55 protein-coding genes and 2 riboswitches (2 of these 57 running past the window's edge) are annotated in these 55,607 nt (G+C 65.7%); of the genes, 38 read left to right on the forward strand and 17 right to left on the reverse strand.

Annotated features, from left to right (window positions below):
• The 9 genes from ACQR13_RS17260 to ACQR13_RS17300 all read left to right on the forward strand — a co-directional run.
• Window positions 1–969: the 3' portion of an ABC transporter substrate-binding protein gene (locus ACQR13_RS17260; RefSeq protein ID WP_434847326.1), read on the forward strand. It extends 654 nt beyond the left edge of the window; the window shows 969 of its 1,623 coding nt (coding positions 655–1,623); its start codon lies off the left edge, out of view; the stop codon is at window positions 967–969.
• Between the two features lie 195 nt (window positions 970–1,164).
• Window positions 1,165–2,178: an ABC transporter permease gene (locus tag ACQR13_RS17265; protein ID WP_315773716.1), complete on the forward strand. Its 1,014-nt coding sequence runs from the start codon at window positions 1,165–1,167 to the stop codon at window positions 2,176–2,178.
• A complete protein-coding gene (locus ACQR13_RS17270) occupies window positions 2,175–3,077 on the forward strand; it encodes an ABC transporter permease (protein ID WP_434863018.1) in 903 nt (300 codons plus the stop codon). The genes ACQR13_RS17265 and ACQR13_RS17270 overlap by 4 nt, the downstream gene beginning before the upstream one ends.
• Window positions 3,078–3,081: 4 nt before the next feature.
• Entirely contained in the window at window positions 3,082–3,258 is a 177-nt protein-coding gene (locus tag ACQR13_RS17275) for a hypothetical protein (RefSeq protein ID WP_315751188.1), read from the forward strand.
• The gene (locus ACQR13_RS17280) at window positions 3,255–5,069 is read left to right on the forward strand and encodes a dipeptide ABC transporter ATP-binding protein (protein ID WP_434863019.1); all 1,815 of its coding nucleotides are present in this window, start codon (window positions 3,255–3,257) and stop codon (window positions 5,067–5,069) included. The genes ACQR13_RS17275 and ACQR13_RS17280 overlap by 4 nt, the downstream gene beginning before the upstream one ends.
• 26 nt (window positions 5,070–5,095) lie before the next feature.
• Window positions 5,096–5,275 carry a DUF4089 domain-containing protein gene (locus tag ACQR13_RS17285; RefSeq protein WP_315717108.1) on the forward strand — a complete coding sequence of 60 codons (180 nt, stop codon included), beginning with the start codon at window positions 5,096–5,098 and terminating at the stop codon, window positions 5,273–5,275.
• Window positions 5,276–5,285: 10 nt separating this feature from the next.
• Window positions 5,286–6,686, forward strand: a complete 1,401-nt coding sequence (locus ACQR13_RS17290; protein WP_434863020.1) for an AtzE family amidohydrolase — start codon at window positions 5,286–5,288, stop codon at window positions 6,684–6,686.
• On the forward strand, window positions 6,667–7,059 hold the full coding sequence (gene hpxZ / locus ACQR13_RS17295) for an oxalurate catabolism protein HpxZ (protein WP_434863021.1): 393 nt from the start codon (window positions 6,667–6,669) through the stop codon (window positions 7,057–7,059). The genes ACQR13_RS17290 and hpxZ overlap by 20 nt, the downstream gene beginning before the upstream one ends.
• Window positions 7,060–7,061: 2 nt before the next feature.
• Window positions 7,062–7,793 carry a GntR family transcriptional regulator gene (locus tag ACQR13_RS17300; protein ID WP_315751192.1) on the forward strand — a complete coding sequence of 244 codons (732 nt, stop codon included), beginning with the start codon at window positions 7,062–7,064 and terminating at the stop codon, window positions 7,791–7,793.
• Between the two features lie 111 nt (window positions 7,794–7,904).
• Here ACQR13_RS17300 and atzF read toward each other — a convergent pair whose 3' ends face one another.
• From atzF to ACQR13_RS17315, 3 genes are all read right to left on the reverse strand, one after another.
• Window positions 7,905–9,692: an allophanate hydrolase gene (gene atzF / locus ACQR13_RS17305; RefSeq protein ID WP_434863022.1), complete on the reverse strand. Its 1,788-nt coding sequence runs from the start codon at window positions 9,690–9,692 to the stop codon at window positions 7,905–7,907.
• Window positions 9,693–9,939: 247 nt separating this feature from the next.
• Entirely contained in the window at window positions 9,940–10,479 is a 540-nt protein-coding gene (locus ACQR13_RS17310; RefSeq protein ID WP_410052678.1) for a DUF805 domain-containing protein, read from the reverse strand.
• A gap of 349 nt (window positions 10,480–10,828) precedes the next feature.
• The gene (locus ACQR13_RS17315; protein ID WP_434863023.1) at window positions 10,829–11,335 is read right to left on the reverse strand and encodes a MarR family winged helix-turn-helix transcriptional regulator; all 507 of its coding nucleotides are present in this window, start codon (window positions 11,333–11,335) and stop codon (window positions 10,829–10,831) included.
• 77 nt (window positions 11,336–11,412) lie between these two features.
• On the opposite strand from ACQR13_RS17315, the gene ACQR13_RS17320 reads away from it, so the two are divergent.
• The 8 genes from ACQR13_RS17320 (at window position 11,413) to ACQR13_RS17355 (ending at window position 19,338) form a co-directional block, all read left to right on the forward strand.
• Window positions 11,413–12,648, forward strand: coding sequence for a cytochrome P450 (locus ACQR13_RS17320; protein ID WP_434863024.1), 1,236 nt, complete (start codon window positions 11,413–11,415; stop codon window positions 12,646–12,648).
• Window positions 12,645–12,968, forward strand: a complete 324-nt coding sequence (locus ACQR13_RS17325) for a 2Fe-2S iron-sulfur cluster-binding protein (protein ID WP_434863025.1) — start codon at window positions 12,645–12,647, stop codon at window positions 12,966–12,968. The genes ACQR13_RS17320 and ACQR13_RS17325 overlap by 4 nt, the downstream gene beginning before the upstream one ends.
• 70 nt (window positions 12,969–13,038) lie before the next feature.
• Window positions 13,039–14,259, forward strand: coding sequence for an ABC transporter substrate-binding protein (locus ACQR13_RS17330; RefSeq protein ID WP_315717119.1), 1,221 nt, complete (start codon window positions 13,039–13,041; stop codon window positions 14,257–14,259).
• Window positions 14,260–14,677: 418 nt separating this feature from the next.
• Complete coding sequence (locus ACQR13_RS17335) at window positions 14,678–15,847, forward strand: ABC transporter substrate-binding protein (RefSeq protein ID WP_315751197.1); 1,170 nt, start codon at window positions 14,678–14,680, stop codon at window positions 15,845–15,847.
• 145 nt (window positions 15,848–15,992) lie between these two features.
• Complete coding sequence (locus tag ACQR13_RS17340) at window positions 15,993–16,910, forward strand: branched-chain amino acid ABC transporter permease (RefSeq protein WP_315751198.1); 918 nt, start codon at window positions 15,993–15,995, stop codon at window positions 16,908–16,910.
• Window positions 16,907–17,854 (forward strand): branched-chain amino acid ABC transporter permease, encoded by a 948-nt coding sequence (locus ACQR13_RS17345; RefSeq protein WP_315751199.1) that lies wholly within the window; start codon window positions 16,907–16,909, stop codon window positions 17,852–17,854. Before ACQR13_RS17340 ends, ACQR13_RS17345 begins: the two co-directional genes overlap by 4 nt.
• Window positions 17,847–18,617: an ABC transporter ATP-binding protein gene (locus ACQR13_RS17350; protein WP_315751200.1), complete on the forward strand. Its 771-nt coding sequence runs from the start codon at window positions 17,847–17,849 to the stop codon at window positions 18,615–18,617. The genes ACQR13_RS17345 and ACQR13_RS17350 overlap by 8 nt, the downstream gene beginning before the upstream one ends.
• Before the next feature lie 16 nt (window positions 18,618–18,633).
• Window positions 18,634–19,338 carry an ABC transporter ATP-binding protein gene (locus tag ACQR13_RS17355; protein ID WP_315751202.1) on the forward strand — a complete coding sequence of 235 codons (705 nt, stop codon included), beginning with the start codon at window positions 18,634–18,636 and terminating at the stop codon, window positions 19,336–19,338.
• A 343-nt stretch (window positions 19,339–19,681) separates the two neighbouring features.
• Here ACQR13_RS17355 and ACQR13_RS17360 read toward each other — a convergent pair whose 3' ends face one another.
• A complete protein-coding gene (locus ACQR13_RS17360) occupies window positions 19,682–20,017 on the reverse strand; it encodes a hypothetical protein (RefSeq protein ID WP_315751204.1) in 336 nt (111 codons plus the stop codon).
• Window positions 20,018–20,238: 221 nt separating this feature from the next.
• Window positions 20,239–20,340, forward strand: a riboswitch (guanidine-I (ykkC/yxkD leader).
• Between the two features lie 74 nt (window positions 20,341–20,414).
• On the opposite strand from ACQR13_RS17360, the gene ACQR13_RS17365 reads away from it, so the two are divergent.
• The 5 genes from ACQR13_RS17365 (at window position 20,415) to ACQR13_RS17385 (ending at window position 24,979) form a co-directional block, all read left to right on the forward strand.
• On the forward strand, window positions 20,415–21,485 hold the full coding sequence (locus ACQR13_RS17365; protein WP_315717125.1) for a putative urea ABC transporter substrate-binding protein: 1,071 nt from the start codon (window positions 20,415–20,417) through the stop codon (window positions 21,483–21,485).
• A 150-nt stretch (window positions 21,486–21,635) separates the two neighbouring features.
• Entirely contained in the window at window positions 21,636–22,460 is an 825-nt protein-coding gene (locus ACQR13_RS17370; protein WP_316193461.1) for an ABC transporter permease, read from the forward strand.
• Window positions 22,457–23,230 carry an ABC transporter ATP-binding protein gene (locus ACQR13_RS17375; protein ID WP_316193460.1) on the forward strand — a complete coding sequence of 258 codons (774 nt, stop codon included), beginning with the start codon at window positions 22,457–22,459 and terminating at the stop codon, window positions 23,228–23,230. Before ACQR13_RS17370 ends, ACQR13_RS17375 begins: the two co-directional genes overlap by 4 nt.
• Before the next feature lie 40 nt (window positions 23,231–23,270).
• Window positions 23,271–24,476, forward strand: a complete 1,206-nt coding sequence (locus ACQR13_RS17380) for an agmatinase family protein (protein WP_316193459.1) — start codon at window positions 23,271–23,273, stop codon at window positions 24,474–24,476.
• Window positions 24,477–24,610: 134 nt separating this feature from the next.
• On the forward strand, window positions 24,611–24,979 hold the full coding sequence (locus ACQR13_RS17385; protein ID WP_315717174.1) for a hypothetical protein: 369 nt from the start codon (window positions 24,611–24,613) through the stop codon (window positions 24,977–24,979).
• Window positions 24,980–24,991: 12 nt separating this feature from the next.
• Here ACQR13_RS17385 and ACQR13_RS17390 read toward each other — a convergent pair whose 3' ends face one another.
• From ACQR13_RS17390 to ACQR13_RS17400, 3 genes are all read right to left on the reverse strand, one after another.
• Entirely contained in the window at window positions 24,992–25,246 is a 255-nt protein-coding gene (locus tag ACQR13_RS17390; RefSeq protein WP_316173223.1) for a hypothetical protein, read from the reverse strand.
• Between the two features lie 3 nt (window positions 25,247–25,249).
• Window positions 25,250–25,603: a PilZ domain-containing protein gene (locus tag ACQR13_RS17395; RefSeq protein ID WP_315717130.1), complete on the reverse strand. Its 354-nt coding sequence runs from the start codon at window positions 25,601–25,603 to the stop codon at window positions 25,250–25,252.
• 132 nt (window positions 25,604–25,735) lie between these two features.
• Window positions 25,736–26,656 (reverse strand): helix-turn-helix transcriptional regulator, encoded by a 921-nt coding sequence (locus ACQR13_RS17400; protein ID WP_316193458.1) that lies wholly within the window; start codon window positions 26,654–26,656, stop codon window positions 25,736–25,738.
• Window positions 26,657–26,765: 109 nt separating this feature from the next.
• Between ACQR13_RS17400 and ACQR13_RS17405 the strand changes: the two genes are divergently transcribed.
• The 4 genes from ACQR13_RS17405 to boxB all read left to right on the forward strand — a co-directional run bounded on the left by ACQR13_RS17405 (window position 26,766) and on the right by boxB (window position 32,598).
• A complete protein-coding gene (locus ACQR13_RS17405; protein ID WP_316193457.1) occupies window positions 26,766–28,304 on the forward strand; it encodes a benzoate-CoA ligase family protein in 1,539 nt (512 codons plus the stop codon).
• A gap of 136 nt (window positions 28,305–28,440) precedes the next feature.
• On the forward strand, window positions 28,441–29,244 hold the full coding sequence (locus ACQR13_RS17410; RefSeq protein ID WP_316193456.1) for an alpha/beta fold hydrolase: 804 nt from the start codon (window positions 28,441–28,443) through the stop codon (window positions 29,242–29,244).
• A 95-nt stretch (window positions 29,245–29,339) separates the two neighbouring features.
• Entirely contained in the window at window positions 29,340–31,028 is a 1,689-nt protein-coding gene (gene boxC / locus ACQR13_RS17415; RefSeq protein ID WP_316193455.1) for a 2,3-epoxybenzoyl-CoA dihydrolase, read from the forward strand.
• A 118-nt stretch (window positions 31,029–31,146) separates the two neighbouring features.
• Window positions 31,147–32,598 (forward strand): benzoyl-CoA 2,3-epoxidase subunit BoxB, encoded by a 1,452-nt coding sequence (gene boxB, locus ACQR13_RS17420; protein WP_316193454.1) that lies wholly within the window; start codon window positions 31,147–31,149, stop codon window positions 32,596–32,598.
• 86 nt (window positions 32,599–32,684) lie between these two features.
• Here boxB and ACQR13_RS17425 read toward each other — a convergent pair whose 3' ends face one another.
• Together ACQR13_RS17425 and ACQR13_RS17430 are read right to left on the reverse strand one after the other, a co-directional pair.
• Window positions 32,685–33,494: an SDR family oxidoreductase gene (locus tag ACQR13_RS17425; protein ID WP_316173221.1), complete on the reverse strand. Its 810-nt coding sequence runs from the start codon at window positions 33,492–33,494 to the stop codon at window positions 32,685–32,687.
• Between the two features lie 117 nt (window positions 33,495–33,611).
• Entirely contained in the window at window positions 33,612–34,670 is a 1,059-nt protein-coding gene (locus tag ACQR13_RS17430) for a polysaccharide deacetylase family protein (protein ID WP_316193453.1), read from the reverse strand.
• Between the two features lie 164 nt (window positions 34,671–34,834).
• Between ACQR13_RS17430 and ACQR13_RS17435 the strand changes: the two genes are divergently transcribed.
• From ACQR13_RS17435 to ACQR13_RS17450, 4 genes are all read left to right on the forward strand, one after another.
• A complete protein-coding gene (locus ACQR13_RS17435; RefSeq protein WP_316187461.1) occupies window positions 34,835–36,229 on the forward strand; it encodes an OmpA family protein in 1,395 nt (464 codons plus the stop codon).
• A gap of 4 nt (window positions 36,230–36,233) precedes the next feature.
• The gene (locus tag ACQR13_RS17440) at window positions 36,234–36,539 is read left to right on the forward strand and encodes a hypothetical protein (RefSeq protein ID WP_315717139.1); all 306 of its coding nucleotides are present in this window, start codon (window positions 36,234–36,236) and stop codon (window positions 36,537–36,539) included.
• A gap of 501 nt (window positions 36,540–37,040) precedes the next feature.
• Window positions 37,041–38,096, forward strand: a complete 1,056-nt coding sequence (locus ACQR13_RS17445; RefSeq protein ID WP_315751236.1) for a lysylphosphatidylglycerol synthase domain-containing protein — start codon at window positions 37,041–37,043, stop codon at window positions 38,094–38,096.
• A gap of 28 nt (window positions 38,097–38,124) precedes the next feature.
• Complete coding sequence (locus ACQR13_RS17450) at window positions 38,125–39,432, forward strand: ATP-binding protein (RefSeq protein ID WP_315717141.1); 1,308 nt, start codon at window positions 38,125–38,127, stop codon at window positions 39,430–39,432.
• Between the two features lie 122 nt (window positions 39,433–39,554).
• On the opposite strand, the gene ACQR13_RS17455 is transcribed toward ACQR13_RS17450, so the two are convergent.
• Complete coding sequence (locus ACQR13_RS17455; protein ID WP_315717142.1) at window positions 39,555–40,070, reverse strand: GcrA family cell cycle regulator; 516 nt, start codon at window positions 40,068–40,070, stop codon at window positions 39,555–39,557.
• Window positions 40,071–40,547: 477 nt separating this feature from the next.
• Here ACQR13_RS17455 and ACQR13_RS17460 point away from each other — a divergent pair, with 477 nt between their 5' ends.
• The 3 genes from ACQR13_RS17460 (at window position 40,548) to ACQR13_RS17470 (ending at window position 43,942) form a co-directional block, all read left to right on the forward strand.
• Entirely contained in the window at window positions 40,548–41,759 is a 1,212-nt protein-coding gene (locus tag ACQR13_RS17460; RefSeq protein WP_315717143.1) for an aspartate aminotransferase family protein, read from the forward strand.
• A gap of 8 nt (window positions 41,760–41,767) precedes the next feature.
• A complete protein-coding gene (argF, locus tag ACQR13_RS17465; protein WP_315717175.1) occupies window positions 41,768–42,694 on the forward strand; it encodes an ornithine carbamoyltransferase in 927 nt (308 codons plus the stop codon).
• A gap of 252 nt (window positions 42,695–42,946) precedes the next feature.
• Entirely contained in the window at window positions 42,947–43,942 is a 996-nt protein-coding gene (locus ACQR13_RS17470) for an Hsp33 family molecular chaperone (protein WP_315717144.1), read from the forward strand.
• Window positions 43,943–44,781: 839 nt separating this feature from the next.
• Here ACQR13_RS17470 and apaG read toward each other — a convergent pair.
• A complete protein-coding gene (gene apaG, locus ACQR13_RS17475) occupies window positions 44,782–45,174 on the reverse strand; it encodes a Co2+/Mg2+ efflux protein ApaG (RefSeq protein ID WP_315717145.1) in 393 nt (130 codons plus the stop codon).
• Between the two features lie 324 nt (window positions 45,175–45,498).
• On the opposite strand from apaG, the gene ACQR13_RS17480 reads away from it, so the two are divergent.
• The 3 genes from ACQR13_RS17480 to ACQR13_RS17490 are packed head-to-tail and all read left to right on the forward strand — an operon-like array spanning window position 45,499 to window position 48,765.
• Window positions 45,499–46,833, forward strand: coding sequence for an OpgC domain-containing protein (locus ACQR13_RS17480; RefSeq protein ID WP_316201981.1), 1,335 nt, complete (start codon window positions 45,499–45,501; stop codon window positions 46,831–46,833).
• Window positions 46,833–47,591 carry an SGNH/GDSL hydrolase family protein gene (locus ACQR13_RS17485; RefSeq protein WP_316195067.1) on the forward strand — a complete coding sequence of 253 codons (759 nt, stop codon included), beginning with the start codon at window positions 46,833–46,835 and terminating at the stop codon, window positions 47,589–47,591. Before ACQR13_RS17480 ends, ACQR13_RS17485 begins: the two co-directional genes overlap by 1 nt.
• A 13-nt stretch (window positions 47,592–47,604) precedes the next feature.
• Window positions 47,605–48,765, forward strand: a complete 1,161-nt coding sequence (locus ACQR13_RS17490; RefSeq protein WP_434863026.1) for a GDSL-type esterase/lipase family protein — start codon at window positions 47,605–47,607, stop codon at window positions 48,763–48,765.
• Window positions 48,766–48,842: 77 nt separating this feature from the next.
• On the opposite strand, the gene ACQR13_RS17495 is transcribed toward ACQR13_RS17490, so the two are convergent.
• Window positions 48,843–50,051, reverse strand: coding sequence for an O-succinylhomoserine sulfhydrylase (locus ACQR13_RS17495; protein WP_434863027.1), 1,209 nt, complete (start codon window positions 50,049–50,051; stop codon window positions 48,843–48,845).
• A gap of 76 nt (window positions 50,052–50,127) precedes the next feature.
• A riboswitch (SAM riboswitch) is annotated at window positions 50,128–50,207 on the reverse strand.
• Between the two features lie 112 nt (window positions 50,208–50,319).
• Between ACQR13_RS17495 and ACQR13_RS17500 the strand changes: the two genes are divergently transcribed.
• Both ACQR13_RS17500 and ACQR13_RS17505 read left to right on the forward strand, forming a co-directional pair.
• Window positions 50,320–51,426: a 2'-deoxycytidine 5'-triphosphate deaminase gene (locus tag ACQR13_RS17500; RefSeq protein WP_316165598.1), complete on the forward strand. Its 1,107-nt coding sequence runs from the start codon at window positions 50,320–50,322 to the stop codon at window positions 51,424–51,426.
• A gap of 130 nt (window positions 51,427–51,556) precedes the next feature.
• Complete coding sequence (locus ACQR13_RS17505; protein ID WP_434863028.1) at window positions 51,557–53,035, forward strand: MATE family efflux transporter; 1,479 nt, start codon at window positions 51,557–51,559, stop codon at window positions 53,033–53,035.
• A 4-nt stretch (window positions 53,036–53,039) separates the two neighbouring features.
• On the opposite strand, the gene ACQR13_RS17510 is transcribed toward ACQR13_RS17505, so the two are convergent.
• The 5 genes from ACQR13_RS17510 to ACQR13_RS17530 all read right to left on the reverse strand — a co-directional run.
• Window positions 53,040–53,441 (reverse strand): SRPBCC family protein, encoded by a 402-nt coding sequence (locus ACQR13_RS17510; RefSeq protein WP_315717152.1) that lies wholly within the window; start codon window positions 53,439–53,441, stop codon window positions 53,040–53,042.
• Between the two features lie 10 nt (window positions 53,442–53,451).
• Window positions 53,452–53,811 (reverse strand): VOC family protein, encoded by a 360-nt coding sequence (locus tag ACQR13_RS17515; RefSeq protein WP_315751247.1) that lies wholly within the window; start codon window positions 53,809–53,811, stop codon window positions 53,452–53,454.
• Window positions 53,812–53,863: 52 nt separating this feature from the next.
• Entirely contained in the window at window positions 53,864–54,703 is an 840-nt protein-coding gene (locus ACQR13_RS17520) for an AraC family transcriptional regulator (RefSeq protein WP_315827964.1), read from the reverse strand.
• A 77-nt stretch (window positions 54,704–54,780) separates the two neighbouring features.
• Window positions 54,781–55,353 carry a methylated-DNA--[protein]-cysteine S-methyltransferase gene (locus ACQR13_RS17525; RefSeq protein ID WP_315827965.1) on the reverse strand — a complete coding sequence of 191 codons (573 nt, stop codon included), beginning with the start codon at window positions 55,351–55,353 and terminating at the stop codon, window positions 54,781–54,783.
• Between the two features lie 223 nt (window positions 55,354–55,576).
• Window positions 55,577–55,607, reverse strand: partial view of an SPW repeat protein gene (locus ACQR13_RS17530; RefSeq protein WP_316165596.1) — the end only. 389 nt of this gene lie beyond the right edge of the window; 31 of the gene's 420 nt are visible here — the last part of the coding sequence; its start codon lies beyond the right edge, outside the window; it ends in the stop codon at window positions 55,577–55,579.

Below are 55,607 nucleotides of genomic sequence, written 5' to 3' on the forward strand. Positions count from 1 at the left end.
GTGACGAAGTGGACCGCCGGTACCGAAGTGATCATGGAGCGCAACGACGACTGGGTGTGCGGTCCGCTGCCGAAGATCAAGCGTGTGATCTGGCGCATGGTGCCGCAGGCCGGCAACCGGCGCGCGCTGCTCGAGCGCGGGGATGCCGACATCTCCTATGAGCTGCCGAACAAGGACTTCCAGGAGATGAAGTCGAACGGCAAGCATACCGTGATCTCGCTGCCGATCTCGAACGGCATCCAGTATATCGGCATGAACGTGACCAAGCCGCCGTTCGACAATCCCAAGGTCCGGCAGGCGCTCGCCTATGCAATGCCCTATCAGAAGATCATCGATGCCGTGATGTTCGGCCTTGCCAATCCGATGTTCGGCGCGCCGGCGGATAAGGCGACCGAGGTGGCGTGGCCGCAGCCGACCAAGTACTTCACCGACATGGAGAAGGCAAAAGCGCTGCTGGCGGAAGCCGGCTACCCCAACGGCTTCGAAACCACGATCTCCTTCGACCTCAATTTCGCACAGGTCAACGAGCCCTTGTGCGTGTTGGTGCAGGAGAGCCTCGCCCAGCTCGGCATCAAGACCACCATCAACAAGGTGCCCGGCGCCAATTGGCGCACCGAGCTGAACAAGAAGGAGATGCCGCTCTTCACCAACATCTTCTCGGGCTGGCTCGATTACCCCGAATACTTCTTCTACTGGTGCTATCACGGCAACAATTCCGTGTTCAACACGATGAGCTACAAGTCGCCGGTGATGGACAAGTTCATCGACGGCGCGCGTGACGCCGCCGCGGCCGGGGACAAGGCGACGTACGATGCCGACGTGAAGGGCTTCGTCGATCTCGCCTTCGCCGAGGTGCCACGCATTCCGCTGTATCAGCCGTTCGTCAACGTCGCGATGCAGAAGAACATCTCCGGCTATCAGTACTGGTTCCACCGTAGGCTCGACTATCGGGCTCTGGTGAAGGGGTGAGACAGTGATGGGGGGATGTAATATGGGCCGAGCTCTCTCATTCCCTCCCCCCTTGTGGGGGAGGGGCAGGGAGGGGGGTAGCCACACCCACTGCCGTCTGGGTCCAACCCCCTCCCCAGCCCTCCCCCACAAGGGGGGAGGGAGCCGAGTGCGCCGCGCGGACAGGTCTGGGCCAATTCGGGCAGGGGGCTGCTCATGCTGAGCCTCATCGCCAAGCGCCTCGCGTTCGCGATCCCGTCGCTGATCGGCGTCGTGATCGTCACCTTCCTGCTCACGCGCGCCTTGCCCGGCGATCCCGCGGCGTATTTTGCCGGCCCCGCCGCCACCAAGGAGGCGGTGGAGCAGATCCGCAAGAAGCTCGGCTTCGACAAGCCGCTGGTCGAGCAGTTCTTCCGCTACACCGTCGATCTCGCCCATGGCGATCTCGGCAGTTCGCTGACCACAGGCCAGCCGGTCGCCAGCGAGATTCGCAACCGACTGCCGGCCTCGGCCGAGCTGACCTTGCTCGGTCTGTTGGTATCCGTCGCGATCGCGCTGCCGCTCGGTGTGCTCGCGGCGACGCGGCCGGGGTCGTGGATCGACCATACCTGCCGTATCGTCACGACCGCGGGCGTCTCGCTGCCGGTGTTCTTCACCGGGCTGGTGCTGGTGTATGTGTTCTACTTCCGGCTCGGCTGGTCACCGGCGCCGCTTGGCCGGCTCGACGTGTTTTATAGCGCGCCGGACCCCGTGACCGGCTTCTACCTCATCGATACGCTGATCGCGCGTGACGGCGAGGCGTTCCGCTCCGCGCTGAGCCAGTTGATCCTGCCCGCCGCGACGTTGGCGATCTTCTCGCTGGCTCCGATCGCGCGCATGACGCGGGCCTCGATGCTGTCGGTGCTGTCGTCGGAATTCGTCCGCACGGCGCGCGCCTCGGGCCTGTCGCCCGCGACGGTCACCGTGACCTATGCGTTCCGCAACGCCATGCTGCCGGTCATCACCACGCTGTCGATGGTGTTCTCCTTCCTGCTCGGCGCCAACGTGCTGGTGGAGAAGGTGTTCGCCTGGCCCGGCATCGGCTCCTATGCGGTCGAGGCGCTGATCGCCTCCGACTTCGCGCCGGTGCAGGGCTTCGTGCTGACGATGGCCGTGATGTACGTCGTCCTGAACCTCGTCATCGACATTCTCTATGGCGTCATCGATCCCCGCGTGAGGCTGGAAGGATGAGCACTGTCGCGCCGACCGTCGAGCCTGCCGCCGTTCCCTCGCGGACGACGGGACTGACAGCCCTGATCGGCCACACGCGCTATGTCCTGGCCGAGAACAAGGTGACGGGCTTCGCCTTCGGCCTCCTGGTCGTGATCCTGTTTGCAGCCATCTTCGGCCCGTGGATCGTGCCCTATGATCCGCTGGCCAGCGACACCGCGTCCGCGCTGAAGCCGCCGTCGGCGGCGCATTGGTTCGGCACCGATCAGCTCGGCCGCGACATCTTCAGCCGCGTTGTGGTCGCGACCCGGCTCGACGCCTTCATCGCGATCGCCTCGGTCGCGCTCGTGTTCTTCCTGGGCGGTCTCGCCGGCGTCGCCGCCGGCTTCTTCGGCGGCTGGACCGACCGCATCGTCGGCCGCATTGCCGACACGATCATGGCGTTCCCGCTGTTCGTACTGGCGATGGGCATCGTCGCCGCGCTCGGCAACACCGTGCAGAACATCATCATCGCCACCGCGATCGTGAATTTCCCGCTCTATGCGCGCGTGGCACGCGCCGAGGCCAATGTCCGCCGCAACGCCGGCTTCGTGCAGGCGGCACGGCTGTCGGGCAACAGCGAGCTGCGCATCCTGCTCGGCCACATCCTGCCGAACATCATGCCGATCATGATCGTGCAGATGTCGCTGACCATGGGCTACGCCATCCTCAATGCCGCAGGCCTGTCGTTCATCGGCCTCGGCGTGCGGCCGCCGACGGCGGAATGGGGCATCATGGTTGCCGAGGGCGCCTCGTTCATGGTGTCGGGCGAATGGTGGATCGCGCTGTTCCCGGGTCTCGCGCTGATGATCGCGGTGTTCTGCTTCAACCTGCTCGGCGACGGCCTGCGCGACATCGTCGACCCGCAGCGCAGGACGTAAGGCGATGAGCGCACCACAAAACGACTCCGTCATTGCCGGGCTTGACCCGGCAATCCATCCCTTCAAGAACACCTTCGTCAGTGTGATGGACGCGCGGGCCTTCGCCGCGCCGAAGGGGCTTCGGCCCCGCAGGCGGGTCAAGCCCGCGCATGACGGTCGTAACAAGCGGAGCCACGGATGACCGCCCAGCCGCTGCTCGACGTTCGCGATCTCACGGTCGAATTCTCCACCCGCCGCGGTATCGTCAAGGCGGTGCAGCATGTCGACATCTCCGTCGCCAAGGGCGAGACGCTCGCGATCGTCGGCGAATCCGGCTCGGGCAAGTCGGTGACGTCCTATGCGGTGATGCGCATCCTCGACCGCGCCGGGCGCATCGCCGAGGGATCGGTGATGTTCTCCGGCGTGGACGTCAGGGCGGCCGAGGAAAGCGCGATGCGCGATCTGCGCGGCCGCGAGATCTCGATGATCTTCCAGAACCCGCGCGCCGCGCTCAACCCGATCCGCAAAGTCGGCCAGCAGATCGAGGATGTGCTGAAGCAGCACGTCCAGGCGGCCGCGACCGATCGCGCCGAGAAGGCGATCGCCGCGCTCGAGCAGGTCAAGATCGCGCGTCCGCGCGAGCGCTACCACGCCTATCCGTTCGAATTGTCCGGCGGCATGTGCCAGCGCGTCGTCATCGCGCTGGCGCTGGCCTGCAACCCGCAGCTCCTGATCGCCGACGAGCCGACCACCGGTCTCGACGTCACCACGCAGAAGGCGGTGATGGACCTCGTCGTCGAGCTGACGAAGAGCCGGGGCATGTCGACCATCCTGATCACGCATGATCTGGGTCTCGCCGCTGCCTATTGCGATCGCGTCGTGGTGATGGAGAAGGGCCGGGTGGTCGAGACCGCCAGCGCCGCCGACATCTTCGCCAACCCGCAGCATCCCTATACACGCAAGCTGATGCGCGCGACGCCGCGCCTCGGCGTGTCCTTGCGCGATCTGCTGCCGGAGGAGGATGTGGCAGCCCCACCACACACAGCCTCCGTCATGGCCGGGCTTGACCCGGCCATCCATCCATCTTCGCAAGAGTCGCTCCAGGTGATGGACCCCCGGGTCAAGCCCGGGGGTGACGAGCGGAGTGCGGAGGGCGAGCGGAGTGCGAGCAGCGCCAAGCCGCTTCTCCTCGTCGACAAGCTGGTCAAGGAATATCCGCGCCAGGGCGCCTCGGCGACATTGTCGAAACTGTTCGGACGGAGGCCGGCGGTCGAGCCGGAGATGTTCCGCGCCGTCGACGGCATCAGCTTCACGGTCGGTCATGGCGAGAGCGTTGGCCTGGTCGGCGAATCCGGCTGCGGCAAGTCGACGACGTCGATGATGGTGATGCGGCTGCTCGACCAGACTTCGGGGCGCATCAGCTTCGATGGCGAGGAGATCGGCAACATCCTGCCGCAGGCCTTTGCCCGGCTTCCGCTGCGCAGCCGGATCCAGATGGTGTTCCAGGATCCGACCGACAGCCTCAATCCGCGCTTCACCGCGGCGCGTGCCATCGCCGACCCGATCCTGCAGCTCGGCGACATCAAGGGCCGCGACGCGCTTCGTGCCCGCTGCGAGGAGCTCGCCACCATGGTCGGCCTGCCGCTCAATCTGCTCGATCGCTTTCCGCACCAATTGTCGGGCGGCCAGAAGGCGCGCGTCGGTATCGCGCGCGCCATCGCACTGCACCCGAAGCTCGTCATCCTCGACGAGCCCACGGCGGCGCTCGACGTCTCCGTGCAGGCGGTCGTGCTCAATCTGCTGCAGGACCTCAAGCGGCAGTTAGGTATGAGCTATCTGTTTGTCTCCCATGATTTGAATGTCGTGCGGCTGTTGTGCGATCGTGTGATCGTGATGCGGTCGGGTCGAATCGTCGAGGAAGGCACCTCCGAACGTGTGCTAGGTCATCCGCAGGATGACTATACGCGGGAGTTGCTGACGGCGATTCCGCACCCGCCATTGCCGGCGCATTGAGCGTGAAAGCTTGAGGAGAAAAGCTGATGGCGGAGCCATTGGACGATTACATCGACGCGGTCGGGCGTGCATTGGCTCTGCCGATCGAGGACGCGTGGCGCCCGGCCATCCGCGCCAATCTCGAGGTCTCGCTGAAGATGGCGAAGCTGGTCGACGAATTCTCCCTGCCTGATGAAGCCGAGCCTGCCAGTGTCTTCACCGCTTAGTTCTCCCGAGATGACCGCGAGCGCCGTCGCCGCCGCGGTCGCCACCGGCAAGCTCTCGGCCGTCGACGCCACTGACGCCGCGCTGGCGCGGATTGTGGCCCGCGATGGCGTGCTCAACTCGTTCACGGATGTGACCGCCGAGCGGTCGCGTGCGAAGGCGCGAGCGGTGGATGCCGACATCGCTGCGGGCAAGCCCATCGGCCCGCTCGCCGGCGTGCCGTTCGCGGTGAAGAACCTGTTCGACGTCGCGGGGCTGCCGACCCGCGCCGGCTCCAAGATCAACCGTGATCGAGCGCCCGCGACGCGCGACGCGACGCTGATCGAGCGCATGGAGGCGGCCGGCGCCGTCCTCGTCGGTGCGCTCAACATGGGCGAATACGCCTACGACTTCACCGGCGAGAACGTGCACGACGGCCCGTCGCGCAATCCGCATGATCCGACGCGGATGAGCGGCGGTTCGTCGGGCGGCTCCGGCAGCGCCGTCGGCGGCGGCTTGGTGCCGATCGCGCTGGGCTCCGACACCAACGGCTCGATTCGTGTGCCGTCGTCGTTCTGCGGCATCTTCGGCCTCAAGCCGACCTATGGCCGGCTGTCGCGGGCGCGCTCGTTTCCGTTCGTCATGAGCCTGGATCATCTCGGTCCGTTCGCACGTTCGGTCGAGGATCTCGCGCTCGCCTATGACGTGATGCAGGGACCAGATCCCGACGATGCGGCGTGCACCACGCGCGCGCCGGAGCCGGTCTCAGCTTCGCTGTCGCAAGGGCTCGATGGCCTGCGCATCGCCATTGCCGGCGGCCACTTTCAGAAGAACCTGTTTCCGGAGGCCGCCGAGGCGGTCAGCCGCGTGGCGACCGCGCTCAGGGCGACCGACGTCGTCGAGGTGCCCGAAGCCGCGCGTGCTCGCGCCGCGGCCTATGTCATCAGCACGACCGAAGGCGCCTCGCTGCATCTCGACCGCTTGCGCAAGCAGCCGCAGGATTTCGATCCGGCGGTGCGCGATCGGCTGATTGCGGGGGCGATGATTCCGGCACCGATGGTCGACCGCGCGCAGAAGTTTCGCCGCTGGTACCGCGCCCGGGTGCTGGAGCTGTTCAAGTCCGTCGACGTGCTGATCGCGCCCGCAACGCCCTGCGTTGCACCCAAGCTCGGGCAGGCGACCTTCGTGCTCGACGGCGTCGAACTGCCGGTGCGTGCCAATATCGGCATTCATACCCAGCCGATCTCGTTCATCGGGCTTCCCGTCGTCGCCGTCCCGATTCCGCTCGCGCCGATGCCCATCGGCGTGCAGATCATCGCGGCGCCCTGGTGCGAACATGTCGCATTGCGTGTGGCCCACGCCTTGCAACAGCTTGGCGTCGCCGCTGCGTCGGCCCCGCGAGGAGTTCTGGAGAATGGAAGTCGATCTGCCTGACGTCGTCGCGGAAGTCACCGCGCAGTTCCAGCGCTACGAACAGGCGCTGGTCGGCAACGACGTTGCCGTGCTCGACGAGCTGTTCAAGCACGACGCCCGTACGCTGCGCTACGGCATCGGCGAGAACCTCTATGGCTACGGCGAGATCGCTGCATTTCGCGCCGCGCGCTCGCCGGCTGGACTGATGCGGCGGACCGCGCGCACCGTGATCACCACTTACGGCCGTGACGCCGCGGTCGCCTCGACGCTGTTCTATCGCGACACCGCGCCCGGCAAGGTCGGACGCCAGATGCAGACCTGGGTCCGGTTTCCTGAAGGCTGGAGAATCGTTGCTGCCCATGTCAGCATCATCGATGAAGCAAAGGGCGGCTAAGGATGAGCCTGGACGATCTACCGCCGCGAACGCGCCAGCGGTCCGCCCGCGACTTGGAGATCAAGCGCATCGACCGCGCGCCGCCTGCCGTCGCGAAAATCACGCGCGCCGAGGAGCTGCGCCTGCAGCTGGCCGATGAGATCGTGCGCGGCGCGCTGGCGCCGGGCGCGCCGCTGGACGAGACCGAGATCGCCAAGCGCTTCAACGTCTCGCGCACGCCGGTGCGCGAAGCGCTGCGTCAATTGGCGACTTCCGGGCTGATCGAGGCGCGTGCACATCGCGGCGCTGTCGTGGCGCGACCGTCTGCCGACCGTCTCACCGGCATGTTCGAGGCGATGGCCGAGCTCGAGGGCCTGTGCGCCGGTCTCGCGGCGCAGCGCATGACGCCGGTCGAGCGGCAGCGGCTGGAAGCCATCCACGAGGAGCTGCGCAATCTCAGCCACGCCGGCAACCCCGAGCGCTTCCACGAGGTCAACGAGCGCTTCCACAACGCGATCTATGCCGGCGCGCACAATGCCTACATCGCCGAGATCACCTTGGCGACGCGGGTGCGCGTGCAGCCGTTCCGCCGCGCCCAGTTCCGCAATCTCGGCCGCCTCGCCAAGTCGCATGCCGAGCACGACCGCGTCGTCGTGGCCATCCTGCGCGGCGACAAGGCCGGCGCGGCGAGTGCCATGAAGGCGCACATCGAGCTGGTGCGCGGCGAATACGAGATCTACGCGGTGTCGGTATAGCTAAGCTCGCCGTCTTCCGGGTTGCCGTCATTGCCCGCGCAGCAATCCAGAGGCCTGACCGCAGCTCTGGGATTGCTTCGCTGCGCTCGCAGTGACGAAGTCGCGAGGCGATCAGCTTTTCTGCGCCATATACGCGCGCCAGCCGCCGAACTCCGAGATGTCGCGCGCGCCATCGAGGGCGGCAGGCTCGACAAGGAAGCCCTTGGCGCTGCGGCCGTTGGCGAGCCGGATGGTGCCGATCGACAATGGCGGCGGGATGAGGTTGACGAATTTGCCGAAGCTCGCGGCCGACAGCGCCCAGAGCTCGACGGCCATTGCCGTGCCCTGGCCGTCGTCGATCCGCAGCATGCCGGGCTTGGGCGGCGTGGTCGACAGCGCGTAGAGCTTGTAGTCAGGCGCGGTGGTCGTCGCCTCGAGCAGACGTCCGCCGAGGCTCGTCAGCTCGTGGTTCAATGCCATCCCTGAGAGATGCGCGCCGACGACGACGACGGCGATCTCGTCGCCATGCAGTGCCGGAGACACGGGAGCGAGCGGCGGCAGCGGGACCGGCTTGGCGCCGACCGGCAGCGCCGTGTCGGCATGGAAGGCGCGCCCGAGACTGGCGAGCGCCGCATCGCGGCCGGCTGGCGCCAGTAGGGTGATGCCGAACGGAATGCCGTCGCTGCGCATCGCAGCCGGCACGGCAAGCCCGCAGAGATCGAGCAGGTTGACGAAGTTGGTGTAGGTGCCGAGTCGGCTGTTGAGCTCGATCGGGTTGGCGAGCACGTCCGCGGTGGTGTAGGCGGTCGGCGCCGTCGGCAGCACCAGCGCGTCGACATCGGCGAAGGTACGCTCCGCCACCTTGCGCAGCGCCTGCAGACGATAAAGCGCGGCAAAGGTGTCGGCCGCGCTGCCGCGCGCGCCGCCGATGGTGATCTCGCGCGTCACGGGGTGGATCGCATCGGGATCGGAGGCGAGCAGATCGCGGATCACGAGATAGCGCTCGGCGACCCAGGGGCCTTCATAGAGCAGCCGCGCGGTCTCGTAGAACGGCTCGAGGTCGAACTCGACCAGCTCGGCGCCAAGTTTGACGAAGCGCGCGGCGGCAGCGCCATAGGCGGCGTCCGCCGCCTTGTCGCCGAAGAAGATCAATTGCCCGGGGCGGGGAATGCCGAGCTTCACGCCCTCGGGAAATGCCGTCGCGGCCCCAAGCGGCCGGTCGCGCGAGAACGGATCGAGCGGATCCGGCGCCGCCAGCACCGAGAGCGCCGCGACGGCGTCGTCGACCGTCAGCGAGAACACCGAAATGCAGTCGAGCGTGCGGCAGGCCGGCACCAGGCCGGACGTCGAGATCATGCCGAGGCTCGGCTTCAGGCCGACGATGTTGTTGAGCATTGCCGGCACGCGGCCGGAGCCCGCAGTATCCGTCCCGAGTGCGAGCGGCACGAGACCCGCGGAGACGGCGACCGCCGAGCCCGAGCTCGATCCGCCCGGAACGAGATCGGCGCGCACCGGATTTTTCGGAATGCCATAGGGCGAGCGCACGCCAACGAGGCCGGTGGCGAACTGGTCGAGATTGGTCTTGCCGATGATGATCGCGCCGGCCGCGCGCAGCCGCGCCACCGCGGTGGAATCGCGAGATGGCGTGTAGGCGAAGGCGGGGCAGGCGGCGGTGGTCGGCAGGCCCGCCACGTCGATATTGTCTTTCACCGCGACGGGCACGCCGTAGAGCGGCAGCGATCTGTCCCTGTCGGCGAGGGTTTCGGCCTCCGCGAGCGCGTCCTTCTCGCCGCGCAGGCTGATGAAGATGGCGGGGTCGTTGTGCGCGCGGATCCGGGCGTAGCAGCGCGCGATCGTGTCGCTTGGCGTTGTCAGGCCGGCGCGATGGGCGGCGACGATCTCGGCAATGGTCTCGGTCACGCGGCGCTCCGCGTCTCGTCCGAGCCCAAACTCTGGCCTGCCATTTCCTTGCGCTCCGCTTCGCCCAATCCGGCTGCGAACGTAGCAAGCCATGTGCCATTGTGTACACGGCGAGGATGCGGGCCTGATAAGGAAAAATCTTGAGAGTCAGTGGGTTGCTGTGTCATCCGACAGGCCGTCGGGCGGTCGGATGTGGATGCCGAAGGCGATTTGCCTAATTGGTGAGCAGGCCGGGCGCCGTAGCCGCCTAGTACCCGCGCCGATCGGCATCCCCGCCCGTGATGCGCGCAAGTCGTGCCTCGGTGGCCGAGCCGGCGCCACGGGCTGTCCGGAACGACGCAGACGTCGGGCGGCTCACCGTGGCTCCCGACGATGGCGCGTCGTCAGCCCCGCTGGGGAAGAACAGCAGCGCAACGCTGAGGCCGAGATTGACCAGGGCGCCAACCCACGTGCCGTGGTGCGATGATGTCGCCGCGTATTCGGGAAATCGGCCGGCGATCACGTAGTCCAGCACCATGACGGCGATCCAGGCCGGGATCACACAGACCGGGTCCCAGCCGATGTCGCGAAAGCGCATCGCCTGCAGCATCAGGTTCGCCACCAGGCACAGACCGATCAGCACCACGATCGGCAGGCTCACCGTCAGCTCCGACGTCTGCGGGGCGAGGGCGGCAAGACCGACGGCCACGACCACGATCAGGACCACCGAAACCAGCGCAAGACCGAGCGAGGCGAGAAAATATTGCAGACGGCCGAGACGCGCATTGAAACCGAAAATGAACCCCAGCATCCGCCTCTCCCCGCAGGCCACGCCGCAATCGGGAGCGCAGCCGACACGGCATATCAGGGCGAAATTGCCGCGCGCCTTCGCCGATAGTTAGAATTTGAAGGACCGAGTGCGACGGCGCTTTCGCGCTGCGGGACCTCATGCGTTCGAAAATATATCGTTGCTAAAGCAACTAATCTGTGGAACGATCGACCCGATCAGCAACGGAGGCGCGGGATGATCCGCGTCTCGAAGAAGGGACGGGAACATCATGCGCAGCCTGCTCGCCGCAGGCGCGGCCGCTTGCGCGCGCGCCAACAGATTGCCGCAGCGGACGGGTCAGCCGTTCGGCGGCTCCTGCCGGAGTGGCTCAGCTCGCGCCCGTGACGGCGTCGAGATTGTCGTGGATGCGGCGCAGCAGCGTTATCAGGACTTCCCGCTCATCCTTGTCGAGACAGGCGAGCAGACGCCGCTCGCGTTCCAGCGCGGCGACGATGACCTTGTCGTGCGTCGCGCGGCCCTTGGCCGTCAGCGAAATCGAATGGCTGCGGCCGTCCTCCGGGTCGTCGCGGATCGCGATCAGGCCGCGGCTCTTCATCAGCGCCAGGGTGCGGCTGACCGGCCCCTTGTCGAAGCCGATCACGCTGCAGATGCGCGAGGCCGGGATGCCCGGCTCGATCGCCAGCAGCGACATGATCCGCCATTCGGTGACGTTGACGCCGAAATTGCGCTGATAGAACACGGTGGCGCTGTTCGACAGCTTGTTGGCGATGAAGGTGATGAAGGCCGGCACATAGCGGTCGAGATCGAGCGTGAGGCCGTGCCCCTCAGCTTCGCGCGGCTGCGCCTTGCGCGGCGTCCCGGATTTCTCGCTCATGATCCCCAGCATCCATGCATCGCTACTCATACGGATACGAAAAGCCGCATGACAAGGCCAAACTTCGGGAGCTCCGCATGAACCCAACAGGTCTTTCCCCCGCTGCCGGTATGGCGCCGCTCATCCCGCACCTCGCCATCGACCCGTTCTCATATGAATTCTTCGACGATCCCTATCCAGCGCATCAGGAGATGCGCGAGGCCGGCCCCGTCATCCATCTGGACGCGTGGAACGTCTACGGCGTCGCCCGCTACGCCGAGGTCTATGCCGTCCTCAACGATCCCCAGACGTTCTGCTCCAGCCGCGGCGTGGGCTTGAGCGACTTCGCCAAGGAGAAGCCGTGGCGGCCGCCGAGCCTGATCCTCGAGGCGGATCCGCCGGCGCATACGCGCACCCGCGCCGTGCTGAGCAAGGTGCTGTCGCCGGCCGTCATGAAGCGGCTGCGCGACGGCTTCATGGCGGCGGCCGAGGCCAAGATCGGCGAGCTTGTAGGCCGGGGCTCGTTCGATGCCATCCCCGATCTCGCCGAGGCCTATCCGCTGTCGGTGTTTCCCGATGCGCTCGGGCTGAAGCCGGAGGGGCGCGAGCATCTCATTCCCTATGCGAGCCTGGTGTTCAACGCGTTCGGTCCGCCGAATGAGCTGCGCCAGCAGGCGATCGAGCGCTCGGCGCCGCACCAGGCCTATGTCACGGAGCAGTGCCAGCGCGACAATCTCACGCCCGGCGGCTTCGGTTCCTGCATCCACGCCTTCAGCGACAGCGGCGAGATCACGCCGGCTGAGGCGCCGTTGCTGGTGCGCTCGCTGCTGTCGGCCGGCCTCGACACCACCGTCTACGGCATCGGCGCCGCGGTGTATTGCCTGGCGCGCTTCCCCGATCAATGGGCGCGGCTGCGCGCCGATCCGTCGCTGGCACGCAACGCGTTCGAGGAGGCCGTGCGGTTCGAAAGCCCGGTGCAGACCTTCTTCCGCACCACCACGCGTGACGTCGAACTCGGCGGCGTCACGATTCCCGAAGGCGAGAAGGTGCTGATGTTCTTGGGTAGCGCCAATCGCGACCCGCGCCGCTGGGAGCAGCCGGACAGCTACGACATCACCCGAAAAGTGTCCGGCCATGTCGGCTTCGGCTCGGGCATCCACATGTGCGTCGGCCAGCTCGTCGCGCGGCTCGAAGGCGAGGCGGTGCTGACGGCGCTCGCCCGCAAGGTCGGGAGCATCACGATGAGCGGCGAGCCAAAGCGCCGCTACAACAACACGCTGCGTGGGCTGGAGAGCCTGCCGGTCACCTTTACTCCAGCCCGAGCTGTACCATGACCATGATCACCTTCATCCATCCCGACAACCGCAGCGAAAGCGTGGAGGCCGAGGACGGCGCCAGCGTCATGCTGGCGGCGCTGACCCACGGCATCGACGGCATCGTCGCCGAATGCGGCGGCAATGCCGTCTGCGCCACCTGCCACGTCTATGTCGACGACGCCTGGGCCGGGAAGCTCGATCCCGTGTCCGACGATGAGGATGCGCTGCTGGACGGCACCGCAGCCGAACGGCGGCCGAACAGCCGGCTGTCCTGCCAGATCAGGGTGCAGCCGGCGCTGGCCGGACTGGTGGTGCGCATTCCGGATCGGCAGAGCTGATTTCGCAACTGGAGACGACCTCCAGCCGCAACGACAACAATCAAACAAGCAACATACGGGGAAGGACATCATGAAGCAGCTGAATTCGTGCGCGCTGGCGCTGGTCGCAATAGTCTGCCTTGCAGGCGCGGCGCGGGCCGGTGAGATCTCGGACAATGTCGTACGCGTCGGCGTGCTCAACGACATCTCCGGCATCTTCCAGGACACCAACGGCATGGGCTCGGTCGAGGCCGCGCGCATGGCGGCGGAGGATTTCAACGGCGGCGGTAAAGGCATCAAGGTCGAGATCGTCTATGCCGATCACCAGAACAAGGCCGATGTCGGCTCGGCGATCACGCGCAAATGGCTCGATGTCGACAAGGTCGATGCCGTCGTCGACGTGCCCAACTCGGCCGTGGGCCTCACCGTCAACGAGCTCTTGCGCAACAGCCGGATGACGTTCCTGGCGTCGTCGACCGCGAGCTCCGATCTCACCGGCAAGGCCTGCTCGCCGAACACCATTCAGTGGGTCAACGACGCCTGGGCGACCGGCAACACCACGGCGGCTGCGATGATGGGCCGCGGCGGCAAGGACTGGTACTTCATCACGGTCAACTATGCGCTCGGCCAGGGCATCGAGGCGGAGGCCACCAACTACATCGAGAAGCACGGCGGCAAGGTGCTGGGCTCGGCGAAGCATCCGCTCGGCACGACGGACTTCGCCTCGTTCCTGCTTCAGGCGCAGGGCTCGAAGGCCAAGGTGATCGGCCTGGCGAATGCCGGCGGCGACACCATCAATGCGGTCAAGCAGGCGTCCGAGTTCGGCATCCAGCAGGGCGGCCAGTCGCTGGTCGCGTTCCTGCTGTTCATCAACGACATCCATGGCATGGGCCTGAAGGCGGCGCAGGGCCTGCAACTGCTCGAGGCCTTCTACTGGGACATGGACGACGACACCCGCGCCTTCGCCAAGCGCTTCGCAGCGCGCCCCGGCATGAACGGCAAGATGCCGAGCGGCAACCAGGCGGGCGTCTATGCCTCGACGCTTGCCTATCTCAACGCGGTCGCTGCCACCGGCAGCGATGATGCCAAGGACGTCGTGCCGCAGATGAAGACGGTGAAGGGCAAGGACAAGCTATTCGGCGATGTGACGATCCGGGCCGACGGCCGCGTCGTGCACCCGATGTATCTGTTCGAGGTGAAGAAGCCGGAGGAGTCGAAATATCCGTACGACTACTATCGTCTGGTCTCGACGATTCCGGCCGAGCAGGCGTTCCGCCCGATCGCCGATGGCGGGTGTGCGCTGGTGAAGTGATGCGTTCGTGGGGTAGCGAGCAAGTGATATCCACGAGTGACATCTAGAAGTAGATGCCGCGAGAGCCGCTGCTCTTCAGTTGCTCCGTCATGCCCGGGCTTGTCCCGGGCATCCACGTCGAGCGGCGACTATCGAGCCGCGTGGATGGCCGGGACAGGCCGGCCATGACGGCGCGGGGAAGGCGACTTCCTCTCATGACCTTCTTCCCGACCCTGCCGTCTGCTGTGCTGCAGTATCCTTAACACGCACTATAGTTCTTGCCTTTGCCCGTTTCCGGGAATTATGGTGCATGGATCGATGGCGCGTAGGATCAGCACCGCGCGACGAATGCTGCGGCGAAACGCCGCCGCTGGTCGTGCTGCTGCGTGGCGGCGACAAAACAACGATAAGAACGATTTGTTTGAGGGGAGGGAAGACCATGAAGAGCTTCTGGCTGGCGAGCGCCGCAGCGCTGCTGTTTTCGAGCACCGCCTTTGCCGGCGACACCATCAAGATCGGCTTCGTCTCGACGTTCAGCGGTCCGACCGCCGTGATCGGCAACGACATGCGCAACTCGTTCGAGCTCGCGCTCGACCATCTCGGCCGCAAGATCGACGGCAAGCCGGTCGAGGTGATCTACGAGGACGACCAGCAGAAGCCTGACGTCGGCAAGCAGAAGACCGAGAAGCTGGTGCAGTCCGACAAGGTCGATTTCATCGTCGGCTACATCTGGTCGAACGTGCTGCTGGCCTCGCTCAAGACCGCGGTGGATTCCCAGACCTTTCTGATCTCGGCCAATGCCGGCCCGTCGCAGCTCGCCGGCGAATTGTGCTCTCCCTACGTGTTCTCGACATCCTGGCAGAACGACCAGACGCCCGCAGCGATGGGCCTCTACATGAACCAGAAGGGCGTCAAGTCGGTGTTCCTGATCGGGCCGAACTATGCGGCCGGCAAGGACATGCTGGCCGGCGTCAAGAGCACCTTCAGGGGCCAGGTCGTCGGCGAGGAATACACGGTGTGGCCGAGCCAGCTCGACTTCTCCGCCGAGCTCTCCAAGGCGCGCGCCTCGGGCGCCGAATCCATCTTCGTGTTCTATCCCGGCGCGGCCGGCGTGCAATTCCTCAATCAATATTCGCAGGCCGGCCTCAAGGAGAAGATGCCGCTCTACACCGCCTTCACCGTCGACGAATTGTCGCTGCCGCTGCAGAAGGACAATGCGATCGGCGTGCCCGGCGCCCAGGAATGGGTCAACGACCTGCCCAACGAGCAGAACAAGAAGTTCGTCGCCGACTACCGCAAGAAATACACCGGCCTGCGTCCGACCTATTACGGCGCCCAGGCCTACGATGCGGCCCAGCTGATCAACAGCGCCGTGGTTGCGGTCAAGGGCGACACGTCCAAGAAGGACGCGATGAAGGCCGAGATGGAGAAGGCCAACTTCAAGTCGCTGCGCGGCTCCTTCAAGTTCGGCAACAATCACATCCCGATCCAGAACTTCTACCTGCAGGACGTGGTCAAGGACACCGAGGGCCAGCTCTCGCTGAAGACGGTCGCCACCATCGTCGAGAACGACCAGGACCGCTTCCACGACAAGTGCCCGATGAAGTGAGCGAAAAGAATTCCGAGCCAGAGGACGAAACAGGCCTGGAATTTGCTTGAAGCTTAAAACATCTCCGGCCTAAGATCGGGACGGACATGGCGGCAGCGCCTGGAACGGGTTCTGCCGCCGTCTTTTTGAGCGTGAAGTGAGGGGCATGCTTCTCGTCGTCGAACAATTCCTGAACGGGCTGCAGTTTGGACTGCTGCTGTTCCTGCTGGCCGCCGGCCTGACGCTGGTGTTCGGCATCATGGACTTCGTGAACCTGGCCCACGGCTCGCTCTACATGATGGGCGCCTATTTCGCGGCGACCTTCGTGGCCTGGACCGGCAACTTCGTGCTCGGCGCCGTCATGGCACTGGGAGCCACGCTTCTGCTCGGTATCGTGCTCGAATTCACGGCACTGCGCCATCTCTATGGGCGCGATCACCTTGATCACGTGCTCGCGACGTTCGGCCTGATCCTGTTCTTCAACGAGGCCGTCCGGCTGATCTGGGGCCCGGCGGGACTGGCGCTGCCGCTGCCGTCCTGGCTCGCCTTCCCGGTCACGATCCTGCCCGGCATCCAATATCCCGCCTATCGGCTCGCGATCATCGTCGTGGCGCTGCTGGTGGCGCTGCTGCTCTATCTCGGCGTGATGCGGACGCGGATCGGCATGCTGATCCGGGCCGGCGCCTCCAACCGCGAGATGATCGGTGCGCTCGGCATCAACATCAAGCTGCTCTATACGCTGGTGTTCGGCCTCGGCGCCGCGCTCGCCGGCCTGGCCGGGCTGATGCAGGCGCCGATCCTCACGGTGCAGATCGGCATGGGCGAGAACATCCTGATCCTCGCCTTCGTCGTCATCGTGATCGGCGGCATTGGTTCGATCCGCGGCGCCTTTATCGCGGCGATCATGATCGGCCTGATCGATACCATGGGCCGCGCCTTCCTGCCCAATCTGCTGCGCCAGGTGCTGAACTCGGCAGCAGCTTCCACTGCGGCGCCGGCGATGTCGTCGATGCTGATCTACCTCCTGATGGCGATCGTGCTGGTGGCGCGGCCTGAAGGTCTGTTTCCGGCCAACCGCAGATGAAATCCTCGCTCAACGTTTCGACCATCGTGGCCATCATCGTCGTGGCCGGCCTGGTGCTGCTGCCGGTCTATTCGAACCTCTCCGGCAACATCTTCATCCTCACGCTGTTCACCCGCATCGTGATCCTGGCGCTGGCGGCCGTCAGCCTCAACCTGATCATGGGCTACGGCGGCATGATGAGCTTCGGCCATGCCGCCTATCTCGGCATCGGCGGCTACGCCGTCGGCATCCTGGCGCAGGAGGGCATCGGCTCCGGCTATGCCCAGTTCGCGGTCGCCATCGCGATTTCGGCGCTCTATGCGCTGGTCATAGGCGCGCTCTCCTTGCGTACCCGCGGCGTCTATTTCATCATGATCACGCTGGCCTTTGCGCAAATGGCCTACTACGTCGCGTCCGGCCTCGCCCGTTACGGCGGGGATGACGGGCTCACCGTCTACAAGCGCAGCGATTTCGGCGGCCTGATCAATCTCGGCAACCGCGTGCAGTTCTATTATCTCTGCCTGTTCTGCCTGCTTGCCGTCGTGGTCCTGATCTGGCGGATCGTCAATTCGCGCTTCGGCCTCGTGCTGCAGGGCCTGCGCTCCAACGAGCAGCGCATGCAGGCGATCGGCTTCCCGTCGAAGCGCTACAAGCTGGCGTGCTTCGTCATCGCCGGCATGCTCTGTGGCCTGTCCGGCGCGCTGCTTGCCAACAACACCGATTTCGTCAGCCCTGCCGTGATGTACTGGACCCGCTCCGGCGACCTCATGGTGATGGTCATCCTCGGCGGCATGGGCACCCTGATGGGGCCGGTCGTCGGCTCGGTCGTGTTCCTGGTGCTGGAAGAGGTGCTGTCGCAGATCACCGAATATTGGGCGCTGATCATGGGGCCGCTGCTGCTCCTGATCGTGCTGTTCGGCCGCGGCGGCATCATGGGCATGCTCGGGAGGTTGAACCGTGGCTGAACCTCTGCTTCGCGTCGACAATCTCGTGCGCCGGTTCGGCGGCATCGTCGCGACTGATCACGTCTGTCTCGACGTTGCCAAGGGCGAGATCCACGCCATCATCGGGCCGAACGGCGCCGGCAAGACCACGCTGATCAGCCAGCTCACCGGCCACCTGGCGCCGCATGCGGGGCGCATTTTCCTAGGGGGCCGCGACATCTCGCATTTCCCCGCCTATAAGCGCAGCGCGCTGGGGCTGGCGCGTTCGTTCCAGATCACCTCGCTGCTGACCGACTTCACCGCGGCCGACAATGTCGCGCTTGCGGCGCAAGCCCATGACGGCAGGCACTCGTTCCGTTTCTTCGCCGCCGCGCGCAAGGACAAGCCGCTGCGTGCCGCCGCGCAGGCCGCGCTGGAGCGCGTCGGTCTCGGCCATCGCGCCGACGTGCTGGTGTCGAAGCTCAGCCATGGCGAGCAGCGCGAGCTGGAGCTCGCCGTCGCGCTCGCGACCAAGCCGCAGCTCCTGCTGCTCGACGAGCCGATGGCCGGCCTGGGGGTGACCGAGTCGCAGCGCATGGTGAAGCTGCTGAACGAGCTGCGCAAGGAAGTGTCGATCGTGCTGGTCGAGCATGACATGGAGGCGGTGTTCGCGCTCGCCGACCGCATCTCGGTCCTCGTCTATGGCCGCATCATCGCCTCGGGCAGACCGGACGAGATCCGGCAGAACGAGGAGGTCAAGCGCGCCTATCTCGGCGATCAGCATGTGGTGGTCGGCCATGGTTGATCTGGGGACAAGCGCCATGCTGCTCGAGGTCGACGGCATCGAGACCTGTTACGGCCTGAGCCAGGTCTTGTTCGGCCTGTCGTTGGCGATCCGCCCCGGCGAGATGGTCTCGCTGATGGGCCGCAACGGCATGGGCAAGACCACCACGATCCGCTCGATCATGGGTCTGACCCAGGCGCGCGCCGGCCTGATCCGCTTCAGCGGTCAGGAGACACGAAAGCTGCCGTCCTACAGGATCGCTCAGCTCGGCATCGGCCTCGTGCCGGAGGGACGGCAGATCTTTCCGAATCTGACCGTCACCGAGAATCTCGTGGCGGCCTCGGCCAACCGGCTCGGCGCGTCCGATCCCTGGACGCTCGACAAGATCCACGCCTTGTTTCCGCGGCTCGCCGAACGCGGCAGCAACATGGGCAACCAGCTCTCCGGCGGCGAGCAGCAGATGCTGGCGATCGGCCGGGCGCTGATGACCAACCCGAAACTCCTCATTCTCGACGAGGCGACCGAGGGTCTGGCGCCGTTGATCCGAGAGGAGATCTGGAACTGCCTGTCGCTGCTGAAATCGCGCGGGCAGTCGATCCTGGTGATCGACAAGAATGTCGAGCATCTGACCCGCATCTGCGATCGCCACTACATCATCGAGCGTGGCCGCACCGTGTGGCATGGCACGTCGGAGCAACTGATGGCCGAGCCGGAGCTGCAGCACCGCTATCTGGGTATTTGAGGGCGGCGCGCTGCCGGCTATTCCGACGTGGAAGCGGATTGACTCAAATCAAGATCGCGTCGGGCGTCGGGCGTAGATTTTGCTAGCTGCCCCGACATGCGCTGATTTTTCGCATTGAGGCGCGGCTTGGACGGGACTATTTTTCCAGGGTAGTAGTTTGTTTTTCCTTTTATCAGAGGTTGAACAAATGCGTGCACCTCGTATCCGAATCGAATCACCGCAGAAAGCCGTGGCCGGCCTGCGCGGCTTCTGGTCTGTTCATTCCGACCTTGAGACGGGGCTGTGTCTCGCCTTCATGCTGATCGTCGGAGTCATCGTGAAAATGACACCGCCACTCTAGACCTCAGCGACGGAACGGGATGTACTTCTGGTACTCCTTCGGCACCCGGCTGCGATAGCGCGACGGCACCGTGCCGCTGCGCAGGGAGTCCTCGACTTCCTTGCGCGTGCTGGTCCTCGTCCGCTTCTTCTTCGGCGCGGCCGCCTCGCTGGCCGGCTTGGCGTCGCTAGGTTTCTCGGCCGAGGCGGCTGGTGCCGGAGTGGCTGTCGGGATGGGGCTCGCGGCGGGAGCAGGTTGCGCCGGCGTATCGGGAGCGGGCGCGCTCTGCGCGAAGGCTGCCTCGGCGGCGAGGCTGAGAGCCAGAATGGTTGCTAATGTGATCCCGGAAGACCTGATCATATCAACGAGACTCCAAGCCACTGCGACTGACGGGCCTGCCTGATGATGTCGCCCCCCGTGCACCGGACGGTTCATGCTGTCGTTGCATGGCCGGCGTCGGCTGACGCGCCACCTCGCCCAAGAAGAATTCTGAGTGCCGAATTTTTGAGCACAGCGTGCCGCTGGTTCCGTTGAATCGCAAGCATTTTTCCCTGGCACGCGGATTGCTCCCCTCGTTGCTCAGAGTTGGCAGCTAGGGTTCCGGTTCTCCATCGAGAATGCTGGTCCGAGAGCAGCCGCCAGGGGAGAGCCCTGGTGCACGGCGGGATAAAAACCCGGGAGACCTCAGTGGCCGCGCTTGGCAGGCACGAGGTTCTTCATGCCAGTCCGCGGTCAGAAAACCGATGAGGGACTGGACATGGGAAAAGCGCGAAATCTGTTTGTTGCACTGCTCGCTGCATCGACGCTGGCGACCGCATCGCTGTCATCCGCGTCAGCTGAGAAGAAGAAGGAATTCAACATCGCCTGGACGATCTATGTCGGCTGGATGCCGTGGCCCTATGCGGCCGAGTCCGGCATCGTCAAGAAGTGGGCGGACAAATACGGCATCTCGATCAAGATCACGCAGATCAACGACTACGTCGAGTCGATCAACCAGTACACCGCCGGCAAGTTCGACGGCGTCACCGTCACCAACATGGATGCGCTGACCATCCCCGCTGCCGGCGGCGTCGACACGTCGGCCATCATCATGGGCGACTACTCCAACGGCAATGACGGTGTCGTGCTGAAGAAGGGCAAGACCATGGCCGACATCAAGGGCCAGAAGGTCAACCTCGTCGAGCTCTCGGTGTCGCACTATCTGCTGGCGCGCGGCCTCGAGACCGCGAAACTGTCCGAGAAGAACATCAAGACCGTCAACACCTCCGACGCCGACATCGTCGCCGCCGCGAAGTCGCCGGACACGACGGCCGTGGTGACCTGGAATCCGCAACTACTGGAGGTGAAGGCCGAGCCGGGGGCAACGCTGGTGTTCGATTCCAGCAAGATCCCCGGCGAGATCGAGGATCTCCTGGTCGTCAACAGCGCGACGCTCAAGGACAATCCGGAGCTCGGCAAGGCGCTGGTCGGCATCTGGTACGAGACCATCGCGCTGATGAAGGACCAGAGCGAGAAGGGCAAGGCCGCGCGCGAGGCGATGGCCAAGCTGTCGGGCACCGATCTCGCCGGCTTCGAGACCCAGCTCAAGACGACGTTCATGTACTACGAGCCGAAGGACGCGCTCGCCTTCGTGACCGGACCGGAATTGCCCAAGATCATGGATCTCGTGCGCACCTTCTGCTTCGATCACAACCTGCTTGGCGAGAACGTGAAGTCGAAGGACGCGGTCGGCATCTCCACGCCGACGAAGGCGCTGGGCGCGGCCAGCAATGTCAAGCTGCGCTTCGATCCGACCTTCATGAAGATGGCGGCCGAAGGGAAGCTCTGATCCGCTTCCTGGACCGCCGCCGGTGCCACCCCTCATCCTGAAGAGCTTGCGCGAGCGCAAGCATCTCGAAGGATGAGGCCCACATCGGGGCCTCATGGTTCGAGACGGCGCTGACGCGCCCCTCACCATGAGGATTGAGGGAGCCTGTTGATGCCGCGTGCCATGAACGTCGTTCCGAACCGGGGCAGCCGGCTGTTGCTGGCCCTGTTGCCGTTCCTGCTGATCGCGCTGATCTACGTGGTCGGATCGGCGCAGCGGCGCGCGGACAATCCCGACGACAAGCTGCTGCCGCCGGTCTCCGAGATGGTCGCGACCTCCAAGCGGCTCGCGACCGAGCCGGATCGCCGCTCCGGCGACTACGTGCTGTGGTCCGACACGGCGGCGAGCCTGCAGCGCCTCGCGCTCGGCCTCGGCATTTCCGCCGCCATCGGTCTCGTGCTCGGACTCGCCATCGGATTGCTGCCAGTGGCCGGCGCCGGCTTCGGCACGCTGATTGCGGTTCTGTCGATGATCCCGCCGATGGCGATGCTGCCGGTTCTGTTCATCGTGTTCGGCCTCGGTGAGCTGTCCAAGGTGGTGCTGATCATCATCGGCGTCACGCCGACCCTGGTGCGCGACCTCTCGCTCGAGGTGCAGAACATGCCGCGCGAGCAGCTGATCAAGGCGCAGACCCTGGGCGCCTCGACCTGGCAGGTCGCGATCCGCGTGGTGCTGCCGCAGATCATGCCACGCCTGATCCAGGGGCTGCGGCTCATGATCGGGCCCGCCTTCCTGTTCCTGATCTCGGCCGAGGCGATCGCCTCCGATGTCGGACTCGGCTACCGCATCTTCCTGGTCCGCCGCTATCTCTCGATGGATGTGATCCTGCCCTACGTCGTCTGGATCACGTTGCTTGCCTACATCCTCGACTACGCGCTGGTCTGGTTCGGACGGCACGCCTTTCCCTGGGCATATGCGCGAGGCAGCCGCCAATGAGCACGCTCTCCTTCCGCAACGTCTGGGTCGAATACGGCAACCAGGTCGTGCTCGAGCGCATCAATCTCGAGATCGCCTCCGGCACGTTCCTGTCGATCGTCGGCCCGTCCGGCGCGGGCAAGAGTACCTTCCTGCGCCTGATCCTCGGCCAGGAGAGGCCGAGCCAGGGCGCGGTGCTGCTCGACGGCCGGCCGTTTCCGGCCGAGCCCGGACCGGACCGCGGCATCGTGTTCCAGCGCTACTCGGTGTTCCCGCATCTGACCGTGCTCGGCAACGTGCTGCTCGGCTACGAGCTTGCCGGCAGCCCGTTCACGGCGCGGCTGTTCGGATCGGCGCGCAAGGCGGCGATGGAGAAGAGCCTCGCGCTGATCGAGGCCGTCGGCCTGGCCGAGCATCGCGACAAATATCCAAGCGCGTTGTCCGGCGGCATGCAGCAGCGCCTGGCGATCGCGCAGGCCCTGGCGAAGCAGCCGCGCGTGCTGCTGCTCGATGAGCCCTTCGGCGCGCTCGATCCCGGCACCCGCGCCCAGATGCATGCGCTGATCAAGCCGCTGTGGCGCCAGCACAACATGACCATCGTGATGGTCACCCACGACATCAAGGAGGCGTTCGGCCTCGCCACGCGGCTGATCGCGCTCGACCGTCCCCGCAAGGATCCGCAGGCGCCGGAGCGGTTCGGCGCGCGCATCACCTACGATCTCGATCTCACCCGCGACAGCGCCGTGCCCGTGCTCGGATTCATCCGCGCCAGCCTGCAGGCGACGCAATAGTCAGTTCAAGAAACGTCGAAAGAAACGAAGGAGAGTCTCCATGTCATTCCCATTCATGCGCCGGTCGCGCCGCGCCGGATTGCACTCGCAGCGCCGGAGCATGCGCCGTCACCATCCGGACTTCGACAAGATGGCCACGCAAGGCTGGCAGGCGCTGGAGGCCGAGGGCAAGCTGCCGACCAACGGCTGGCGCAAGGAGCGGCAATGGGCGCTCGACATGGGCCTGCCCGGCGCCGACACGCTGACGGATCGCGACATCCCGACCTTCGCCCGCGGCGAGCTGCCGCATTTCGCCGGCATCAACACCTTCATGAAGGCGCCGTATGTCGAGAACGTCCGCGACGTCGGCAAATACGACGCCGCAGTGATCGGCATCCCCTTCGATTCCGGCACCACCTATCGGCCCGGCACCCGCTTCGGGCCGCAGGGCATCCGCCGCATCTCCGCGCTCTACACGCCCTACAACTATGAGCTGGGCGTCGACCTGCGCGAGCAGATGACCTTGTGCGATGCCGGCGACGTCTTCACGATTCCCGCCAATCTGGAAAAGAGCTTTGACCAGATCAGCCGCGGCGTCGCGCATGTGTTCTCGTCCGGCGCGCTGCCGATCATGCTCGGCGGCGACCACTCGATCGGCTTTCCGTGCGTGCGCGGCATCGCGCAGTGCACCGACAAGAAGATCGGCATCATCCATTTCGACCGCCACATCGACATCCAGGAGAAGGATCTCGACGAGCGCATGCACACCACGCCCTGGTACTGGGCGACCAACCTGCCCAATGTGTCGCCGACCAATCTGGTGCAGCTCGGTATCGGCGGCTGGCAGGTGCCGCGCGAGGGCGTCGAGGTCGCGCGCAAGCGCAACACCAACGTGCTGACCATCGCCGACATCGAGAAGATCGGCCTGGAGAAGACCGCCGAGATCGCGCTCGAGCTGGCCTGGAAGGATGCCGACGCGGTCTACATCTCGTTCGACGTCGACTCCATCGATTGCGGCTTCGTGCCCGGCACCGGCTGGCCAGAGCCCGGCGGCTTCCTGCCGCGCGAGGCGCTGAAGCTGCTGGGTCTCGTCGCCGCCGAAGGCCTGTGCGGACTCGAAGTGGTCGAGGTCTCGCCGCCCTACGACACCTCGGACATCACCGCGCTGATCGGCGTCCGCGTCGTCGTCGAGGTGCTCGGCTCGATGGTCGCGCACGGCAAGCTCGGCAGCCACAAGTCCATCATCAACAAGCCGGTCAGCTACTGAGGCCCGCGATGCGTCATCATCACCACCATCACGGCCATCATCATGATCATCACCACGATCATGGCCACGACCATCATCACGACCATCCGACGCATGGCCCCGGCCACAACCATCCGCACGGCCACCGTTCGCCGGTGCAATGGCAGACGCCGCATCAGCCTGAGGGCGCCAAGCCTGCCGCGGTGGTCGAGCCGGATCTCGACAAGGTCGAAGCCGCCTTCGTCGACGGCTTCATCGCCGCGCCGGATCCGACCAGCTTCCTGCGGCTGGCGCGGGTCCCGTTCGAGATCCTGCGCGACGGCACGAGCCTCAAGCTGCTGCGCGTCGAGATCGACGCGCTGACGGACGTCGGCAGCCTGACGCCGCATCTCGGTGGCGTCACCTTCCGCTACGATCCGCTGCCGTCGAACTTCATCTCCCGCCGCCGCCGCCTGCGCTTCGTCTATTTCGATGGCGCCAGCCTCAAGCCGCTGACCTATGCGGAGCTGCGGGAGATCGAGTGACCAGCTCAGAACTCAAGGCAGCGGCGTTCGCTTGAGCGCCGCTGCAAGCGCCTCGAAGCGACCGGTGACTTCCGGCAGCACGAATGCGCGCACGGTCGAGGCCGCCGCGACGCCGATCACCAGCACGATGACATATTGGGCGGCGAGCAGCAGCGTGACGCGCCGGAGCCAGTGCGATCGCGGGCGCTCGGCGGCGCGCGCCGCGACCGGCGGCGGCGCATCGGAGGCGATCAGCCAGTCGTCGTGCTCTTGCGAGGATTCGGACATTGCTCAGTGCCCCGAGAGCAATTGCTCGAGGCGCGATTTGAGCTGCCTGTTGGCGCGCTCCTGCAGGCGCAAGGCGCGCGCCGTTTCGAGATCGATCACCTCGCCATCGTCGTGAAGGAAGGCGAGGCCGGCGCCCGCGCCGTCGCGCCACACCATCTGCGCCGGTCGTGACCATCCGCGCCGTTCGATGCTGATCTCGACGCGGTCCGGCAGCAGCACGCTGCCCTCGAGCTCGACCTTGACGCCGCGGTGGTTGAAATTGCGCACGACGCAGGCCAGCGTCGAGCAGCCTGAATTGAAGGTCAGCACGCCGCCATAGTAGACGCGCTGGCGAGCCTCGCGACGACGATTTTGCATCCCACGTCCTCCAGTGACTTAACGATTGATTAATCAATCGGAGGGTGTGTGGCGAGTCTCGCCGGTATTGAAATGTGGGTGGTGGTTAATGCGTACCGGACGCTTGCGGCGCGATCGAAGTCGCACGACGTCTCACGCCCGCGCGAACATCCGGGCGTCGCCAGTCAGCACCGGCTTCACGGCTTCGCCCAGCCGTGCGGCCGCCGCTTCGACCGACAGTCCCGCCGTATCGACCACCGCATTGGCCCTCGCGTACAGCGGCTCGCGGCTCGCCAGGATGTTGCGCAGCTCGGCCATCGCCGAGCGGTCGTCGGCCATCGGGCGGAGGTCGCCCTGCTTACGCACGCGCCCCATGTGCTCCTCCGGCTCCGCCTTGAGCCAGATCGTGTAGAACGAGGTCAGGATCAGGTCGAAGGTGACCGGCTCGGAGACGATGCCGCCGCCGGTCGCCAGCACCATCGGCTCCTTGCGCGCGAGCAGTTGCACCAGGGCGGCCTGCTCCATGCGGCGAAAGCCTTCCTGGCCGTAGAGCGCGATGATCTCGGCAACCGAAAGCCCGTTCTGCCGCTCGATCTCCTTGTTCAGCTCGACGAAGCTCCAGCCGATCCGCTCCGCCAGCATCTTGCCGAGCGTCGACTTGCCGGCACCGCGCAGGCCGATCAGCGCAATGCCTGAGAACGAACGCCGCAGCGGCGCCGACGCGCCCCCGGCAAGCAGCTCCTTGACCTCGGCGATCTGGCTCGGGCTCGCCTTCTTCAGGAGATCGCGAATGACCGGCCAGTCCGGCGATGGCTCGCCGCCGGGGATGATGTCGTCGAGCGGCGCGTTGATCGCGTTGGCGATGCGGCGCAGCAGCACGATCGAGACATTGCCCTTGCCGCTCTCGAGCTGGGCGATGTAGCGCTCGGAAATCCCGGAGACATCGGCCAGCACCTTGCGCGACATGCCGGCGAGGCCGCGCATCCGCCGCACCCGCTGGCCCAGCTGGTCGAGGAAATCGCTCTCGGCCGCGGACTGGCCGTCGTCGCGCGGGGCATCGCTGTGTGGCGTCATATCCCTGAGGCACTCTTTTGAGTAGGAAACATAATGCCGGGGAGGATTGACAGCAAGCGATGTTGGTGGCCTTGTATGAATTATAATTCAAAAATCCGGGGAGAATGCCGTGAAGTCGTACAATGCGGTATCGTGGCTGCTTGACCGCAATGTCGAGGCGGGGCGCGGCGACAAGCTCGCCTACACGGACACGGTCTCGGAGCTGACCTATCGCGGTCTGCAACAGCAGACCTGCCGCGTCGCCAACATGCTGCGTCGCCTTGGCGTCCGCCGCGAGGAGCGCGTGGCGATGATCATGCTCGATACGGTGGATTTCCCCGCGGTGTTTCTTGGCGCCATGCGCGCGGGCGTCGTCCCGGTGCCGCTCAACACGCTGCTGACCTCTGACCAATACGCGTATGTGCTCGCCGACTGCCGCGCCCGCGTGCTGTTCGTGTCCGAGGCGCTGTATCCGGTGGTGAAGGACATTGTCGGCCGGATGCCGGATCTCGATTGCGTCGTCGTGTCCGGCGCCAATGCCTTCGGCCACAAGCTGCTCACCGAGGAGCTCGCGCGTGAGAGCGATCAGTTCGACACGGTCGCGACCCACGAGGATGAGCCGGCGTTCTGGCTGTATTCATCCGGTTCGACCGGCATGCCCAAGGGCGTGCGCCATCTGCACGGCAATCTCGCCGCGACGGCCGAGACCTATGCCAGCCAAGTGCTCGGCATCCGCGAGAGCGATGTCTGTCTGTCAGCCGCAAAGCTGTTCTTCGCCTATGGCCTCGGCAATGCGCTGACCTTCCCGCTGTCGGTCGGCGCAACCACGATCCTCAACTCCGAGCGCCCGACGCCGGCGCTGATGTTCAAGCTCCTCAACCGCTACAATCCGACCATCTTCTACGGCGTGCCGACCTTGTTCGCCGCGATGCTGCACGATGAGTCGCTGCGCCATGAGAAGGCCGGCAGCGCTCTGCGCATCTGCACCTCGGCCGGCGAGGCGCTGCCGGAATCGGTCGGCAGTGCCTGGAAGGCGCGGTTCGGCGTCGACATTCTCGATGGTGTCGGCTCGACCGAGCTGCTGCACATCTTCCTGTCCAACGTGCCCGGGGACATCAAATACGGCTCATCGGGGCGCCCTGTGCCGGGCTATCAGGTTCGTCTTGTCAACGAGGCCGGCCAGGACGTGCCGGACGGCGAGGTCGGCGAGATGCTGGTGCATGCACCGTCCGCCGGTGAGGGCTACTGGAATCAGCGCCACAAGACCCGCTCGACGTTCGAGGGCTATTGGACGCGCACCGGCGACAAATATGTGCGCGACGCCGATGGGCGCTACACCTTCTGCGGCCGCTCCGACGACATGTTCAAGGTCTCCGGCATCTGGGTGTCGCCGTTCGAGGTCGAGAGCGCGCTGATCACGCATCCCGCGGTGCTCGAGGCTGCCGTGGTGCCGGAAGCCGATCCGGAGGGGCTGTTGAAGCCGAAGGCCTATGTCGTGCTGCGCCCGAGCGTCGATCGCTCGACCCTGCACGAGGCACTGAAGGAACACGTCAAGCAGAAGATCGGCCCGTGGAAATATCCGCGCTGGATCGAGGTGGTGGAATCCTTGCCGAAAACCGCGACCGGCAAGATCCAGCGCTTCAAGCTGCGTGAGGGGGCGGGTCAGTAGTTGGCCCCCACTCGCGGGAGTGGTCCTGCTCTTGGTTGTCGTCATGGCCGGGCTTGTCCCGGCCATCCATTCCGCCTCGACAAGAAAGACGTGGATGTCCGGGTCAAGCCGGGCATGACGAAGGAGAGAGTGACCCGTGCAGCTTTCATCGAACGGCTTCCTCACCATCGATTCCGCCGATCTCGAATATCGCCTGATCGGTGCACGGCCCTCTGACGCTCCTTGCATCGTGCTGCTGCATGAAGGGCTCGGCTCGGTCGGGCTGTGGGGCGACTTTCCCGACAAGCTCCGGCAAGCCACCGGTGTTTCCGTGTTCGTCTATTCGCGCGCCGGCTACGGCGACTCCAGCCCGGTGTCTCTGCCGCGGCCGCTCGACTACATGCAGCGCGAGGCGTGCGACGTGCTGCCGAAGCTGCTCGATGCGATCGGCTTCTCGCGCGGGCTCCTGGTCGGCCATTCCGATGGCGCGACGATCGCGGCGATCTACGCCGGCAGCCGAGCCGATCATCGCCTAGATGGCGTCGTGCTGATCGCGCCGCATGTCATCGTCGAGGATGTCTCCGTCTCCTCGATCGCCGCCATCAAGACGACCTACGAGACATCGGAGCTGCGCGCCAAGCTGTCGCGCTGGCACAAGAACGTCGACAACGCGTTTTACGGCTGGAACGGCGCCTGGCTCGATCCGGCATTCCGGGCCTGGGATATCACCGGCGACCTCGCGTACATCCGCGTTCCCGTGGCCGTGATCCAGGGCGTCGACGACCAGTACGGCACCATCCGCCAGGTCGAGATCATCCAGGAGGAGTGCTACTGCCCGGTCGAAGTGACGATGCTGCCCAACACCGGCCATTCCCCGCATCGCGAGGCGCCGGACGCCACCTTGCGGGTCATTGCCGAGTTCGCGGCCGCGACCTTGCCGGCCCCGGCATCACGAACATGAAACAAAGTGCATGTTTCGGCTTTTTGTCGTAGACGCCAGCCATAACATGAATTATTGTGCATCTCAACGATAAGCACTCCAACGAAGGGTGACACATGGCCGGGGAAGACCGCGTGCTCGCGGGAGGCAAGACGTTCATCGATTTTCAGACCGATCCCTCCCGCTACAAACATTGGAAGCTCTCGATCGATGGCGAGGTGGCGACGCTCGCCATGGACGTCGACGAGAATGGCGGCCTGTTCGAGGGCTACCAGCTCAAGCTCAATTCCTATGATCTCGGCGTCGACATCGAGCTCGCCGATGCCGTGCAGCGGCTGCGTTTCGAGCACCCGCAAGTGAAGGTCGTGGTGCTGCGCTCGGCCAAGCCGCGCGTGTTCTGCGCCGGCGCCAACATCCGCATGCTCGCGGGCGCGACCCACGCCCACAAGGTGAACTTCTGCAAGTTCACCAACGAGACCCGCAATGGCTTCGAGGATTCATCCGAGAATTCCGGCCAGCGCTTCATCACCGTGGTGAACGGCACCGCGGCCGGCGGCGGCTATGAGCTCGCGCTCGCCACCGATCACATCATCCTCGCCGACGACGGATCGTCTTCGGTGTCGCTGCCGGAGGTGCCTCTGCTCGCGGTGCTGCCCGGCACCGGCGGCCTGACGCGCGTCGTCGACAAGCGCAAGGTGCGCCGCGACCGTGCGGACGCGTTCTGCACGACGGAAGAGGGCGTCAAGGGCAAGCGCGCCGTGCAATGGCGCCTCGTCGACGAGATCGCGCCGAACTCCAAGGTCGACGCCAAGGTCGCTGAGCGCGCCAGGGAGTTCGCGGCGGCCTCCAAGCGCAACGGCAGCGGCAAGGGTGTCGCGCTCACGCCGCTGAAGCGCATCATTGACGCGAGCAGCGTGCGTTACGGCTTCGTCAATGTCGACATCGACCGCGCCGCCCGCATCGCCACGATCACGATCACGGCTCCCGAAGCTGCGCCGCCGGCCGACATCGACGGTATGATCGCGCAGGGAGCCTCCTTCTGGCCGCTGCAGGTCGCGCGCGAGCTCGACGATGCCATCCTGCATCTGCGCATCAACGAGCTCGGCATCGCCATGCTGGTGTTCAAGTCGCATGGCGATCGCGACAAGGTGCTCGTGCATGACGCGTTCCTTGAGGCCAACAAGGCGCACTGGCTGGTCAACGAGGTCAGGCATTACTGGAAGCGGGTGCTGAAGCGCATCGACGTCACCTCGCGCACGCTGGTCACGCTGGTCGAGCCCGGTTCCTGCTTCGCCGGAACGCTCGCCGAGTTGGTGTTCGCTTCCGACCGCTCCTACATGCTGATCGGCACCATCCAGGGCGACAACCGCCCGGCGCCGGCGATCGAACTGTCGGCGATGAATTTCGGTCCCTATCCGATGAGTCACGGCCTGACCCGGCTGGAGTCGCGCTTCCTCGCCGATCCCACCGATCTCGCGCGTGTGCGTGAGCAGGTCGGCAAGCCGCTCGAAGCCGATGAGGCCGAGGAACTCGGCCTCGTGACCTTCGCGCTGGATGACATCGATTGGGAGGACGAGATCCGCGTCTTCCTCGAGGAGCGCGCCAGCTTCTCGCCGGACAGCCTCACCGGTCTCGAAGCCAATCTGCGCTTCGCCGGCCCTGAGACGATGGAATCGAAGATCTTCGCCCGCCTCACCGCCTGGCAGAACTGGATCTTCCAGCGGCCCAACGCGGTCGGCGAGGAGGGCGCACTCCGGCGCTACGGCACCGGCGAGCGGCCGCAATATGACATGGCGCGCGTGTAGTTATCATCCGTCATGGCCGGGCTTGACCCGGCCATCCGCGAGCTAATCGAGACGAACGACGTGGATGCACGGCACGAGGCCGGGCATGACCACCGGGAAGATTTCAGGGAGGCACGCCATGAACATGAACATCATGAACGTCGACTACTCGACCAAGATTCCGAACAACGTGAATCTCGCCGAGGACCGCCAGGTCCTCAAGGCGCTGGAAGGCTGGCATCCCGGCTACGTCGACTGGTGGAACGACATGGGCCCCGAGGGCTTCCAGCAGTCGCTGGTGTACTTGCGCACGGCCTATTCGGTCGATCCGCGCGGCTGGGCGAAGTTCGATTACGTCAAGATGCCCGACTATCGCTGGGGCATCCTGCTGGCTCCGCAGGAAGAGGATCGCAAGATCCCGTTCGGCGAGCACTATGGCGAACCGGCCTGGCAGGAGGTTCCCGGCGAATATCGCGCGCTGATGCGCCGCCTGATCGTGATCCAGGGCGACACCGAGCCGGCCTCGGTCGAGCAGCAACGCCATCTCGGCAAGACGGCGCCGTCGCTCTACGACATGCGCAACCTGTTCCAGGTCAACGTCGAGGAGGGCCGTCACCTCTGGGCGATGGTCTACCTGCTGCAGAAATATTTCGGCCGCGACGGCCGCGAGGAGGCCGACGAGCTGCTGCGCCGCCGCTCGGGCGATGCGGACAGCCCGCGCATGCTCGGCGCCTTCAACGAGAAGACGCCGGACTGGCTGTCGTTCTTCATGTTCACCTACTTCACCGACCGCGACGGCAAGATGCAGCTGCACTCGCTCGCGCAGTCCGGCTTCGATCCGTTGTCGCGCACCTGCCGCTTCATGCTGACGGAGGAGGCGCATCACATGTTCGTCGGCGAGACCGGCGTCGGCCGCGTGATCCAGCGCACGGTCGAGGCGATGCGCGAGGCCGGGATCGACGATCCCACCGACATCGCCAAGGTCCGCGCGCTGGGCGTGATCGACCTGCCGACCATCCAGAAGAAGTTGAACCTGCACTACACGCTGTCGCTCGACCTGTTCGGCTCGGAGGTCTCGACCAACGCGGCCAATGCCTTCAATGCCGGCATCAAGGGCCGCTATCACGAGACCCAGATCCAGGACGATCACCAGCTCAAGAACTCGACCTATCCGGTGCTCAAGCTGGTCGACGGCGAGATCAAGCGGGTCGACGAGCCGGCGCTGACCGCGCTCAACATGCGCCTGCGCGACGACTACTCGCAGGACTGCGTCAAGGGCCTGCTGCGCTGGAACAAGATCATCACGACCGCAGGCTACGACTTCCAGCTCAAGCTGCCGCATACCGCCTTCCACCGCGCCATCGGCGAGTTCAGGGACGTCCATGCGACGCCCGACGGCATCCTGATCGACGAGGGCACGTGGGCGAAGCGCAAGGGCGACTGGCTGCCGTCGGCCGACGACGGCGCCTACATCTCCTCGCTGATGAAGCCGGTCACCGAGATCGGCGAATACGCCTCGTGGATCGCGCCCCCGAAGGTCGGGATCGACAACAAGCCGGGTGACTTCGAGTACGTGAAGATCGAGACTTGATGAGAGGCGAATAGCGAGTTGCGAGTAGCGAATAGGGGAAGTAGCCTATTCGCTATTCGCTATTCGCTATTCGCTATTCGCCCTTCTCAGCTGTCCCATCCCGCACCCGGAATGCCCGGGTTCGCGTAGACGATGCCGCCATCGACCGCGATCGTATTCCCCACCACGTAGTCGCCCGCGCGCGAGGCGAGGAAGATCGCCGTGCCAGCCATGTCCTCGTCGGTGCCGATGCGCCCAGCGGGCACGCGCGAGGCGACCTCGTCGGCGTTGTCGCGCGCGGCCTTGTTCATGTCGGACTTGAACGGTCCGGGCGCGATCGCGGTCACCACGATGTGGTCCTTGATCAGCTTGGCCGCCATGCGCCGCGTCAGATGGATCAGGCCGGATTTGCTCGCCGCATAGGAATAGGTCTCGAGCGGGTTGACGAAGATGCCGTCGATCGAGGCGATGTTGATGACCTTTGCCGGCCGTTCGGCGCTGGCCGCCGCACGCAAGGGAGCTGCGAGCGCCTTGGTCAGGAAGAACGGCGTCTTGAGGTTGAGGTTCATCACCTTGTCCCAGCCGCTCTCCGGGAATTCGTCGAAGTCGGCGCCCCATGCCGCGCCGGCATTGTTGACGAGGATGTCGAGCTTGGGCTCGCGCTTCTTGATCTCGCCCGCGAGCGTCTCGATGCCGGCCATCGTCGAAATGTCGATCGGCAGCGCGACGCATTCGCCGCCATATTCCGTCGTCAGTGCCTTGGCGGTCGCCTCGCAGGGCCCGGCCTTGCGCGCGGTGATGTAGACCCTCGCCGCGCCATGCGCGAGCAGGCCGGATGCGATCATCTTGCCGATGCCGCGCGAGCCGCCGGTGACGAGCGCGACGCGTCCTTCGAGTGAGAACAAGTTCCTGAGCATGAAGCCTCCCTTTCCTTATGTCATGCGCGCTTGTGAGCGGGACGCGCCAGCACGTCAAGTGAGACGCAGTCGCACGAATTCGCCGCAATTCAATCGGAGGGCAACGTTATGGCGGGGCTATGCCGCGTCGATGCGGCGAAAGCCGTTCCACATCGCGGTGGCCGCGCCCGAGGTCAGCACCGGCAGCACGCGGGCGTGCTGGTAATGGCCGTTCAGCGAGACGCGCGACAGGGCCGTGAGATGATCGGCGCTTTCCGCGAAGATCATGCCGGGCCGGGTGGTGACGGCGGTCTTGTAGCCGCTCGCGGCCGCCAGCACGAATTCGCGCTGGGAAGCGGCGGCGCGGTCGCCGTAGGGGTAGGCCATGTGCAGCACCGGCCGCTGCAACTCGTTCTCGATCCGAGCACGGCTGTCGGCGATCTCGATGCGCGCCGTCTCCTCGGTCTGCTTGGCGAGATTGCAGTGACTGATCGAATGCGCGCCGATCGAGATCAATGGCTCAGTCGAAAGCGCCCGGAGCTCGTCCCAGGACAGGCAGAGCTCACGGCAGATCGAGGCCTCGTCGACGTCGTAGCGCGCGCACAGCGCGCTGATCTCACGCCGGACGTCGTGCTCGCCCGGCAGTGCGCGCAGCCAGTCGTGCAGGCGCTGGAACGTCACGCATTTGGCTGCCGGCGTCGATGCATCGAGCTGCAGCGACAGCCCGCCGATCTCGATGTCGATCGCGTCAGTCTTCGCGACCAGCCGCTCCAGCGTCACCCACCAGAGCCGGCCCAGTCCCGATGCGAAATCGCTCGTCACATAGATGGTGAACGGCGCATCGAACTCGCGCATGACAGGCAGCGCGAAGTCGCGATTGTCGCGATAGCCATCGTCGAAGGTGAAGCAGGCGAAGCGGCGCGAGAAGTCCTTCGCCACCAGCCGGCTGTGCAACTCGTCGAGGGTGATGATCTCGATGTCGTGGTCGCGCAGGTGCGACAACATCTCGCGCAGGAAATCCGGCGTGACCTCGAGGTGACAATTGGGCTGGAAATCGGCGTCGCGGTGCGGCCGCACATGATGCAGCGTATAGATCGCACCCACGCCCGAGAAGATCGGGCGCAGCCAGACATGCGCGCCGCTCAGATACAGCGCTTCCAGGCCGGCACGGATAAAGGTTTTGCGAAATCGCCTCATCTGAAATATGCGGCCCGGTGAGTGTCGGGACAAGGTTACCGACGAATGATTGAAGAAAACCTTAGCCTGCGGTCACAACGTACCGTGCGGCGCTCCTCATTTCCGGTTTGACAGGCATGCAAGGGTTTGTTTTCTCTCTGCTTCCTCGATGCGACGGATGACGAATGCGCGGACTTTTCAGGTGGAGCGGGAAATGGTGGCCTGGCGTCATTCCGCTGATCGTGCTTTGGGGCCTCGCGGCCTGGACCAGCACCGTTCCCCTGGAGAATGATCTCGCCGGACGCAGTTCGGCCGTCCTGACGGGGGCGGTGCTCGACAGGACAAGCATCACGGTGGACGGCCGCGATGTCTCGCTGCGCGCCAATGCGTTTTCCGAGGCCGGACGCCGCGATGCGGTTGCTGCGGTCGACGGCGTGGCCGGCGTGCGGCTCGTCAACGACGAGACGCGGCTGGTCCCCGAGGCCAAGCCCTTCGTCTGGTCGGCCGAGCGCGACGTCGTCCGGGTGACGCTGGGCGGCAGCGCGCCGCTGCCCGCCTTGAAGGGCAAGCTGATGGACGCGACCCGGGCGGCGCTGCCGGGCGTGGAGGTCGCGGATCAGATGGGCCTGGCACGCGGCGCGCCGGCGCGCTTCGAGGATGCGGCGCTGCTGCTGATCGGCCAGATCGCCAAGCTGAAGGACGGCAAGTTCACGATCTCCGACGGCGACGTCACATTGTCCGGCATGGCGCGCGAGCTCGGCGGCCGCGAGGCGATCGCGGCCGCGCTCGGAAAGCTGCCGGACGGCTTCAAGGTCGCCAGCAACGAGGTCAAGGCGCCGCCCTATGTCTTCCAGGCCTACAAGGACCCGGTCGCGGTCACCGTGACGCTTGCAGGCAACGTTCCCGACGAGAACATCCACGCCGTCGTCGTCGGCTCTTCATCGCGCAAATTCTTCAGCGAGAAGGTCGTCGACAATCTCAAGAACAGCCTCGGCGCGCCAACCAATTTCGTGAATGCGGTGGTGCCGGCGCTGGGCGCCTTGTCACGGCTGTCGACCGGCACGCTGGTGGTGTCCGACCGTGACATCAAGATTTCCGGTGATGCGCTTTACGACGCCGCAGCGGCCCAGATCCGGACCGGGCTCGCCAAAGATGTCCCACAGGGCTGGCAGGTGAAGGCCGACATCACGGTGAAGCCGGCAGCCGCCCCGGTCGATCCCACGGTGTGCCAGCAGCTGTTCTCCGACCTGCTCGGCAAGGCCAAGATCCGGTTCGAGACCGGCCGCAGCGACCTCGACAGGGATTCCACCGGTCTGCTCGACCGCCTCGTCGAGATCGCGTTCCGCTGTCCCTCCGCCAATGTCGAGATCATCGGGCACACCGATGCCGACGGCGACTCTGCCGCCAATCAGGTGCTGTCGCAGAAGCGCGCCCAGGCGGTGGTCGATTATCTGGTCAAGGCCGGACTGCCGGCCGACCGTTTCAGCGCGATCGGCTATGGCAGCACCCAGCCGGTCGCCGCCAACGACACCGCCGACGGCCGGGCGCAGAACCGGCGCATCGAATTCGTGGTGAGGTAACGTCATGGCCTATCTCGTTGCCTTTCACTGGGGCTGGCTGGCCGGCGCATTCGCCATCGGGCTGGCGATGGGCTGGGTCGCCGTGGTGCATCGTGCCCCGCGCGTGTCGGGCTGGCTGACCTGGCTGCTGGCGGCGCTGGCCGCCGGCCTGGTCGCGACGGCCGTGGCCTGCCTGATTCCCGGCCGGGCCGGCTACTGGCTCGAGCTGCTGCTGATCATGTTCGTGCCCTACCTCGTCGGCTGCGCCATCGGCACCTGGCTTCGGGCGCTGGTGGTGATCCGCAGCATGCGGACGAAATCGGCGGCCTGAGACCGCCGCCCCGGACTGCACCCGACGCCATCTGCCGAGACTGCGGCGGCGCGCCCGCCGTCCGCGTGCCCCGGGTCATCGCAACTGCGAGACACGAAGGTTTGACGAGGCGCGAACCTGTCAAACGCGCGGCTCGCGCTTATCGTTGAGCCATGCTGACCCGCCGAACCGCTGGGCGCCCCGGAAGCCCCGAGATTCGCGTTCCTCACCAAAGTTTAACCTGGGGTTTGCAGGCTGGCGGGGACGTGCGCTGCCCCGCCGTCCTGCATGATGCCTTGTCCGATGCCTTTGCCTGATGTCTTGCCTCATGTGCGGCAAAACGGTGCATCGCATTTCCGCAAAGCCTGCTAAGTATATCCATGTGTACGCTTTTGTTCGCACGCTCCGTGTTCCCCAATGCGTCGAAACGCGCTACGAGGGCGTTGTATGCGCACATGATGCTGCGGCCTCCGGGGCGCGGGGTCCCCGGCCGTCGTGATCGGATCACGGTGAGAGGTGTAGATGCTTGAAGCCATACGCAGAGCGGCCACGTTCCTGCGCGAGAAGCAAGTCCTGCACAAGCTCGGCGTGCTGATCAGCATCGCTGTGATCGCGGTCGCCTGCTACGTCCTCTACCACATGCTGCGCGGCATCGACACCTACGAGGTGCTCGAGGCGATCAAGAGCACGGAGCCGCATCAGATCGCGCTCGCCGCGCTGTTCGTCGCCGCCGGCTATTTCACGCTGACCTTCTACGATCTGTTCGCGGTGCGCGCGATTGGCCACGACCACGTGCCCTACCGCGTCAACGCGCTGGCCGCCTTCACCAGCTATTCGATCGGCCACAATGTCGGCGCCAGCGTCTTCACCGGCGGTGCCGTGCGCTACCGCGTCTATTCGGCCCATGGGCTGAACGCCATCGACGTCGCCAAGATCTGCTTCCTTGCCGGCCTGACGTTCTGGCTCGGCAATGCGGCCGTGCTCGGGCTCGGCATCAGCTATCATCCGGAGGCAGCCGCCTCGATCGACCAGCTGCCGCCCTGGGTCAACCGCATGGTGGCGATCGCGATCCTGGTCGGTCTGTTGGGGTATGTCGCCTGGGTATGGACCAAGCCGCGCGTGGTCGGCCGCGGGCCGTGGACCGTGGTGCTGCCGAGCGGCCCGCTGACCCTGCTGCAGATCGCGATCGGCATCATCGACCTCGGTTTCTGCGCGCTGGCGATGTATGTGCTGGTGCCGGACGAGCCCAATCTCGGCTTCGTCGTGGTGGCCGTGATCTTCGTCTCGGCGACCCTGCTCGGCTTCGCCAGCCATTCCCCCGGCGGGCTCGGCGTGTTCGACGCCGCGATGCTGGTCGGGCTGTGGCAGATGGACCGCGAGGAGCTGCTGGCCGGAATGCTCCTGTTCCGGATGCTGTATTATTTGGCGCCGTTCCTCATTTCTGTAATCTTGCTGACGTTTCGCGAGGTTATCATCAGCACGCGGTCGAAACGGCTGCGGCAGGCCGCGCTCAGCCTCGATCCGGGCCCCCCACCGGAAGCCGCTTTTGTGAGGAAACGCAGCGATTCCGGTGCCTGACGCCAGCTCAAGGGAACAGTAGGACGAGATGGCCCTCGACGCTCCCTCCGACACGCCGCTCTCGATCTTCACCCCCTGGCCGGACCGGCTGCGCCATTCCGCGATCATCCTGCTCGCTGCGGCGCTCGCGCTTGCCGGGCTCGTGCTGCTGGACGAGCTGCTGCCGCTGCGGGCCCTGGCGGTATTCCTGTGCATTTCCGCCGCCGCCCTGGTGCCGTGGCGGCTGCATGGCGCGGTCGCCAAGCGTGAGGAGGAGCGCCACGCCAATCCGGTCGAGGCGCCGGCCGTGAGCGCGGTGGTCGAGGGCATCCCCGATCCCGCCGTGCTGCTCGACCGCGCCGGCCGAGTCATCCACCTCAATGCCGCTGCCGCGCAGCTCGCGCCGGCCCTGCGCAAGGGCGAGCTCGCCCAGTTCGCGCTGCGCACGCCGGAGATCATCACTGCGCTGCGCGAGGCGATCGCCACCACCGAGATCCGCCGTGCCACCTATCACGATCACGTTCCGGTCGATCGCTGGATGGAGCTGATCATCACGCCGGTGCCGGTGCCGACGGCGTTCGGCGGCACGGACAAATGCATGCTGATGACGTTCCACGATCTGACCCCGCTGCGCCGGGTCGAGGAAATGCGCGCCGACTTCGTCGCCAATGCGAGCCACGAGCTGCGCACGCCGCTGGCGGCGCTCTCGGGCTTCATCGATACGCTGCAGGGGCCGGCCAAGGACGATCCGAAGGCGCGCGAGCGCTTCCTCGGCATCATGCACATCCAGGCGACGCGCATGGCGCGGCTGATCGACGATCTGCTGTCGCTGTCACGGGTGGAGCTGTCGGCGCATGTCCAGCCCCACGCCATGGTCGACGTCGTCCCCATCATCCGCCAGGTCACCGACGGGCTGGAGTCGCTGGCGCGCGAGCGCCAGGTGGTGATCGAGACCAGCCTGCCGGACGTGCCGGTGACGATCGCCGGCGACCGCGAGGAGCTGCTGCGCGTGTTCGAGAACCTGATCGAAAACGCGCTGAAATACGGCGCCTCGGGCGGGCGCGTGATCGTCTCGCTGGAGCAGGCCGTCTCCGCCGAGAACGCGCCGGAGATCCGGGTCAAGGTGCGCGATTTCGGCCCCGGCATCGCGCCCGAGCATCTGCCGCGCCTGACCGAGCGCTTCTATCGCGTCGATGTCGGCGACAGCCGCGCGCAAGGCGGCACCGGGCTCGGCCTCTCCCTGGTGAAGCACATCCTCAACCGCCATCGCGGCCGGCTGCTGATCGAAAGCGTGCCGCGCAACGGTGCCGCCTTCACGGCGTGCTTTCCGCAGTCGAAGCCGGCGCGGGGCGCCTGATCGCCCGTCGCATCTGCGGCCCGGCGCGGGCCGGGCTCACGTCCATGGTCGTTGTGAGTTGAGGCCGCCGGAGATCCCAGGGCGATGCGGAGCATCCTCATCGCCCGTCGCGGCCAACTTCCTCAGCGCGTGGTCGACTTCGCCGGCTGGCGGCGGCGGTCGGCCGCGGGCTGATAGGCGACGCGCGAATGCTGCGCGCAATAGGGCAGACCGGAAAGCGCCTTGCCGCCGCAGAAGAAGAAATCCGCGCTCGAGGGATCGCCGACCGGCCAGTGGCAGGTCGCCTCGTTGAGCTCCAGCAGCGACAGCCGCTGGTTCATCGGCACGACGTTGTCGAATGCAACCGGATCGGGCTCCGCCTCAACCTCGAAAACCTGTGCGAGCGCCGTGTTGCCGCGCGCCACCGGGCGCGCCACCCGCATCATCGGCTGTGCCGGGCGGGCCGCCTTGCGCTGGCGCGGTGCCGCGGTGGCCGGGCTCTTGGCGCGGCCGGACAGGCCCAGCCGGTGCACCTTGCCAATCACGGCGTTGCGCGTCACGTTTCCGAGTTCCGCGGCGATCTGGCTGGCCGACAGTCCGGCTTCCCAGAGTTTTTTCAGTTGCTCGACGCGATCGTCGGACCAGGTCAATACGGTCATCGAACCTTTCCCTTCGCGTTGCGCCGGCCAATTCCGGGACGGCGCTGCGATGCTGTCTCAAGAAAATCCCTGGCGGCAGAATCCCTTGTCCCTCGCCGGGCACGCGCAAGGCACCCGGACGTTACGCAAACTCAGAGAACTTCGAGAGGGATCAGAACTGCCGCACGAGATGTCGTACTCGACGTTGAAAACGCTACAATATGGCGTGACTCCCGCGCAAGAGTCGGCGGCCGCAGTCCACACATTCCGTGGTTCCCTGTGGCGTGTCTCGAGGCGTGTCAGGCGTCCGGAATCTCACGGGCCGGCCCCCCATGCATCAGCTGACGCGTAGTTGACTCCCACCGCTGCCCGCATACAATAGATGCACGTGCCGCCTTGAAAAGGCGGCACATTTTGTTTTCCAGGGTGGGGTCCCTGATGCGCGATGGCGCCGCGTGGCGCGTGTCTCGGCCGGCCCGTCAGCTCATGTGATCCGCCATGACCAGTGTTGCCGCTACGCATCTCCTCCCCGTATTCGCCCGGGTCGATCTTTCGTTCGAGCGCGGCGAAGGCGCGTGGCTGATCGCGACCAATGGCGACCGTTATCTCGATTTCACCTCGGGCGTCGCGGTCAATTCGCTCGGCCATGCGCATCCGCATCTGGTCAAGGCGCTGCAGGAGCAGGCGGCCAAGCTCTGGCACATGTCGAACCTGTTCAAGAGCCCGGATGGCGAGCGCCTTGCCGCGCGGCTGTGCGAGCAGAGCTTTGCCGACTACGTGTTCTTCGCCAATTCGGGCGCGGAGGCGATGGAAGGCGCGATCAAGATCACGCGCAAATATCACGCCGCCAAGGGACATCCCGAACGCTATCGTATCATTACGTTCGAAGGCGCGTTCCACGGCCGCACGCTCGCCACGCTCGCCGCGACAGGTTCGGCCAAATATCTCGACGGCTTCGGTCCGCCGATGGACGGCTTCGATCAGGTTCCGTTCGGCGACATCGAAGCCGTGAAGAAGGCGATCGGTCCGCACACCGCCGGCATCCTGGTCGAGCCGGTGCAGGGCGAGGGCGGCGTGCGCACCGCGCCGCTGCCGTTCTACAAGGCGCTGCGCCAGCTCTGCGACGACAACGGTTTGTTGCTGGTCATCGACGAGGTCCAGACCGGCATGGGCCGCACCGGCGATCTGTTCGCGCATCGCTGGCTCGGCGTCACGCCGGACGTGATGTCGCTGGCCAAGGCGCTCGGCGGCGGCTTTCCCATCGGCGCCGTGCTTGCGACGGCCGAGGCCGCGTCGGGCATGACGCCGGGCTCGCATGGCTCGACCTTCGGCGGCAATCCGCTGGCGGTCGCCGCGGCCAACGCCGTGCTCGACGTGATGCTGGCGCCCGGCTTCTTCGATCACGTCCGCAAGATGTCGTTGCTGTTGAAGCAGAAGCTCGCCGCCGTTCTCGATCGTCATCCCGACATCATCTCCGAGATCCGCGGCGAGGGCCTTCTCATCGGCGTCAAGGCGGTGGTGCCGTCGGGCGATCTGGTCACGGCGCTGCGCGATCAGAAGCTGCTCACCGTCGGCGCGGGCGACAACGTCGTGCGCTTCCTGCCGCCGCTGATCGTCAACGAATCCGAAATCGAACAATCGGTCGAGATGCTCGATCGCGCCTGTGCGGCGCTGTCGGGCGGGCCTGCCAAGCAGGCGGCCGCATCATGAGCAAGACCATGGGCAATACGCCGCGTCATTTCCTCGATCTCACCGAGATGCCGGTGGAGGAGCTGCGCAACGTGCTGGCGCTGTCCAGCGCGATGAAGAAGACCTTGAAGGCGCGCGAGCCGGCGAAGAAGCCGCTCGAGGGCAAGGTGCTGGCGATGATCTTCGACAAGCCGTCGACGCGCACGCGCGTGTCGTTCGACGTCGGCATGCGTCAGCTCGGCGGTGAGGCGATCATGCTGACCGGCACCGAGATGCAGCTCGGCCGCGGCGAGACCATCGCCGACACCGCGCGCGTGCTGTCGCGCTATGTCGACGCCATCATGATCCGCATCCTCAGCCACGAGGCGCTGCTCGAGCTTGCCGCGCATGCCACCGTGCCCGTGATCAACGGCCTGACCCGGCGCTCGCATCCCTGCCAGGTGATGGCCGACGTGATGACCTTCGAGGAGCATCGCGGCTCCATCGAGGGCCGCACCGTGGCCTGGACCGGCGACGACAACAACGTGCTGGCCTCCTGGGCCCATGCCGCCGAGCGCTTCAAGTTCCGGCTCAACGTCGCCACCCCGCCGCAGCTGTCGCCCGGCAAGCCGATGAAGGATTTCATCCGCGCCACCCGGGCCGACATCCATCTCGGCCACGATCCGGAAGTCGCTGTCGCCGGCGCCGACTGCGTCGTCACCGACACCTGGGTGTCGATGGGCGACAAGGATGGCGAGCATCGGCACAATTTGCTCAAGCCCTATCAGGTCAATTCCAAGTTGATGTCGCTGGCGAAGCCCGAGGCGCTGTTCATGCACTGCCTGCCGGCCCACCGCGGCGAGGAGGTCACCGACGAGGTGATCGACGGCCCGCAGTCGGTGGTGTTCGACGAAGCCGAGAACCGCCTGCATGCGCAGAAGGGCATCTTGGCCTGGTGCTTCGGCGAGCGGGCTTAGGGTTCGACGGCGCAATTTCACCGGTGTCGTCCCGGCCTTGAGCCGGGACCCATACCGCGTGATCGAACTGATTTGCAGCTGTGGCCGTTGCTCGGCGTAGTTGGAGCGATCGTGGTTCGTCGGTTACGGCTTAGCGTCGGCGACTACCACCGGCGTTCCTCGATAGCATCCGCGGTATGAGTCCCGGCTCAACGCCGGGACGACAGCCGGGGATGCCCTTCCATTCGTTTCAATCATCCCCAAATACGCCCCATGACAACCAATCCCCCCGACACCGACATCAACCTCGATACCAGCCGCGCCCCCTCGGCGGTGCCGGTCGACGACGCCGTGCTGCCGTTCGAGGTCGCGGCGCTCGATCTGCGTGGGCGACTGACCCGCATGGGCCCGGCGCTCGACGACATTCTCACCAAGCACGCTTATCCCGCGCCCGTGGGCAAGCTGCTCGGCGAGGCCATCGTGCTGACGACCTTGCTCGGCTCCGCGCTGAAATTCGACGGCCGCTTCATCCTGCAGACCCAGACCGACGGCCCGGTGTCGTTCCTGGTGGTCGACTTCCAGGCACCCGATCGCCTGCGTGCCTATGCCCGCTTCGACGAAGCCCGGCTGGCGGAGGCCAAGGATTCCGGCGGCCTGCTCGGCAAGGGGCATCTGGCGATGACCATCGACCAGGGCGCCGACATGAGCCGCTACCAGGGGCTGGTCGCGCTCACCGGCGGCAGCCTGGAGGAGGCCGCTCATGAATACTTCCTGCGCTCCGAGCAGATCCCGACCCGCGTGCGCCTCGCCGTCGGCGAGGAGTGGAGCGGCGGCAAGCACCGCTGGCGTGCCGGCGGCCTCCTGACGCAATTTTTGCCGCAGGCGCCGGAGCGCTTGCGCCAAGCCGACCTGCATCCCGGCGATGCGCCCGAAGGCACCGAGCTGCATGCGATCGAGGAGGACGAGGCCTGGGTCGAGGGCCAGTCGCTGGTCGCGACCGTCGAGGATATCGAGCTGATCGATCCCGCGCTGTCGGGCGAGCGGCTGCTGTATCGCCTGTTCCATGAGCGCGGCGTGCGCGTGTTCGACCTCGTGCCGCTGCAGGCGCGCTGTTCCTGCTCGCGCGATGCGGTTGCCAACATGCTGAAGAGCTTCTCGCCCCAGGACCGCGCCGACATGGTCAAGGACGACAAGGTCGTCGTCACCTGCGAGTTCTGCTCCTCGGTCTATCACTTCACCCCGCACGAAGCCGGCGTGACGGAGAACTGACTCTGTTGCGCTCGCTCCGCGCGTCGTACCGATCGTGGTCGAGCGACAACCCTCCGTACGTCATCGCGAGCGCAGCGACGCGATCCGCAGTCGCTTCGACAGTTCTGGATCGCGTCGTCGCTTCGCTCCTCGCGACGACGCTTGATAGGCTGCGTCGCACGGCATCGGAGAAAACGTCGGGAGTTCGTGTGCGCCGGCGATCTCGATTAGTTCGTTGTTGAAAATCGGCTTTCTCGCTGATCGACGCCACATCCATGCCCGTCGCGTTGATTGGTCGCAGCAACAAACCGCTTGTGCCGTCGGGCAAATCACTGGCACATTTCCGCGCGTCTTGCTGCCGCACGAGGGGCGTTTCGCGACCGTCACGGACCGTTGGCAGCGGGACGCGATGGGCGTGCATGGCCGCAGCGTAGTCAGTCTGCGCGGACGAACGGCGATGCACGTACGGTCAAGTCGCGCGGTCCTGATATCCCGATGCTGATATCAACTCACGCTGAAGCTCCGCTTCGCGTTGAGGATGGTGGCCAACAAGCCCGGCGCACCAGGGAGAACGCGAAGCAGCCGTTAAAACCGTCGCGCAGGGAGGGCCGGGTCGTTCCGGCTGGACCTGTGGTACCTGCCGCCTGCATTTTTTTCTGCAGGCGGGCCGCAGGCCTCAGCCGAGGCCCGGCCTTCCCTGCGCCCTCTATTTGCAGAGGGCGGGTGAATGGACAAGGCTCGGGCGCGGGATGCGTCGCGAGAACGATTTCGTGCGGCGCGGGTGCAGGATCTGTCGTATTGCAGCACAAGAGACAGCGAGCAGACGAGACTTGGGGCAGTCGGACTGCATGCCTTCTCAGCTAGTTCAACACCCGCTTGCCCTCGGGGCTGTCGAGCGAGAAGGCCGGCACGGCGATGTCGAAGTGCTCGCCGCTCTCGCTCTCCATTTGATACGAGCCGGCCATGAAGCCGGACGCGGTGGTGAGCGGGACACCGGAGGTGTATTCGAAGCGCTCGCCCGGCGCGAGCACCGGCTGCTCGCCGACCACGCCCTCGCCGCGGACCTCCTGCTGCCGGCCGATCCCATCGGTGATGATCCAGTGCCGGCTGCGCAGCCGCACCGTCTCCTCCCCGCTGTTGGTGATGACGACGGTATAGGACCAGAACCAGCGGCCATCGGCCACCGACGACTTCTCAGGCAGGAAGTTCGGTTCGACGGTCACTTCGATGTGGCGAGTCACGGCGCGATACATGGTGGCATTGTAGCGGAAACCCGCGCCGGAACCAATCGCGACGCCATCGTGCTTTCAACACAGTTCCGCATTATGGCACAAGAATCGCGGACTTTGTCGGCCGTACGCGCGATCCGTTCCTTGGACTCGGATCGGGCGCGGCAGGCAGCACCCTGGGGGCGATCGACCTGTCCTGCGTCGTGCGATCGCCCACCAACCGTCCGCCAAGGTCGAAAAACTGGGCGCGGCCCAGCTGATAAGTCCTTCATCGCTTGCGTAAAATCTGCGCAGCCCTACATTTCCCCTGCCGGGCCTCGAAGGCTGGCAGCCTTGACGCGGTGCCTGATGACGTCGATTGTCGATCGCCCTGCCGGACCGTCCGCCCCCGCCGCCAGCGCCGCACCCGCGCCGGCTGCGGAGACTGCCGCCGCGGTGAGCGCGGCTGCATCTGCATCTGCATCTGCCGTCGCGGCGGCGCCGGCCGTCACCGCTGCACCCGCCACCACCGCTGCTCCTGCGATCACCTTCCCGGCGGTCGGCGAGCGCGAGCTGCGGCTCGACCTGTTTCGCGGGCTGGCGCTCTGGCTGATCTTCATCGACCACCTGCCGCCGAACCTGCTGACCTGGTTCACGATCCGCAACTACGGCTTCTCCGACGCCACCGAGATCTTCATCTTCATCTCCGGCTACACGGCGGCATTCGTCTATGGCCGGGCGATGCAGGATGCCGGCTTCATCGTCGCCACCGCGCGCATCCTGCGCCGCGTCTGGCAGATCTACGTCGCCCACGTCTTCCTGTTCACGATCTTCCTTGCCGAGATCTCCTACGTCGCGACCAGCTTCGAGAACCCGCTCTACACCGAAGAGATGGGGATCATGGACTTTCTCAAGCAGCCGGACGTGACGATCGTGCAGGCGCTGATCCTGCGCTTCCGCCCCGTCAACATGGACGTGCTGCCGCTCTACATCGTGCTGATGCTGTTCCTGCCGCTGATCCTGTGGCTGATGCGCTGGCGTCCTGACGTCACGCTCGGGCTCTCGGTCGTTCTCTACGCACTCACCTGGGAGCTCGATCTCTATCTGACGGCCTATCCGAACGGCTTCTGGGCGTTCAACCCGTTCGCCTGGCAGCTCCTGTTCGTGTTCGGGGCCTGGTGCGCGCTCGGGGGCGCCCAGCGCATGTCGCGCATCATCAACTCACCGATCACGCTCGGGCTCTGCGTCGCCTATCTGGTCGCGGCCTTCTGCGTGACCCTGACCTGGTACATTCCGCAGCTCGGCCATCTGATGCCGCGCCGAATCGAGCAGTGGATGTATCCGATCGACAAGACCGACCTTGACGTGTTGCGTTTCGCGCATTTTCTCGCACTCGCAGCACTCACCGTGCACTATTTGCGCAAGGATTGGCCGCTCTTGAAGTCGCCGTGGCTGCGTCCGCTGATTGTTTGTGGGCAACACTCGCTCGAGATCTTCTGTCTTGGCGTGTTTCTGGCGTTTGCGGGCCACTTCGTCCTTGCCGAAGTGTCCGGCGGCGCCATGATGCACGCGGTGATCAGCCTTTGCGGCATCCTCATCATGTGGGGGGTGGCGTCGTTGATTTCGTGGTACAAGCGTGAGGCCGATAAGGGGGCCGCGCGAAAAGGTGCGCGCAGCAACGCCGATCTGGCGGGAGGGGGCTGATGAAGTCCGTCTCGTGGTTAAGGTTGGGTATCGCAGCGCTGGCTGTTTCGCTGGCGGCCTCCGCGCGCGCGGAAGACGCGCCGCAGAACTGCGAGGTGCCGGCCTACCTGCTGACAACCGAGAGCCCGCTCCCGAAGGTTGCAGACGCCGCCAAGAATGGCCGCACGCTGGATATTCTCGTCGTCGGAAGCCGCTCATCCTCCATTGTCAGCACCTCCGACGCAAATGCCTACCCCGCCCGTCTGCAGGCGGCGCTGAAGGACAAGCTGCCGGCCGTCACCGTCAATCTCAGCGTCGAGCTGCAGCCCAAGAAGACGGCCGAGGAGGTCGCGGGCAATCTCGTTAAACTGGTGGAAGGAAAACGGCCTAATTTGGTCATCTGGCAGACCGGCACGGTCGACGCCATGCGGTCGATCGATCCTGATGAGTTCCGGCAGGCGGTCGACGACGGTGTGGCGACGCTGCAGAAGGCGGGAGCTGACGTCGTCTTGATGAACCTGCAATACAGTCCGCGGACGGAAACATTGATCTCCGTGCCGCCCTATGTCGACAACATGCGTGTGGTGGCGCAGCAGCGCGACATCCCGCTGTTCGATCGGTTTGCCATCATGCGGCAGTGGAACGAGCAGGGCGATTTCGACCTGTTCAATCCGACGCACGGGGTCGAGCTGGCCAGGCAGGTTCATGACTGCATCGGCCGGGCGCTGTCGAAGTTCATCATCGACGCGGCGCATATCGGGCCGGCGCAGCAGAACTAGGATTATGTCGTTCATGACGTCGAATGAGTGTCACCGCGTATCCGGGACATGGGAGAAGCTTTCGGCCGTTGCGGTCATTGCCATCGCCCTCGCGCTGAGCCCGCAGAAGGTACGGGCGCAGAGCGCAGCGCCGGCTGCACCCGCCGCGCTTTCCGATGTGAAGAGCTCCGGTCCGAAGCCTCCGTTGATCAGCGAGCTGCGACCGAGCATCGGTCACATCACATTGGCGCAGGCGAACGATCAGATGCGCGGGCCGATCGCCGCGGTGCGCCCGGCGGCCACGACCTCGCCGCCCGCGGCGACGACCGCGCCGGCCATGACCGATGCACAGCCGCCGGCTGCAGCCGGGCAGGCCGTCGCGGCCACGCCGCCGCAATCGCGCAGCATCACCGAGCGGGCGATCGACAAGGTCAAGCAGGTCGCCAAATCGGCCACCGACATCTTCAACCGCGTGCCGTGCCTGCCGCCGAAGGGTGTCGCCAAGAAGAACTTCATTTCGCTGCCGCACGTCGCCAACAAGCTCGCCTCCGGCCTGCCGGTCGTGATCGTCGCCTTCGGCTCATCGTCGACGCAGGGCTTTGGCGCGAGCGCGCCGGACTACACCTATCCGAACCGGCTCGCCGCGCAGTTGCGCCGGCAATATCCCATGGTCGACATCAGCGTCATCAATGCCGGCGTCGGCGGCGAGGATGCGCCGGAGATGATGAAGCGACTGGAGACGTCGGTGATCGACCGGCGTCCGGATCTCGTGATCTGGCAGGTCGGCACCAATGCCGTGCTGCGCGATCTCGATCCGGCCGAGACCGCCAGGCTGGTCGAGGACGGCGTCGCCAAGATCCAGGCGGCGGCCTCCGATGTCGTGCTGGTCGACCTGCAATATTCGCCGCGCGTCAACGAGCGCTCGGAGAACGCCAGCCGCATGAACAGGCTGCTCGGGCGTATTGCCGAGCTGCATCACGCCGGCATCTTCCCGCGCTTCGAGGTGATGCGCGACTGGCACGAGCGCCAGGCGATCCCGATCAACGAGTTCGTGATCTCGGACGGCCTGCACATGAGCGATTGGGGCTATGCCTGCTTCGCTCAGTTGCTCGGCGACGACATCATCCGCTCGGTCGGCCAGGTCAAGCTCGGCATCAACGCACCGGCCGAGGTGCCGACCTATCGGCCGATGTGATCGAGCGCGAGTGGGAAACAGCGAGTAGCGAATAGGGAAAGAGATCCTACTACTCGCTACTCTCTATTCGCCATTCGCTACGCCGCGCTGAGGGCGGCGTCGAGATCCTCGATCAGATCGTCGGCATGCTCGAGTCCGGCGGAGAAGCGGATGAAGCCCTCGCTGATGCCGAGCTCGGCGCGCGCCTCCGGCGTCAGCCGCTGATGCGTCGTCGTCGCCGGGTGCGTGACCAGCGTCTTGGCGTCGCCGAGATTGTTGGAGATGCGCGCGAGCTTCAGGCCGTTGAGCGTACGGAACGCAGCCGCCTTGCCGCCCTTGACCTCGAAGCCGACCAGGGTCGAGCCGGAGCGCATCTGCTTGCGGACGGTTGCCGCCTGCGGATGGTCCTCGCGGCCCGGATAGATCAGCCGCGAGATCTTCCGATGCGCGGCGAGGAAGTCAGCCACTTTCGCCGCCGTCTCGGTCTGCGCGCGCACGCGCACCGCCAGGGTCTCCAGGCCCTTGAGCAGAACCCAGGCGTTGAACGGCGAGATCGACGGGCCGGTCTGGCGCATGAAATTGTGGATGTGCTCGGCGATGAACGCCTCCGACGACAGGATCACACCGCCGAGGCAGCGGCCTTGGCCGTCGATGTGCTTGGTCGCGGAATACACCACGACGTCAGCGCCGAGCGCGAGCGGGCTCTGCCAGATCGGGGTGGCGAACACGTTGTCGACGATCAGCCGCGCGCCATGGGCGTGCGCGATCTCGGCGATGGCGGGGATGTCCATCACGTCGAGCGTCGGATTGGTCGGGCTCTCCAGGAAGAACGACTTGGTGTTGGGTCTGACCGCCTTCTGCCACTGGGCGAGGTCGAGCCCATCGACCAGGGTCGACTCGATGCCGTAGCGCGGCAAGAGATCCTCGACCACGTAGCGGCACGAGCCGAACAGCGCCTTGGCCGCGACGACGTGGTCGCCGGCACGGAGGGGAGCCAGGATTGCCGTGGTGACCGCGGCCATTCCGGTTGCGGCCGAGCGGCAGGCCTCGGCGCCCTCGAGCTCGATCATGCGGCGCTCGAACATCGCCGTGGTGGGATTGGAGAAGCGCGAATAGATGAAGCCGGGATCCTCGCCCTTGAAGCGCGCCTCGCATTCCTCGGCGGTGGCGTAGACGAACCCTTGGGTGAGATAGAGCGCCTCGGCGGTCTCGCCGAATTCGGAGCGCAAGGTGCCGGAATGCACCAGCCTCGTTTCGGGACGATAGTGGGCGAACGACGCCGGCGCCTTCGCGGGGGACTTCGACATGTGACCTCCATCGTGGCCACCGCCTCGGGCGATGGGCACAAAAAAACCGGCCTGGGAAAACTCCTCACGGCCGGGATCACAATCGTCCCCGGCCTGTTTAGCGACTTATTTAACGTGGCTGCAAGCCGGCCGGCTCAAATCACCACGGGATAAGTCGTGCTCATAGTCGTAACCGGCCTTTCCGTCAAGCCAGCCATCGGATAACCGGTCAAAAGACCCTATATTGGCTCAATAAGCCGCCGTTCCGGCGCCTGCAAAGGATCAGGTCTTGCCGTTTTCGCTCAGCCCCGACGCCCACGGCATCCTCCCCGATCGCATGATCGTGGCGATGACGGAGGCTGGCCTGATCATCCCCGAATATGATTTCGTCGAGAGCCAGATCCAGCCGGCGAGCCTCGATCTGCGGCTCGGCGACATCGCCTATCGCGTGCGTGCGAGCTTCCTGCCCGGGCCGGGCGCGACGGTCGCCGAGCGCATCGACGAGCTCAAGCTGCACGAATTCGCACTTGCCGACGGCGCGGTGCTGGAGACCAACTGCGTCTACATCGTGCCGCTGTTGGAGAGCCTGGCGCTGCCCAAGGACATCGTCGCGGCCGCCAATCCGAAAAGCTCGACCGGGCGGCTCGACGTGTTCACCCGCGTGATCGCCGACGGCACGCGACGCTTCGACATGATCGGCGCGGGCTATCACGGCCCGCTCTATGCCGAGATCAGCCCGAAGACGTTCCCGGTCCTGCTGCGCGAGGGCTCGCGCCTGTCCCAGGTTCGCTTCCGCTATCGCGACGCGGTCCTGTCGGAGGACGAACTGATCGCGCTGCACCAGGCCGAGCGACTGGTGGATCGCGACGATGCCGATCTCACCGGCGGCGTCGCGCTTTCCGTCGACCTGTCCGGCAGCAATGCGAACGGATATGTGGGCTATCGCGCCAAGCGCCACACCGGCGTCGTCGACGTCGACCGCCGCGCCGGCTATCCGGTCGAGGAGTTCTGGGAGCCGATCAAGGCACGTACCGACGGCAGCCTCATTCTCGATCCCGGCGAGTTCTACATCCTGGCCTCCAAGGAGGCCGTGCAGGTGCCGCCGGACTACGCCGCGGAGATGGTGCCGTTCGATCCGCTGGTCGGCGAATTCCGCGTCCACTATGCCGGCTTCTTCGATCCCGGCTTCGGCTATGCCGGCGCCGGCGGGCAGGGCTCGCGCGCGGTGCTCGAGGTGCGCTCGCGCGAGGTGCCGTTCATCCTCGAGCACGGCCAGATCGTCGGCCGTCTCGTCTACGAGAAGATGCTGGCGCGGCCGAATGCGATGTATGGCAGCCGCATCGGCTCCAACTACCAGGCCCAGGGCCTGAAGCTCTCCAAGCATTTCCGTCTCTGAGCGCGGCTGCGTCTGCCGCGCACCCCCAATGCGCCTGCCGCACAGGGCGCGCGCCAGCGCCGTGCTAGGAAAGCGAGAGCAATCGAACGATAACACGGCCGCGGCCTGCGCGGCCGAGCGGGGAGCTGAGATGTCCGAGATCGGCCTGGCCGACAATCCGGTCGGCGAGGGGCGTGCGTTGCCGCCCCCCGAGAAGCCGGTCCGGAATAAGCTCGTCGACGGACCCATCCTGCGCACCCTGCTGTCGCTGGCCTGGCCCAACATCATCGCGAACACGGCCGGCACCTGCGTCGTCATCGCCGAGACCTCCTATATCGGCCGGCTCGGTATCGAGGCGCTGGCGGCGATGGCGCTGGTGTTTCCGCTGGTGATCCTGACCATGACGATGTCCGGCGGCGCGATGGGCGGCGGCGTGGCCTCGGCGATCGCGCGCGCGCTCGGCGCCGGCGACGCCGAGCGGGCCTCGACGCTCGCCACGCACGCGCTGCTGATCGCGCTATTGTTCGGCGCGACCTTCATGATCGGCATGCTGGCGTTCGGCCCTGCCTTGCTGGAGGTGCTCGGCGGCCGCGGCGCGGTGCTGAGCCATGCCACGGCCTATCTGCAGATCTTCTTCGGCGGCGCGATCCTGCCCTGGCTGATGAACTCGATGGCTGGCATCCTGCGCGGCACCGGCAACATGAAGCTGCCGTCGTTCATGATCCTCAGCTCGGCGCTGCTGCAGATCGTGTTGGGCGGCACGCTCAGCCTGGGCCTCGGGCTCGGCATGCGCGGCGTCGCCGCCGGCGCGCTGCTGGCGTTCTGCGTCAGCATCTCGGTGATGGGCTGGTACCTGTTCTCCGGCCGCGCGCGCGTGCGGCCGAAGCTGCGGGGCCTGAAGATCAGCGGCGCGATGTTCGCCGACATTCTCAAGGTCGGCGCCGTCGCCTGCTTCTCGCCGCTGCAATCCGTGCTGTCGATCGCGATCTTCACGCATATGCTGGCGTCGTTCGGCACCGCCGTGCTCGCCGGCTACGGCATCGGCGCGCGGCTCGAGTTCATGATGACCACGGTCGCATTCTCCGTCGGCATGGCCTCGGTGCCGATGGTCGGCACGGCGATCGGTGCGGAGAGAATCGCGCGCGCCCGCCGCATCGCCTGGACGGCGGGACTGGTGTCGTTCGCGTCGGTGGGCGCGCTGTCGACGCTGATCGCGATCGTCCCGCAATTGTGGGTCGACATCTTCACCCAGGACGAGAGCGCGCGCAGCGCGGGCCGGCACTATCTCCAGGTCGCGGCGCCGATGTATGCCTTCATCGGCCTGGCGATCTCGATGTATTTCTCCTCGCAGGGTGCCGCCAGGGTGCTCGGTCCGGTGCTGGCGCAGACGGTGCGGCTCGTCTTCATCGCTGCGGGTGGCAGCTATCTGTTGAGCCGTGCCGCGACCGAGGGCGACTTCTTCATGCTGGCGGCGTCCTCGATGGTCCTGCTCGGGGTGCTGACGCTCGCCAGCGTCATGCTCACCCGCTGGGGCCCGAAGCCGGCCGCAGCGCTGGAGCTGCGCCCGGCCGTGCTGACGGCCGGACGCGGCCTTGACTCGCGCGGGCCGCCGCCGGCGCGTATCGGCTGAGCCGCTATCCGCGCAGCCTGCCCAACGTGTCCTGCATCGCGCGCGCGCCGAGCTCCATCTGCTGATCGATATAGGGTGCGATCTCGTGCGGCAGCACGTCGGTGGTCCAGATCACCCGGCAGCGCTCCTCGCCTTCCGGGATGATCTGAAACGACGCACTGTGCTGGCTGATGCGTTCGTTCTTGATGGCATAGACGAGGCGCCGGCGTTGATCGTCGCAGTCGACCAGCTGCTCGCGCACCACGCTGCCGTTGGCGAAGCTGACAATGCGGACGTCGCCGTCGAGCGTGGTGCCGGTGACGAAGCCGGGCGCCACCCTGGTATGAACAGCGCCGAAATCCCGCACGGCGTCCCACACTGCACCCGCCGGGGCTGCGATCGGAATGTCCTTCTGGATGGATGCCATGGGCTTGACCTCACGGACACACGGCTTCGATGTTGTTGCCGTCGGGATCGATCAGGAAGGCGGCGTAGTAGGTCGGACTGTAGTCCGCGCGCGGCCCGGCGCCGCCATTGTCGCTGCCGCCGGCCTTCAGCCCCTCGCTGTGGAATCTGGCGACGGCCGCGTGGTCCTGGGCGCGGAACGCGATATGGGCGGCGCCCTTGCTGGCGCCCTTGTCGACATACAGCCACAGCGCCGGCTCCCCCTTCGGGCCGATGCCCGCCGACGCCTCGTCCTTGGAGCAGAGGATGTGGCCGAGCGGCGCCAGCGCCGATGTGTAGAAGCGGACGCTGGCGTCGAGATTGCCGACCTTGAGGCCGATATGATCGTACATCGATGATCTCCATGCTTCGCATGCGGCTGCCGCACGCGCTGGGATCATCCAATCAATGGCGGCTCAGATGGTCTTGGAGAATCTTGCGCTCGCCGCGCGAGGCCTTGCGAAACTTCGCCGGCGACACGCCGGCAGCGCGCGCGAAGGTGCGGGTGAAATTCGACAGATCGGCAAAGCCCGAATCATAGGCGATGGTGGTGACCGGCGTGTCCTCCTCGCTGAGACGCCGCGCGGCGCGCCGCAAGCGGGAGCGGATCAGATATTGATGCGGCGTCACGCCGATCGTCGCCGCGAACAGCCGCAGGAAATGGAACGGGCTGACGCCGGCTTCGTGCGCCGCAGCCGCCAGGTCGATGTCGCGCTCCGCATTGTCGTCTATCCACAATGCGCTCTCCACCGCGCGCCGGCGATCGCGCAGGCTCGGCGTCGCCGCCCGTTCCTGCCGGCCCGTGGCGGTCGCGACGAAGCGGCTGGCGATGATCTGTCCAACCTCGTCCAGACCGAGGTCCTGCTCGCGCGCGGCGACGGCCTGCGCGAGCTCACCGAGGACCATGAGCTCCGGCAGCGGCGGCATCGCGCCAGCCCGCCAGGCCTGGCTGTCGCAGCCGATCTCGTCGATGAGCGCATCATCGAAGAAGAATGACAGGCATTCGTCGCCGCAGACGTGATCGTGCGTGCACATGAACTCATCGCCGGGATGGCCCACCAGCAGCGAGCCGGTGACCAGCTCGAAGAAGCGGCCGCGGTGCCGGCAGCCGAAGCTGCCCTTGCGCACATAGGACAGCGAGTAGCCGGCATACTGCTCGACATAGGGACGCTCGCCAGGGACCGCTGCACAGCGGAACTCGGACACGGTGACGTCGCGGCTTTCGAACAGGATGGTGGTGGTCATCCTGTAAATCTAGCGCATTGCGGCGGAAAGAGGAGGGCGTCGTGCGAGATAATATCGCGCGACGCGCGAAGGCGGGCTTACAATGCGCGCGGCCTGTCGATGGCGAGAAACGCGTCGAACAACGTCAGGCCCGCATGAGGCTTTGCGCCTTCGAGCGACAGCAGCCGACGCTTGGAGACGATGCCGCTGTTGGGCGACGGCTTGTCGAGTCCGTTGCCGATGTCACGCACGCGGTGACAGGGAACGATCAGCACGAGCGCATTCCTACTCAGCGCCTGCGCGATCGAATTCAGCGCCTTGGGAACGTGCAGTTCGTCTGCGATCGCGTCGGCGGTGCGCGTCTCGCCGCGCGGAATGGCGCGAATGCAATCATAGACGCGCTGGTTGAACGGCGTGACGCCGTCGAGGTCGAGCGCAACGTCGGAGAAGTCGACGTCCTGCCCGCGCAGCATGGCCGCGATGCCTTCGATGGCGAGTTCAGTATTCGAACACGGGCGCTGCTCCCGTGCGTCGGGAAACTGACGAAACAGGCGCCGCCGCGTCTCGATTTCCCGTGCTTCCGGCAATTGTACGCCGGTGATTCCGACATCGCTCCACGCAATGCCGCAACGGCCGAGGGCCGTATCAAAGATCGTATACCCACGCCCCATGACGCCACCCCAACCCACACCACATCATATCATCGTCACGATCGCCCGCATCAACTTTGTTTACAAAGTGTTAACAGCGTGACCTGACCGGGGCGGGTTTGCCCTGATTTGGGTGATGGTTGTCAAGCGTGCCGTTGCGATCGCTGTCTGCGATCTCTGTCATCGGCATTGCGATCGCGGAATGCGGCGCCGCACGCAGGCGAGGCGCGATCGACCAGAGCCGCTACGGCCGGCTCACCGATACAGGCCTATCG

The organism is Bradyrhizobium sp. HKCCYLRH3059, assembly GCF_051168035.1.
Classification (GTDB): Bacteria; Pseudomonadota; Alphaproteobacteria; order Rhizobiales; family Xanthobacteraceae; genus Bradyrhizobium.

What these genes read in the sequence shown, in the direction of transcription:
- ACQR13_RS17275 (WP_315751188.1), top strand. Translation starts at nt 3,082, where the DNA reads ATGAGCGCACCACAAAACGACTCCGTCATTGCCGGGCTTGACCCGGCA.
- ACQR13_RS17450 (WP_315717141.1), top strand. Translation starts at nt 38,125, where the DNA reads ATGGCCCTCGACGCTCCCTCCGACACGCCGCTCTCGATCTTCACCCCC.
- ACQR13_RS17335 (WP_315751197.1), top strand. Translation starts at nt 14,678, where the DNA reads ATGAAGAGCTTCTGGCTGGCGAGCGCCGCAGCGCTGCTGTTTTCGAGC.
- ACQR13_RS17370 (WP_316193461.1), top strand. Translation starts at nt 21,636, where the DNA reads ATGCCGCGTGCCATGAACGTCGTTCCGAACCGGGGCAGCCGGCTGTTG.
- ACQR13_RS17365 (WP_315717125.1), top strand. Translation starts at nt 20,415, where the DNA reads ATGGGAAAAGCGCGAAATCTGTTTGTTGCACTGCTCGCTGCATCGACG.
- boxB (WP_316193454.1), top strand. Translation starts at nt 31,147, where the DNA reads ATGAACATGAACATCATGAACGTCGACTACTCGACCAAGATTCCGAAC.
- ACQR13_RS17270 (WP_434863018.1), top strand. Translation starts at nt 2,175, where the DNA reads ATGAGCACTGTCGCGCCGACCGTCGAGCCTGCCGCCGTTCCCTCGCGG.
- ACQR13_RS17300 (WP_315751192.1), top strand. Translation starts at nt 7,062, where the DNA reads ATGAGCCTGGACGATCTACCGCCGCGAACGCGCCAGCGGTCCGCCCGC.
- ACQR13_RS17400 (WP_316193458.1), bottom strand. Translation starts at nt 26,656, where the DNA reads ATGACGCCACACAGCGATGCCCCGCGCGACGACGGCCAGTCCGCGGCC.
- ACQR13_RS17290 (WP_434863020.1), top strand. Translation starts at nt 5,286, where the DNA reads ATGACCGCGAGCGCCGTCGCCGCCGCGGTCGCCACCGGCAAGCTCTCG.
- ACQR13_RS17425 (WP_316173221.1), bottom strand. Translation starts at nt 33,494, where the DNA reads ATGCTCAGGAACTTGTTCTCACTCGAAGGACGCGTCGCGCTCGTCACC.
- ACQR13_RS17470 (WP_315717144.1), top strand. Translation starts at nt 42,947, where the DNA reads ATGACAACCAATCCCCCCGACACCGACATCAACCTCGATACCAGCCGC.
- ACQR13_RS17510 (WP_315717152.1), bottom strand. Translation starts at nt 53,441, where the DNA reads ATGGCATCCATCCAGAAGGACATTCCGATCGCAGCCCCGGCGGGTGCA.
- ACQR13_RS17315 (WP_434863023.1), bottom strand. Translation starts at nt 11,335, where the DNA reads ATGAGCGAGAAATCCGGGACGCCGCGCAAGGCGCAGCCGCGCGAAGCT.
- boxC (WP_316193455.1), top strand. Translation starts at nt 29,340, where the DNA reads ATGGCCGGGGAAGACCGCGTGCTCGCGGGAGGCAAGACGTTCATCGAT.
- ACQR13_RS17340 (WP_315751198.1), top strand. Translation starts at nt 15,993, where the DNA reads ATGCTTCTCGTCGTCGAACAATTCCTGAACGGGCTGCAGTTTGGACTG.
- apaG (WP_315717145.1), bottom strand. Translation starts at nt 45,174, where the DNA reads ATGTATCGCGCCGTGACTCGCCACATCGAAGTGACCGTCGAACCGAAC.
- ACQR13_RS17525 (WP_315827965.1), bottom strand. Translation starts at nt 55,353, where the DNA reads ATGGGGCGTGGGTATACGATCTTTGATACGGCCCTCGGCCGTTGCGGC.
- ACQR13_RS17460 (WP_315717143.1), top strand. Translation starts at nt 40,548, where the DNA reads ATGACCAGTGTTGCCGCTACGCATCTCCTCCCCGTATTCGCCCGGGTC.
- ACQR13_RS17435 (WP_316187461.1), top strand. Translation starts at nt 34,835, where the DNA reads ATGCGCGGACTTTTCAGGTGGAGCGGGAAATGGTGGCCTGGCGTCATT.
- ACQR13_RS17380 (WP_316193459.1), top strand. Translation starts at nt 23,271, where the DNA reads ATGTCATTCCCATTCATGCGCCGGTCGCGCCGCGCCGGATTGCACTCG.
- ACQR13_RS17390 (WP_316173223.1), bottom strand. Translation starts at nt 25,246, where the DNA reads ATGTCCGAATCCTCGCAAGAGCACGACGACTGGCTGATCGCCTCCGAT.
- ACQR13_RS17515 (WP_315751247.1), bottom strand. Translation starts at nt 53,811, where the DNA reads ATGTACGATCATATCGGCCTCAAGGTCGGCAATCTCGACGCCAGCGTC.
- ACQR13_RS17280 (WP_434863019.1), top strand. Translation starts at nt 3,255, where the DNA reads ATGACCGCCCAGCCGCTGCTCGACGTTCGCGATCTCACGGTCGAATTC.
- ACQR13_RS17330 (WP_315717119.1), top strand. Translation starts at nt 13,039, where the DNA reads ATGAAGCAGCTGAATTCGTGCGCGCTGGCGCTGGTCGCAATAGTCTGC.
- ACQR13_RS17325 (WP_434863025.1), top strand. Translation starts at nt 12,645, where the DNA reads ATGACCATGATCACCTTCATCCATCCCGACAACCGCAGCGAAAGCGTG.
- hpxZ (WP_434863021.1), top strand. Translation starts at nt 6,667, where the DNA reads ATGGAAGTCGATCTGCCTGACGTCGTCGCGGAAGTCACCGCGCAGTTC.
- ACQR13_RS17480 (WP_316201981.1), top strand. Translation starts at nt 45,499, where the DNA reads ATGACGTCGATTGTCGATCGCCCTGCCGGACCGTCCGCCCCCGCCGCC.
- ACQR13_RS17440 (WP_315717139.1), top strand. Translation starts at nt 36,234, where the DNA reads ATGGCCTATCTCGTTGCCTTTCACTGGGGCTGGCTGGCCGGCGCATTC.
- ACQR13_RS17430 (WP_316193453.1), bottom strand. Translation starts at nt 34,670, where the DNA reads ATGAGGCGATTTCGCAAAACCTTTATCCGTGCCGGCCTGGAAGCGCTG.
- ACQR13_RS17320 (WP_434863024.1), top strand. Translation starts at nt 11,413, where the DNA reads ATGAACCCAACAGGTCTTTCCCCCGCTGCCGGTATGGCGCCGCTCATC.
- ACQR13_RS17360 (WP_315751204.1), bottom strand. Translation starts at nt 20,017, where the DNA reads ATGATCAGGTCTTCCGGGATCACATTAGCAACCATTCTGGCTCTCAGC.
- argF (WP_315717175.1), top strand. Translation starts at nt 41,768, where the DNA reads ATGGGCAATACGCCGCGTCATTTCCTCGATCTCACCGAGATGCCGGTG.
- ACQR13_RS17485 (WP_316195067.1), top strand. Translation starts at nt 46,833, where the DNA reads ATGAAGTCCGTCTCGTGGTTAAGGTTGGGTATCGCAGCGCTGGCTGTT.
- ACQR13_RS17375 (WP_316193460.1), top strand. Translation starts at nt 22,457, where the DNA reads ATGAGCACGCTCTCCTTCCGCAACGTCTGGGTCGAATACGGCAACCAG.
- ACQR13_RS17265 (WP_315773716.1), top strand. Translation starts at nt 1,165, where the DNA reads ATGCTGAGCCTCATCGCCAAGCGCCTCGCGTTCGCGATCCCGTCGCTG.
- ACQR13_RS17395 (WP_315717130.1), bottom strand. Translation starts at nt 25,603, where the DNA reads ATGCAAAATCGTCGTCGCGAGGCTCGCCAGCGCGTCTACTATGGCGGC.
- ACQR13_RS17345 (WP_315751199.1), top strand. Translation starts at nt 16,907, where the DNA reads ATGAAATCCTCGCTCAACGTTTCGACCATCGTGGCCATCATCGTCGTG.
- ACQR13_RS17455 (WP_315717142.1), bottom strand. Translation starts at nt 40,070, where the DNA reads ATGACCGTATTGACCTGGTCCGACGATCGCGTCGAGCAACTGAAAAAA.
- ACQR13_RS17445 (WP_315751236.1), top strand. Translation starts at nt 37,041, where the DNA reads ATGCTTGAAGCCATACGCAGAGCGGCCACGTTCCTGCGCGAGAAGCAA.
- ACQR13_RS17505 (WP_434863028.1), top strand. Translation starts at nt 51,557, where the DNA reads ATGTCCGAGATCGGCCTGGCCGACAATCCGGTCGGCGAGGGGCGTGCG.
- ACQR13_RS17495 (WP_434863027.1), bottom strand. Translation starts at nt 50,051, where the DNA reads ATGTCGAAGTCCCCCGCGAAGGCGCCGGCGTCGTTCGCCCACTATCGT.
- ACQR13_RS17490 (WP_434863026.1), top strand. Translation starts at nt 47,605, where the DNA reads ATGACGTCGAATGAGTGTCACCGCGTATCCGGGACATGGGAGAAGCTT.
- ACQR13_RS17285 (WP_315717108.1), top strand. Translation starts at nt 5,096, where the DNA reads ATGGCGGAGCCATTGGACGATTACATCGACGCGGTCGGGCGTGCATTG.
- ACQR13_RS17355 (WP_315751202.1), top strand. Translation starts at nt 18,634, where the DNA reads ATGCTGCTCGAGGTCGACGGCATCGAGACCTGTTACGGCCTGAGCCAG.
- ACQR13_RS17520 (WP_315827964.1), bottom strand. Translation starts at nt 54,703, where the DNA reads ATGACCACCACCATCCTGTTCGAAAGCCGCGACGTCACCGTGTCCGAG.